The sequence below is a fragment of the Streptomyces vulcanius genome, assembly GCF_042653945.1.
Classification (GTDB): domain Bacteria; phylum Actinomycetota; class Actinomycetes; order Streptomycetales; family Streptomycetaceae; genus Streptomyces; species Streptomyces mangrovi.
The window spans coordinates 225516-281712 of sequence record NZ_JBHSFK010000003.1 but is presented as its reverse complement, the minus strand read 5'-3'; the positions used below and the strand labels follow the sequence as shown (position 1 = coordinate 281712).

57 protein-coding genes (2 of these 57 only partly in view) are annotated in these 56197 nt (G+C 71.3%); 20 read left to right on the top strand and 37 right to left on the bottom strand.

The window, feature by feature from the left end; all coding sequences use genetic code 11:
• The 6 genes in view from ACFPIH_RS06045 to ACFPIH_RS06020 are tightly spaced (at most 8 nt apart) and all read left to right on the top strand, a layout consistent with a single transcriptional unit that may run on beyond the window.
• Nucleotides 1–1035: the 3' portion of an ADP-ribosylglycohydrolase family protein gene (locus ACFPIH_RS06045; RefSeq protein WP_381175255.1), read on the top strand. The gene continues 219 nt to the left of window position 1, outside the view; the window shows 1035 of its 1254 coding nt (coding positions 220–1254); its start codon lies off the left edge, out of view; the stop codon is at nucleotides 1033–1035.
• Between the two features lie 8 nt (nucleotides 1036–1043).
• Nucleotides 1044–2225, top strand: a complete 1182-nt coding sequence (locus ACFPIH_RS06040) for an ADP-ribosylglycohydrolase family protein (protein WP_381175257.1) — start codon at nucleotides 1044–1046, stop codon at nucleotides 2223–2225.
• Nucleotides 2213–3655 carry an ADP-ribosylglycohydrolase family protein gene (locus ACFPIH_RS06035; RefSeq protein WP_381175259.1) on the top strand — a complete coding sequence of 481 codons (1443 nt, stop codon included), beginning with the start codon at nucleotides 2213–2215 and terminating at the stop codon, nucleotides 3653–3655. The genes ACFPIH_RS06040 and ACFPIH_RS06035 overlap by 13 nt, the downstream gene beginning before the upstream one ends.
• Nucleotides 3652–4545 carry a ribokinase gene (gene rbsK, locus ACFPIH_RS06030; protein ID WP_381175261.1) on the top strand — a complete coding sequence of 298 codons (894 nt, stop codon included), beginning with the start codon at nucleotides 3652–3654 and terminating at the stop codon, nucleotides 4543–4545. The genes ACFPIH_RS06035 and rbsK overlap by 4 nt, the downstream gene beginning before the upstream one ends.
• Complete coding sequence (locus tag ACFPIH_RS06025; protein ID WP_381175263.1) at nucleotides 4542–5750, top strand: CaiB/BaiF CoA transferase family protein; 1209 nt, start codon at nucleotides 4542–4544, stop codon at nucleotides 5748–5750. Before rbsK ends, ACFPIH_RS06025 begins: the two co-directional genes overlap by 4 nt.
• Nucleotides 5747–6583, top strand: coding sequence for an HpcH/HpaI aldolase/citrate lyase family protein (locus ACFPIH_RS06020; RefSeq protein ID WP_381175265.1), 837 nt, complete (start codon nucleotides 5747–5749; stop codon nucleotides 6581–6583). The genes ACFPIH_RS06025 and ACFPIH_RS06020 overlap by 4 nt, the downstream gene beginning before the upstream one ends.
• Before the next feature lie 60 nt (nucleotides 6584–6643).
• Here the strand turns inward: ACFPIH_RS06020 and lgt are convergent, their stop codons facing one another.
• The 11 genes from lgt to hisI form a co-directional block, all read right to left on the bottom strand.
• A complete protein-coding gene (lgt, locus tag ACFPIH_RS06015; RefSeq protein ID WP_381175563.1) occupies nucleotides 6644–7681 on the bottom strand; it encodes a prolipoprotein diacylglyceryl transferase in 1038 nt (345 codons plus the stop codon).
• A 94-nt stretch (nucleotides 7682–7775) separates the two neighbouring features.
• A complete protein-coding gene (locus tag ACFPIH_RS06010; protein ID WP_381175267.1) occupies nucleotides 7776–8552 on the bottom strand; it encodes a thioredoxin domain-containing protein in 777 nt (258 codons plus the stop codon).
• A 105-nt stretch (nucleotides 8553–8657) separates the two neighbouring features.
• The gene (trpA, locus tag ACFPIH_RS06005; protein WP_381175269.1) at nucleotides 8658–9476 is read right to left on the bottom strand and encodes a tryptophan synthase subunit alpha; all 819 of its coding nucleotides are present in this window, start codon (nucleotides 9474–9476) and stop codon (nucleotides 8658–8660) included.
• On the bottom strand, nucleotides 9473–10756 hold the full coding sequence (trpB, locus tag ACFPIH_RS06000; RefSeq protein WP_381175271.1) for a tryptophan synthase subunit beta: 1284 nt from the start codon (nucleotides 10754–10756) through the stop codon (nucleotides 9473–9475). Before trpB ends, trpA begins: the two co-directional genes overlap by 4 nt.
• Before the next feature lie 68 nt (nucleotides 10757–10824).
• Nucleotides 10825–11046, bottom strand: a complete 222-nt coding sequence (gene trpM, locus ACFPIH_RS05995) for a tryptophan biosynthesis modulator TrpM (protein ID WP_385876387.1) — start codon at nucleotides 11044–11046, stop codon at nucleotides 10825–10827.
• Nucleotides 11047–11086: 40 nt separating this feature from the next.
• Nucleotides 11087–11896: an indole-3-glycerol phosphate synthase TrpC gene (trpC, locus tag ACFPIH_RS05990; protein WP_381175275.1), complete on the bottom strand. Its 810-nt coding sequence runs from the start codon at nucleotides 11894–11896 to the stop codon at nucleotides 11087–11089.
• Between the two features lie 123 nt (nucleotides 11897–12019).
• Nucleotides 12020–12454 (bottom strand): DUF2752 domain-containing protein, encoded by a 435-nt coding sequence (locus ACFPIH_RS05985; RefSeq protein ID WP_381175278.1) that lies wholly within the window; start codon nucleotides 12452–12454, stop codon nucleotides 12020–12022.
• A gap of 81 nt (nucleotides 12455–12535) precedes the next feature.
• The gene (locus ACFPIH_RS05980; protein ID WP_381175280.1) at nucleotides 12536–12796 is read right to left on the bottom strand and encodes an HGxxPAAW family protein; all 261 of its coding nucleotides are present in this window, start codon (nucleotides 12794–12796) and stop codon (nucleotides 12536–12538) included.
• Between the two features lie 190 nt (nucleotides 12797–12986).
• Nucleotides 12987–13637 (bottom strand): TIGR02234 family membrane protein, encoded by a 651-nt coding sequence (locus ACFPIH_RS05975; RefSeq protein WP_381175282.1) that lies wholly within the window; start codon nucleotides 13635–13637, stop codon nucleotides 12987–12989.
• A 70-nt stretch (nucleotides 13638–13707) separates the two neighbouring features.
• The gene (locus ACFPIH_RS05970) at nucleotides 13708–15195 is read right to left on the bottom strand and encodes an anthranilate synthase component I (protein WP_381175284.1); all 1488 of its coding nucleotides are present in this window, start codon (nucleotides 15193–15195) and stop codon (nucleotides 13708–13710) included.
• Nucleotides 15196–15206: 11 nt separating this feature from the next.
• Nucleotides 15207–15608 (bottom strand): phosphoribosyl-AMP cyclohydrolase, encoded by a 402-nt coding sequence (gene hisI / locus ACFPIH_RS05965; RefSeq protein ID WP_381175286.1) that lies wholly within the window; start codon nucleotides 15606–15608, stop codon nucleotides 15207–15209.
• An 82-nt stretch (nucleotides 15609–15690) separates the two neighbouring features.
• Here hisI and ACFPIH_RS05960 point away from each other — a divergent pair, with 82 nt between their 5' ends.
• Nucleotides 15691–16326, top strand: coding sequence for a TIGR03085 family metal-binding protein (locus ACFPIH_RS05960; RefSeq protein ID WP_381175288.1), 636 nt, complete (start codon nucleotides 15691–15693; stop codon nucleotides 16324–16326).
• 11 nt (nucleotides 16327–16337) lie between these two features.
• Entirely contained in the window at nucleotides 16338–16736 is a 399-nt protein-coding gene (locus ACFPIH_RS05955; protein WP_381175290.1) for a VOC family protein, read from the top strand.
• On the opposite strand, the gene ACFPIH_RS05950 is transcribed toward ACFPIH_RS05955, so the two are convergent.
• The 10 genes from ACFPIH_RS05950 to hisD all read right to left on the bottom strand — a co-directional run bounded on the left by ACFPIH_RS05950 (nucleotide 16733) and on the right by hisD (nucleotide 24420).
• Entirely contained in the window at nucleotides 16733–17992 is a 1260-nt protein-coding gene (locus ACFPIH_RS05950; RefSeq protein WP_381175292.1) for an MFS transporter, read from the bottom strand. The genes ACFPIH_RS05955 and ACFPIH_RS05950 overlap by 4 nt on opposite strands.
• Nucleotides 17993–18012: 20 nt before the next feature.
• A complete protein-coding gene (locus ACFPIH_RS05945; protein ID WP_381175294.1) occupies nucleotides 18013–18603 on the bottom strand; it encodes an ArsR/SmtB family transcription factor in 591 nt (196 codons plus the stop codon).
• Nucleotides 18604–18720: 117 nt separating this feature from the next.
• Complete coding sequence (gene hisF / locus ACFPIH_RS05940) at nucleotides 18721–19476, bottom strand: imidazole glycerol phosphate synthase subunit HisF (RefSeq protein ID WP_381175296.1); 756 nt, start codon at nucleotides 19474–19476, stop codon at nucleotides 18721–18723.
• The gene (locus ACFPIH_RS05935) at nucleotides 19473–19871 is read right to left on the bottom strand and encodes a RidA family protein (protein ID WP_381175298.1); all 399 of its coding nucleotides are present in this window, start codon (nucleotides 19869–19871) and stop codon (nucleotides 19473–19475) included. Before ACFPIH_RS05935 ends, hisF begins: the two co-directional genes overlap by 4 nt.
• Entirely contained in the window at nucleotides 19868–20593 is a 726-nt protein-coding gene (gene priA, locus ACFPIH_RS05930) for a bifunctional 1-(5-phosphoribosyl)-5-((5-phosphoribosylamino)methylideneamino)imidazole-4-carboxamide isomerase/phosphoribosylanthranilate isomerase PriA (RefSeq protein ID WP_381175300.1), read from the bottom strand. The genes ACFPIH_RS05935 and priA overlap by 4 nt, the downstream gene beginning before the upstream one ends.
• Nucleotides 20594–20596: 3 nt before the next feature.
• Nucleotides 20597–21247, bottom strand: coding sequence for an imidazole glycerol phosphate synthase subunit HisH (gene hisH, locus ACFPIH_RS05925; RefSeq protein ID WP_381175302.1), 651 nt, complete (start codon nucleotides 21245–21247; stop codon nucleotides 20597–20599).
• Nucleotides 21238–21402 (bottom strand): hypothetical protein, encoded by a 165-nt coding sequence (locus ACFPIH_RS05920; protein WP_381175304.1) that lies wholly within the window; start codon nucleotides 21400–21402, stop codon nucleotides 21238–21240. The genes hisH and ACFPIH_RS05920 overlap by 10 nt, the downstream gene beginning before the upstream one ends.
• Entirely contained in the window at nucleotides 21399–21992 is a 594-nt protein-coding gene (gene hisB / locus ACFPIH_RS05915) for an imidazoleglycerol-phosphate dehydratase HisB (protein WP_381175306.1), read from the bottom strand. The genes ACFPIH_RS05920 and hisB overlap by 4 nt, the downstream gene beginning before the upstream one ends.
• Nucleotides 21989–23098, bottom strand: coding sequence for a histidinol-phosphate transaminase (locus ACFPIH_RS05910; protein ID WP_381175308.1), 1110 nt, complete (start codon nucleotides 23096–23098; stop codon nucleotides 21989–21991). The genes hisB and ACFPIH_RS05910 overlap by 4 nt, the downstream gene beginning before the upstream one ends.
• Complete coding sequence (gene hisD / locus ACFPIH_RS05905) at nucleotides 23095–24420, bottom strand: histidinol dehydrogenase (RefSeq protein ID WP_381175310.1); 1326 nt, start codon at nucleotides 24418–24420, stop codon at nucleotides 23095–23097. The genes ACFPIH_RS05910 and hisD overlap by 4 nt, the downstream gene beginning before the upstream one ends.
• Nucleotides 24421–24580: 160 nt before the next feature.
• Between hisD and ACFPIH_RS05900 the strand changes: the two genes are divergently transcribed.
• The 4 genes from ACFPIH_RS05900 to ybaK all read left to right on the top strand — a co-directional run bounded on the left by ACFPIH_RS05900 (nucleotide 24581) and on the right by ybaK (nucleotide 28664).
• Nucleotides 24581–26158, top strand: a complete 1578-nt coding sequence (locus ACFPIH_RS05900) for an oxidoreductase (RefSeq protein WP_381175565.1) — start codon at nucleotides 24581–24583, stop codon at nucleotides 26156–26158.
• 179 nt (nucleotides 26159–26337) lie between these two features.
• Nucleotides 26338–27390 (top strand): hypothetical protein, encoded by a 1053-nt coding sequence (locus tag ACFPIH_RS05895; protein WP_381175567.1) that lies wholly within the window; start codon nucleotides 26338–26340, stop codon nucleotides 27388–27390.
• Between the two features lie 11 nt (nucleotides 27391–27401).
• Nucleotides 27402–28142, top strand: coding sequence for an LON peptidase substrate-binding domain-containing protein (locus ACFPIH_RS05890; RefSeq protein ID WP_381175312.1), 741 nt, complete (start codon nucleotides 27402–27404; stop codon nucleotides 28140–28142).
• A gap of 18 nt (nucleotides 28143–28160) precedes the next feature.
• Nucleotides 28161–28664, top strand: a complete 504-nt coding sequence (gene ybaK, locus ACFPIH_RS05885) for a Cys-tRNA(Pro) deacylase (protein WP_381175314.1) — start codon at nucleotides 28161–28163, stop codon at nucleotides 28662–28664.
• Nucleotides 28665–28771: 107 nt separating this feature from the next.
• Here ybaK and ACFPIH_RS05880 read toward each other — a convergent pair whose 3' ends face one another.
• From ACFPIH_RS05880 to ACFPIH_RS05865, 4 genes are all read right to left on the bottom strand, one after another.
• Nucleotides 28772–29434: an AAA family ATPase gene (locus ACFPIH_RS05880; RefSeq protein ID WP_381175316.1), complete on the bottom strand. Its 663-nt coding sequence runs from the start codon at nucleotides 29432–29434 to the stop codon at nucleotides 28772–28774.
• Nucleotides 29435–29468: 34 nt separating this feature from the next.
• Nucleotides 29469–30290, bottom strand: coding sequence for an ABC transporter permease (locus tag ACFPIH_RS05875; RefSeq protein ID WP_381175318.1), 822 nt, complete (start codon nucleotides 30288–30290; stop codon nucleotides 29469–29471).
• A gap of 64 nt (nucleotides 30291–30354) precedes the next feature.
• On the bottom strand, nucleotides 30355–31329 hold the full coding sequence (locus ACFPIH_RS05870) for an ABC transporter ATP-binding protein (protein ID WP_381175570.1): 975 nt from the start codon (nucleotides 31327–31329) through the stop codon (nucleotides 30355–30357).
• A 138-nt stretch (nucleotides 31330–31467) separates the two neighbouring features.
• Complete coding sequence (locus ACFPIH_RS05865) at nucleotides 31468–32694, bottom strand: NYN domain-containing protein (protein WP_381175320.1); 1227 nt, start codon at nucleotides 32692–32694, stop codon at nucleotides 31468–31470.
• Between the two features lie 224 nt (nucleotides 32695–32918).
• On the opposite strand from ACFPIH_RS05865, the gene ACFPIH_RS05860 reads away from it, so the two are divergent.
• Nucleotides 32919–33092, top strand: a complete 174-nt coding sequence (locus ACFPIH_RS05860) for a hypothetical protein (protein WP_381175322.1) — start codon at nucleotides 32919–32921, stop codon at nucleotides 33090–33092.
• 96 nt (nucleotides 33093–33188) lie between these two features.
• On the opposite strand, the gene dnaE is transcribed toward ACFPIH_RS05860, so the two are convergent.
• On the bottom strand, nucleotides 33189–36728 hold the full coding sequence (gene dnaE, locus ACFPIH_RS05855; RefSeq protein WP_381175324.1) for a DNA polymerase III subunit alpha: 3540 nt from the start codon (nucleotides 36726–36728) through the stop codon (nucleotides 33189–33191).
• A gap of 224 nt (nucleotides 36729–36952) precedes the next feature.
• On the opposite strand from dnaE, the gene ACFPIH_RS05850 reads away from it, so the two are divergent.
• The 5 genes from ACFPIH_RS05850 to ACFPIH_RS05830 all read left to right on the top strand — a co-directional run bounded on the left by ACFPIH_RS05850 (nucleotide 36953) and on the right by ACFPIH_RS05830 (nucleotide 42216).
• On the top strand, nucleotides 36953–38302 hold the full coding sequence (locus ACFPIH_RS05850) for a DUF2252 domain-containing protein (RefSeq protein ID WP_381175326.1): 1350 nt from the start codon (nucleotides 36953–36955) through the stop codon (nucleotides 38300–38302).
• 82 nt (nucleotides 38303–38384) lie between these two features.
• Nucleotides 38385–39077, top strand: coding sequence for a hypothetical protein (locus tag ACFPIH_RS05845; protein ID WP_381175329.1), 693 nt, complete (start codon nucleotides 38385–38387; stop codon nucleotides 39075–39077).
• 104 nt (nucleotides 39078–39181) lie between these two features.
• Nucleotides 39182–39991 (top strand): thioredoxin domain-containing protein, encoded by an 810-nt coding sequence (locus ACFPIH_RS05840; protein ID WP_381175330.1) that lies wholly within the window; start codon nucleotides 39182–39184, stop codon nucleotides 39989–39991.
• Between the two features lie 93 nt (nucleotides 39992–40084).
• Nucleotides 40085–41767, top strand: a complete 1683-nt coding sequence (locus ACFPIH_RS05835; RefSeq protein ID WP_381175332.1) for an alkaline phosphatase D family protein — start codon at nucleotides 40085–40087, stop codon at nucleotides 41765–41767.
• 98 nt (nucleotides 41768–41865) lie between these two features.
• Entirely contained in the window at nucleotides 41866–42216 is a 351-nt protein-coding gene (locus ACFPIH_RS05830; RefSeq protein WP_381175334.1) for an SH3 domain-containing protein, read from the top strand.
• A 39-nt stretch (nucleotides 42217–42255) separates the two neighbouring features.
• On the opposite strand, the gene ACFPIH_RS05825 is transcribed toward ACFPIH_RS05830, so the two are convergent.
• Nucleotides 42256–42825, bottom strand: a complete 570-nt coding sequence (locus ACFPIH_RS05825) for a dienelactone hydrolase family protein (RefSeq protein WP_381175337.1) — start codon at nucleotides 42823–42825, stop codon at nucleotides 42256–42258.
• Nucleotides 42826–42923: 98 nt separating this feature from the next.
• Here ACFPIH_RS05825 and ACFPIH_RS05820 point away from each other — a divergent pair, with 98 nt between their 5' ends.
• Nucleotides 42924–44045, top strand: a complete 1122-nt coding sequence (locus ACFPIH_RS05820) for a mechanosensitive ion channel family protein (RefSeq protein ID WP_381175339.1) — start codon at nucleotides 42924–42926, stop codon at nucleotides 44043–44045.
• Between the two features lie 13 nt (nucleotides 44046–44058).
• Here ACFPIH_RS05820 and ACFPIH_RS05815 read toward each other — a convergent pair whose 3' ends face one another.
• The 6 genes from ACFPIH_RS05815 to ACFPIH_RS05790 form a co-directional block, all read right to left on the bottom strand.
• Nucleotides 44059–44799, bottom strand: coding sequence for an SDR family NAD(P)-dependent oxidoreductase (locus ACFPIH_RS05815; protein WP_381175341.1), 741 nt, complete (start codon nucleotides 44797–44799; stop codon nucleotides 44059–44061).
• 99 nt (nucleotides 44800–44898) lie between these two features.
• Nucleotides 44899–46485: a Na+/H+ antiporter gene (locus ACFPIH_RS05810; protein ID WP_381175344.1), complete on the bottom strand. Its 1587-nt coding sequence runs from the start codon at nucleotides 46483–46485 to the stop codon at nucleotides 44899–44901.
• Nucleotides 46486–46554: 69 nt separating this feature from the next.
• Nucleotides 46555–47049 carry a GNAT family N-acetyltransferase gene (locus tag ACFPIH_RS05805; RefSeq protein WP_381175346.1) on the bottom strand — a complete coding sequence of 165 codons (495 nt, stop codon included), beginning with the start codon at nucleotides 47047–47049 and terminating at the stop codon, nucleotides 46555–46557.
• Nucleotides 47046–47990: an RluA family pseudouridine synthase gene (locus ACFPIH_RS05800; protein WP_381175348.1), complete on the bottom strand. Its 945-nt coding sequence runs from the start codon at nucleotides 47988–47990 to the stop codon at nucleotides 47046–47048. Before ACFPIH_RS05800 ends, ACFPIH_RS05805 begins: the two co-directional genes overlap by 4 nt.
• A 65-nt stretch (nucleotides 47991–48055) precedes the next feature.
• Nucleotides 48056–48643 (bottom strand): signal peptidase II, encoded by a 588-nt coding sequence (gene lspA, locus ACFPIH_RS05795; protein WP_381175350.1) that lies wholly within the window; start codon nucleotides 48641–48643, stop codon nucleotides 48056–48058.
• A gap of 67 nt (nucleotides 48644–48710) precedes the next feature.
• A complete protein-coding gene (locus tag ACFPIH_RS05790) occupies nucleotides 48711–49472 on the bottom strand; it encodes a TraR/DksA family transcriptional regulator (protein WP_381175352.1) in 762 nt (253 codons plus the stop codon).
• A gap of 566 nt (nucleotides 49473–50038) precedes the next feature.
• Here ACFPIH_RS05790 and ileS point away from each other — a divergent pair.
• Nucleotides 50039–53179, top strand: coding sequence for an isoleucine--tRNA ligase (gene ileS, locus ACFPIH_RS05785; RefSeq protein WP_381175354.1), 3141 nt, complete (start codon nucleotides 50039–50041; stop codon nucleotides 53177–53179).
• 210 nt (nucleotides 53180–53389) lie between these two features.
• Here ileS and ACFPIH_RS05780 read toward each other — a convergent pair whose 3' ends face one another.
• The 4 genes from ACFPIH_RS05780 to ACFPIH_RS05765 form a co-directional block, all read right to left on the bottom strand.
• Nucleotides 53390–54760: a DivIVA domain-containing protein gene (locus ACFPIH_RS05780; RefSeq protein WP_381175356.1), complete on the bottom strand. Its 1371-nt coding sequence runs from the start codon at nucleotides 54758–54760 to the stop codon at nucleotides 53390–53392.
• Between the two features lie 52 nt (nucleotides 54761–54812).
• Complete coding sequence (locus ACFPIH_RS05775) at nucleotides 54813–55097, bottom strand: YggT family protein (protein WP_381175358.1); 285 nt, start codon at nucleotides 55095–55097, stop codon at nucleotides 54813–54815.
• Between the two features lie 83 nt (nucleotides 55098–55180).
• Nucleotides 55181–55831 (bottom strand): cell division protein SepF, encoded by a 651-nt coding sequence (locus ACFPIH_RS05770; protein ID WP_381175360.1) that lies wholly within the window; start codon nucleotides 55829–55831, stop codon nucleotides 55181–55183.
• 127 nt (nucleotides 55832–55958) lie between these two features.
• Nucleotides 55959–56197, bottom strand: the end of a protein-coding gene (locus ACFPIH_RS05765; protein ID WP_381175362.1) for a YggS family pyridoxal phosphate-dependent enzyme. It continues 496 nt past the right edge of the window; only the last 239 of its 735 coding nucleotides appear in the window; its start codon lies beyond the right edge, outside the window; its stop codon occupies nucleotides 55959–55961.

The following is a 56197-nucleotide window of genomic DNA, read 5'->3' as shown; positions in this document are numbered from 1 at the left end:
GCCCGGATGCCCGAGTGGACCCGCCGCCTGACCCGCGAACTCGACACCTTCGCCGAGCACAACGCCACCACCACCCTCCCCGTCCCCATCGCCCTCAACCAACCCCCCGAACCCCTCCGCCTCGGCCCCTCCGACGATGCCGAATGGGCGGCCTTCGCCGCGGAAGCGGTCCTGCGCGCCGGCGACGACACCGTCCTGGGCGACCTCAGCCGCCAACGCCGTATGCGCGCCGCCATCGACCTCGCCTGGAACGCCCTCGCCAGCGAGGTCGCCGCGGCGGCGGACCGCGCCCCCGAGGTCGAGTCCGCCGTACTCCCCCTCCGCGCCCGCATCTCCGTCCGGGCCGGCCTGGGCAACCTCGCCGCCGGCCTACGACCCCCCGCCACCGGCCACGACAACCCCCACTACTTCGACGACGCGGCCTGCGTACGCGCCTGCGTGCTCGCCGTGGCCCACCCCGGCGCCCCCCGACTCGCCGCGGAACTCGCCGAGTTCGACGCCCGCTACACCCAGGACGGCGACGGCGTCCACGGCGCCCGGGCGATGGCCGCCGCGCTCTCCCTCGCGCTCACCGGCGAGACCCCCGACATCTGCCTGGAGGCGGCGCTGGCCGAACTCCCCGCACACACCGAGATCGGCCGCAACGCCCGCCACGCGCTGAAGCTCGCCCACACCGCGGACAGCGCGTTCGCCCTGGTCCCCCTCCTGGAACACCAGATCGTCGACCACGTCTACAGCTACGGCATCGCCGCCGCGGAGACGGTCCCGGTGGCCCTCGCCCTGGTCAAGGCGTCCCACGGCCGCATCTCTGAAGCGGTCCCCGCCGCGGCCTGCCTCTCCAGGGTCGCGGACTCGGCCCCCGCGCTGGCGGGCGCGCTGACCGGCGCCCTCGGCGGCGACGACAGCATCCCCGCCCCCTGGCGGGACACCTGCCGCACCCTCTCCGGCTGCGTACTCCCCCGCCTCACCGGCACCGACCTGGTGGAACTCGCCGGACTCCTGGAAGCCACACAACCGGCACACCCAGGGGGATGATTCGGGCTATGCCCAACAAAACAACAGAAACCAGCAAGAGCACGGGGCTGGAAGAACGCCTCACCGGCGCCCTGGTCGGCGCCGCCGTCGGCGACGCCCTCGGCGGCCCGGTGGAGGGCTACTCCCCCGACCAGATCCTCGAACGCCACGGCGGCCGGGTGCACGGCATCGTCGGCCCCTGGAACGGCGACGACTGGCGCACCGCCCGCCCCATCGCCCCGTACCACAAGGGCGACGGCCACGTCACCGACGACACCCTGATGACCCACGCGCTGATCAGGGTCTACGCGAAGGTCCGCGACCACCTCACCGCGTACACGATCGCCGAACACCTCGTCCCGGACCTGATGACGACCCCCCGCTGGATCCCGGAGCTGGAAGCCGAGGCCCTCCCCCTCCACCGTCTCTTCCTGGCCGAGAAATGGCTGGTCACCCGCCTCCACTACGGCCATGTGGACCCCCGGGAGGCCGGCGTCGGCAACATCGTCAACTGCGGCGCGGCGATGTACATGGCCCCGGTCGGCCTGGTCAACGCGGCCGACCCGGCGACGGCGTACGCGGAGGCCCTGGACATCGCGGGCGCCCACCAGTCGTCGTACGGCCGTGAGGCGGCCGGGGTCTTCGCGGCGGCCGTCGCGGCGGCCTGCGCCCCGGACGCGACCCCCGACTCGATCGTGACGGCCTGCCTGGCCCTGGCGAAGGACGGCACCCGCACGGCGATCGAGAAGGTCTGTGAAGAGGCGTCCCGCCACCGGGACTTCGAGTCGGCCCTGCTCCCCCTGCGCCGGGCGGTGACCCCCTACGACACCGTCGGCCCCGACTACCGACAGCCCTCGCTCGGCGCCCGCCGCCCCTCCCGTCTGCACGCGATCGAGGAACTCCCCATCGCCCTGGGCATGCTGCTGGTGGCCGACGGCGACTACCGGCACGCCGTCCTCGGCGCGGTCAACTACGGCCGCGACTGCGACTCGATCGCGACGATGGCGGGCGCGATCAGCGGCGCCCTGGGCTTCCCCGTCCCCGACGACTGGTCGAAACAGGTGGCCGAGGCAAGCCGTCTGGACCTCTGGGCACCGGCCCGCACCCTCACCGAGGTCACCCGCGAGATCTTCACCCGGGACGTCCACCGGCGCCGGGCCCACGAGGCATCTCTCACCACCCTCCTCGGAGGCCAGGGATGCTCCGCCTGACCTGGGTCCAACCGGAAGACCTCCTGGGCCACGAACTCCACCAGGCCCTGGAGGACGGCCGCGACGCCCACACCATCGCAACCCGCTGGAAGACAGCAGGCGGGTCAGAAGCCCCACCCCGAGCGGGAGCCTCCCCCCACCGCCCGTCCCCCTACCTCCGCCAACTCGCAGAAGACCTCTTGGACGAACTCGCCGAATTGCCCAGCCCCTTGGCAGAGGACGAACCAACGGATCTGGTCGCCATCCTCCCCAGCTGCGGGCAGTCACGCCTCCCCCAGCGCCTCAAGGGCCTGGGGGGACCCCCAGGCGGCACGGGTGGGCGGTGGGGGTCCCCCCGCCCGGCCCCCACCCAGGCCGCCCTGGAAGCAGCCTGGCTGGGCAGAGCGGTCGGCTGCCTCCTGGGCAAACCGGTAGAAAAACTCCCCCTACAAGCCATCAGAGACCTGGCCAGGTCCACCGCCAACTGGCCCCTGAGCACCTACTTCACAGCCCAAGGCGTCCCCCCGCCCCTCCTCTCACAACACCCCTGGAACCGCCGCTCGGCGGCAACCTCCCTCGCCGAGAACATCAACGGCATGCCCGAGGACGACGACCTCAACTACCCCCTCCTCAACCTCCTCCTGCTCCAACGCCACGGCAGGAACTTCACCACCACCGACGTGGCGAAACTCTGGCTGGACGAACTCCCGGCGGGCCGCACCTTCACCGCCGAACGCATCGCCTACCGCAACCTCCTCTCCGGCATCGAACCCCCGCACACCGCCCGCCACCGCAACCCCTTCCGCGAATGGATCGGCGCCCTCATCCGCGCCGACGTCCACGGCTGGACCAACCCCGGCGACCCGACCGCCGCCGCCGCGCAGGCCCACCGCGACGCGACCCTCACCCACACCGCGAACGGCGTCTACGCGGCGATGTTCACAGCCGCGGTCATCGCCACCGCGGCCACCGGCGGCCACGACGTCCACACCTGCCTCCGCACCGGCCTCACGGTGGTCCCACCCCGCTCCCGCCTGGCGAAAGCGGTCACTCACGCGATCCAACTCGCCGAAGCCCACGCCCACACCGACTTCGACACGGTCGTCGACGAACTCCACACCACCCACAAGGGAACCCACTGGGTCCACGCGATCCCCAACACCGCCCTGATCGCCGCCGCGCTCACCCACGCGAACGGCGACTTCACCGGCTCCATCTGCCGCGCGGTGTCCGGCGGCTGGGACACCGACTCCAACGGCGCGACCGCGGGCAGCATCGCCGGCCTCCTCGCCGGTGACCCGTCCGCCCTCCCCGACCGCTGGACGGCACCTCTCCGCAACCGCCTCGCCACCTCCGTCGCCGGCTTCGACGGCACCGGCTTCGACACGCTCGCCCACCTCACCTGGTCCCTCACCCGCTCCCTCACCCACCGGGAGGCATCCCGCCCATGACCGACATCGTCGTGCTCGGCAGCACGAACATGGACCTGGTCGCGTACGTCGAGAAGGCCCCGCAGCGCGGAGAGACCGTGACGGGACGGGAGTTCCGTACGGTCCCCGGCGGCAAGGGCGCCAACCAGGCGATCGCCGCCGCCCACGCGGGCGGCACCGTCTCGATGATCGGCGCGATCGGCAACGACTCCTTCGGCGCCCGTCTGCGCTCCGCCCTCGAACACTCCGGGGTGAACACCGACCACCTGCGCACGGTCGAGTTCCCGTCCGGCACCGCGCACATCGTCGTGGACGACGAGGGCGGCAACGCGATCGTCGTCGTCCCCGGCGCGAACGGCACCGTCGACCACCTCGCCCCCGGCGACGAAGGCCTGATCGCCTCCGCCGACGCGCTCCTGCTCCAGCTGGAGGTCCCGCTGCCCGCCGTCGTCGCGGGCGCCCGCGCGGCCCGCGGCCACGGGGTCCGTACGATCCTCACCCCGGCCCCCGCCCGGCCCCTCCCGCCCGAACTCCTCGCCGCCACCGACCTGTTGGTCCCCAACGAACACGAGGCCGCCGCCCTCACCGGCCGCACCGACCCACGCGAGGCGGCCATCGCTCTGCTGGACGCCGTCCCGGAGGTCGTCATCACCCTCGGCGCGGCGGGCAGCCTCTACGCCACCCGAGGCGCCGAGCTCCTCACCGTCCCCGCCCCTCATGTCACCGCCGTCGACTCGACCGGCGCGGGCGACACGTTCGTCGGCGCCCTCGCGGTGGCCCTCGGCGAGAACCGCCCCGTACGGGAGGCCCTGACCTGGGCGGCAGCGGCGGCGGCCCTCTCGGTCCAGCGGCCGGGCGCCTCCGCGTCGATGCCGTACCGCTCCGAGATCGACAAGCAGTACGCGTCATGACCGGGACAGAGGCCACGGCGACCACACCCCTGGACGGCCTGCGCGTCCTCGACCTGGCCACCCTCTTCGCCGGACCCCTCGCCGCCACCCTCCTCGGCGACTTCGGCGCGGAGGTCGTCAAGGTCGAGCACCCCACGAAACCGGACCCCTCCCGGGGCCACGGTCCGGCCAAGGACGGCATCGGTCTGTGGTGGAAGCACCTGGGCCGCAACAAGCGCACGATCACCCTGGACCTGTCCCGCCCCGGCGGCCGTGCCACCCTGCTCCGCCTCGCCGCCGGCGCCGACGTGATCATCGAGAACTTCCGCCCCGGCACCCTGGAGAAATGGGACCTGGGCTGGGAGGAGCTCTCCGCCGTCAACCCCCGTCTGGTCCTCACCCGTGTCACCGCCTTCGGCCAGTTCGGGCCGTACGCGCACCGTCCCGGCTTCGGCACGCTCGCCGAGGCGATGAGCGGCTTCGCCGCGGTCACCGGCGAACCGGACGCGCCCCCGACCCTCCCGCCGTTCGGCCTCGCCGACTCGATCACGGCGCTGGCCACGGCGTACGCCGTCATGACGGCCCTCGCCGCGCGCGAGCGCACCGGGGAGGGCCAGGTCGTCGACATGGCGATCATCGAGCCGATGCTGGCGGTCCTCGGCCCGGGGCCCCTCTGGTACGACCAGCTGGGATACGTCCAGGAGCGCACCGGGAACCGCTCCGCGAACAACGCCCCGCGCAACACCTACCGCACGGCCGACGGCACCTGGGTCGCCGTCTCCACCTCGGCCCAGTCGATCGCGGAACGCGTCCTGCGCCTGGTCGGGCGGCCCGATCTGATCGACGAGCCGTGGTTCGCGACGGGCGCCGGACGGGCCACGCACGCCGACGTCCTCGACGCGGCGGTCGGCGCCTGGATCGCCGCCCGCACCCGCACCGAGGTGCTCGCCGCGTTCGAGAAGGCGGAGGCGGCCGTCGCCCCGGTCCAGGACGTACGGGACGTCATGGCCGACCCCCAGTACCTGGCCCTCGACACGGTCACCGCCGTCGACGACCCGGAGCTGGGCCGGATCCGTATGCAGAACGTCCTCTTCCGCCTCTCCGCGACCCCCGGCGCGATCCGCTGGCCCGGCCGCCCGCACGGCGCCGACACGGAGGAGGTCCTGACGGAGCTCGGTCTCACCCCAGCCGACCTGTCCGCCCTCCGCGCGGAGGGCGCCCTGTGACCGTGGCGACCCCCCTCACCTGGCTGTACGCCCCCGGCGACCGCCCCCACACCGTCACCAAGGCGCTCACCTCCGGCGCGGACGTGGTGATCATCGACCTGGAGGACGCCGTCGCCCCGGACCGCAAGGCGTACGCCCGCGAGGCCACCGCCGAGCGGCTCTCCGAGCGCCAGCCGGTCCCGGTGCACGTCCGGGTGAACGCCCTGGACGGGCCGCTGGCCTCGGCCGACCTCCGGGCGGTGGCGTCCCTGCCCGGCGTCCGGGGCGTGCGGCTGCCGAAGGTGACCTCCCCGCAGCAGATCGCCCGGATCGCCGAGACCACCGCCCCGGCCGACGGCGGCGCGCCCTCGCTGTACGCCCTCCTGGAGACGGCCCTCGGCGTCGAACACGCCTACGCCATCGCCGCCGCCCACCCCGCCCTGCGGGGCATCGCCCTCGGTGAGGCCGATCTCCGCGCCGACCTGGGCATCCGGGAGGACGCGGGCCTCGACTGGTGCCGCTCGCGGGTGGTCGTCGCCGCCCGGGCCGCCGGTCTCGCCCCGCCGACGCAGTCCGTCCACCCCGACACCCGGGACCTGAACGGCCTCGCGGCCTCCTGCGCCCACGGCCGTACCCTCGGCTTCCTGGGCCGCGCCGCCATCCACCCCCGCCAGCTCCCGATCATCGAGCGCGCCTACCTGCCCACGGAACAGGAACTCGACGAGGCGGAGACGATCGTCAAGGCGGCGGTGACCGAACAGGGCGCCCAGGCCCTCCCCGACGGCCGCTTCATCGACGCGGCGGTGGTGGCAGCGGCCCAACGGACCCTGTCGCTGGCGGCACGCAGAAGGTAGTTCTCACGACGAAGGGCGCCCGGCAGACCCGGGCGCCCTTCGTCGTCGTACAACGGACCGTCAGGCCTTCTTGCCCGCCGACTCCGCCTCGTCCTTGGCTTCGGCCTTGGCCTCGGCCTCGTCCTTCGCTTTGTCCTCGGTCTCTTCCTCGGTCTCAGCCTCAGCCTTGGCGTCGGCCGAGTCCTCGGCAGGAGTCGCGTCCTCTGCCTCGGCGGCCTCGGCGTCGGCCGCCTCGTCCTTGGGCTTGTCCTCGTCCTCGCCGCCCTCGGCGGCGTCATCCGCGGCGCCGGGTTCCACGACCTCTTCGCGTCCGGGCCGCTTCCGCGCCGACAGGACGATGTACGTCACCGCGAGCAGGAAGACAACGATCGCGGTCCAGTCGTTCAGCCGCAGGCCCAGGATGTGATGGGCGTCGTCGACCCGCATGTACTCGATCCAGGCGCGCCCCACGCAGTACGCGGCGACGTACAGCGCGAACGCCCGCCCGTGCCCCAGCTTGAAGCGGCGGTCGGCCCAGATGACGAGAAGCGCGACGCCGATGCACCACAGCGACTCGTACAGGAACGTCGGGTGGTAGTAGCCCGGCACCCGGCCGTCCGACGAGGACGTGATGTGCAGGGCCCAGGGCAGGTCGGTCGGCTTGCCGTACAGCTCCTGGTTGAACCAGTTGCCCCAGCGGCCGATCGCCTGGGCGAGGGCGATGCCGGGTGCGATGGCGTCGGCGTAAGCGGGCAGCGGGATGCCGCGTCGGCGGCAGCCGATCCACGCGCCCACCGCGCCGAGCGCGATCGCGCCCCAGATGCCGAGCCCGCCCTCCCAGATCTTGAAGGCGTCCACCCAGTCACGGCCCTCGCTGAAGTACAGCTCGTAGTCCGTGATCACGTGGTAGAGCCGGCCGCCGACGAGGCCGAAGGGCACCGCCCAGACGGAGATGTCGGCCACCGTGCCGACCCGCCCGCCGCGGGCGATCCAGCGTTTGTTGCCGAGCCAGACCGCGACGAAGACGCCGATGATGATGCAGAACGCGTAGCCACGCAGCGGAATGGGACCGAGGTGCAGCACCCCGCGCGACGGGCTGGGAATGTAGGCAAGGTTCAGGGGAAGGTTCATGGCAAGGTCGACGCTACCCTGCCGCACCGGGCCGACGGCGGGCAGCCCGGCTACGGCTCCATAACGGGCCGGTGAGAAGCACTCACCCCTGGTCTGCCTCCTCCACCATCTGCTTGAACTTCGCGGGTGTCATCGTCTGGTCCTGGTAGATGTTCTTCCCGTTGAACAGCACGGTCGGGGTGCCACCGAAGCCGCCGCTCTGGAAGGCCTGGTTGGACTTCACGACCCAGCTGTTGTGCGTGCCGTCCTCGACACACTTGCGAAACGCGGGCGTGTCCAGGCCGTCGACCTTGCCCGCCAGTGCGATGAGTTCGGCGTTCTTGCTGTAGGCGTCGTCCGTTTCCTCCGGCTGGTTCTCGTACAGCACGTCGTGGTACGCGGCGAACTTTCCGGCGTCCTGGGCGCAGGCCGCAGCGTTCGCCGCGTTGCGGGAGCCGCTGCCGCCCATGTTGCCGTCGATCAGGGTGGCCAGGTGGTACTCGACCTTGAGCTTCCCGGCGGCCTCCAGCTCGTGGATCGTCGACCGGTATGTCGACTCGAAGGCCTTGCAGGCCGGGCAGCGGAAGTCCTCCCACACCGTGAGCGTGGACTTGGCGCTCTCCTTGCCGACCGGGATCGCCAACGCGTCCTTGCCGTTCGCACCCGAGGGCGCCACGACCGGACCGGCGTTGTCGGTGCTGTCCTCCTTGCCGGAGTTGGCGGCGACGACACCGATCACCGCGGCCAGGCCCAGCACGCACACGACGCTCGCGCCGACGATCAGTGTGCGCCGGCGCCGCTCGGCGGCCTTCTGCTTCTCGCGCTCCGCGGCCAGCCGCTCCCGGGCGGTGCGCTTTCCGTCACGATTCTTCTCGCTCACACCCCCAGAACGAACCGGGGAGACGCATTGCGTCTCCCCGGTCCCAGGTCCACCCGTTCGAGTGACCTGTGTGAAATGTCCCGCTCTGTTACGCCTGCCAACCGGTCACACCTGTCGGCGTACGCCCTTGGCCAGCTCTCCCGCGAGTTCCCGGACCGCCTCGACCCCGGCCGCGGCGTCCGGCGCGTCCAGCATCCGCTTGACGAAGGCCGAGCCGACGATCACCCCGTCGGCGAAGCCGGCCACCTCGGCGGCCTGCGCCGCGTCGGAGACACCGAGGCCGACGCAGACAGGCAGTCCCGTGCCGGTGGCCCGGGTGCGTTCGACCAGGTCCTGGGCCTGCGCGCCCACCGACGCACGGGTGCCGGTGACCCCCATCAGCGAGGCGGCGTAGACGAATCCGCTGCCCGCCGCGGTGATCCGCGCGAGCCGCTCGTCCTTGCTGCTGGGCGCCACCACGAAGACCGTCGCGAGGCCGTGCTTCTCGGCGTGCTCCCTCCACAGCCCCGCCTCCTGCACGGGCAGGTCGGGCAGGATGCAGCCCGCGCCGCCCGCCTCGGCGAGCTCGGCGGTGAACCGTTCGACGCCGTAGCGGTCGATGGGGTTCCAGTACGTCATCACGAGCACCGGCTTCCCGGTGGCCGCGTACGTCTCGCGGACCGTGCGCATGACGTCCGCGATCCGCACCCCGCCGCGCAGGGCGATGTCGTCGGCGGTCTGGATGACCGGGCCGTCGAGGACGGGGTCGCTGTGCGGCAGACCCACCTCGACGACGTCCGCGCCGCCGTCGAGGACGGCCTTGATCGCCTCGATGCCGCCGTCCACGGTCGGGAAACCGGCCGGGAGGTAGGCGATCAGAGCGGCGCGGTCTTCCGCCTTCGCCGCGGCGAGGGTGTCGGACAGCAGCTGAATGTTCCCGCTCACTTGGCGTCCCCCTCGATCTCGGCGGTGTCGGCCGCGTTCGCCGCGACCTCGGCGTCGGTGTCGTACAGCCCGAAGTAGCGGGCGGCGGTGTCCATGTCCTTGTCGCCGCGACCGGAGAGGTTGACGACGATCAGCCCGTCCTTGCCCAGCTCCCGGCCGACCTCCAGCGCGCCGGCGAGGGCGTGCGCGGACTCGATGGCCGGGATGATGCCCTCGGTGCGCGACAGCAGGCGCAGCGCCTGCATGGCCGCGTCGTCGGTGACCGCGCGGTACTCGCCACGGCCGCTGTCCTTGAGGTACGAGTGCTCGGGGCCGATGCCCGGGTAGTCCAGGCCCGCCGAGATGGAGTACGGCTCGGTGATCTGGCCCTCGTCGTCCTGGAGGACGTAGGAGCGCGACCCGTGCAGGATGCCGGGCTCTCCGGCGGTCAGCGTCGCCGCGTGCTCGCCGGTCTCCACGCCGTGGCCTGCCGGTTCGCAGCCGATGAGGCGTACGCCGGTGTCCGGGATGAACGCGTGGAACAGGCCGATGGCGTTGGAGCCGCCGCCGACGCAGGCGACGGCCGCGTCGGGCAGACGCCCGGCGTGCTCCAGGAGCTGGCGGCGGGCCTCCACGCCGATGACCCGGTGGAAGTCGCGGACCATCGCCGGGAAGGGGTGCGGTCCCGCGACCGTGCCGAAGAGGTAGTGGGTGTGGTCGACGTTGGCGACCCAGTCGCGGAACGCCTCGTTGATGGCGTCCTTCAGGGTGCGGCTGCCGGACTTCACCGAGACGACCTCGGCGCCGAGCATGCGCATCCGGGCCACGTTCAGGGCCTGGCGCCGGGTGTCGATCTCGCCCATGTAGATCGTGCACTCGAGACCGAACAGGGCGCAGGCCGTCGCCGTGGCGACGCCGTGCTGGCCCGCGCCGGTCTCGGCGATGACCCGGGTCTTGCCCATGCGCTTGGTGAGCAGGGCCTGGCCGAGCACGTTGTTGATCTTGTGGGAGCCGGTGTGGTTGAGGTCCTCGCGCTTGAGGAACACGCGGGCGCCACCCGCTTCCGCGGCGAAACGGGGTACCTCGGTGAGTGCCGACGGCCGGCCGGTGTAGTTGACCAGCAGGTCGTCCAACTCGCGGGCGAACTCCGGGTCGTGCTTGGCCTTGTCGTACTCGACGGCCACCTCGTCGACGGCGGCGACCAGGGCCTCCGGGATGAACTTGCCGCCGAAGGCGCCGAAGTAGCCTTCGGGGGTGGGGACCTGACCCTCCGGGTCGGGGATGAAGAACTCGCTGGGCATGCGTCTACCTCACGGTGAGTTTTGTGGAAAAAACCGATCGCCGTGGGGGCGGAGCTTGTTGGGCGACCTCAGGCCGTGTGTGGCTGGTCGCGCCCGCGCGGCGGCAGCCGCACATCAGACAGGGCCCCGCGCCCCTGAGGGGCGCGCTGCCATCGACGTCCGTTGACCTGCCCGGGCTCGTCACCGATGACGTACCGCACTCGTCGGCCGTGCACGCGTCGCGCAGGAGCACGACAGCCCCGGGGCCGGCAGCCGCGCGCGAGGCGGGCGTACGGGTCCCTGGTCGGCATCGTGATCGAGACGGTCATCGTGGACAAGCTTAGCCGGAGATCATCCCCGGCCGTGTCGCAGTGCGGGGTGCTCCCCGGCAGCCACCAGGTCCGCGACCGCCGTCTTGGGGTCGCGGCCCGTCACCAGGGACTCGCCGACCAGGACCGCGTCGGCGCCGGCGTTGGCGTAGGCGATCAGGTCGTGCGGGCCGCGGACGCCGGACTCGGCGATCTTGACGATGTGGTCGGGGATCTCCGGGGCGACCCGCTCGAAGGTGGAGCGGTCGACCTCCAGGGTCTTCAGGTTGCGCGCGTTGACGCCGATGACCTTGGCGCCCGCGTCCACCGCCCGCTCGACCTCGTCCTCGTCGTGCACCTCGACGAGCGGGGTCAGGCCGATGGAGACGGCGCGTTCGATCAGCGACTCCAGGGCGGGCTGCTCCAGCGCGGCCACGATCAGCAGCGCGAGGTCGGCGCCGTACGCGCGGGCCTCCCACAGCTGGTACGACGTGACGATGAAGTCCTTGCGCAGGACCGGGATGTCCACCCGCGCGCGGACCGCCTCGAGGTCGGCCAGCGAGCCGCCGAAGCGGCGCTCTTCGGTGAGGACGGAGATGACGGCGGCGCCGCCCGCCTCGTAGTCCGCGGCCAGGCCCGCCGGGTCGGCGATCGCGGCCAGCGCGCCCTTGGACGGGCTGGAGCGCTTGACCTCGCAGATCACCTTGACGCCGTCACCCTTGAGCGCGGCGACCCCGTCCTTGGCGGCGGGCGCCTTGGCCGCGCGTTCCTTGAGCTCGTCGAGGCTGACGCGCGTCTGCCGCTCCGCGAGGTCGGCACGGACTCCGTCGATGATCTCGTCGAGCACACTCACGCGAGCGGCCCCCTTTCCGGCAACCGGTGGAAAACGAATGGTCACTGCGATGGTATCCGGAGGAGGGCGGAGGGCTCACATCCGGCCGATCGTGGTCCCACTACCTGGACATTCACCTGTTGATCAAGGGCGTAGCCAGCCACCGAGGGGCAGGTTCCGGACAACCGTGAAGACCAGCACCAACGCGCCCAGCGTCCACAGGCGGGCCGGGGCGAGGTCGATCCGCAGAGGCCGGCCGCGGGCCGCACGGACCACCCAGACGGTCCAAACGACGGCGAAGGCCAGGTAGCCGGCCACCGCCATCGCGTTGGCGTGCAGTGCGGTCACGAGGTCCCCGTGCACGAAGGCGTGCGCGCTGCGCAGGCCGCCGCAGCCGGGGCAGTACAGGCCCGTGACGCGCAGAAGGGGGCAGACGGGGTAGTGGCCGGGCTCGTTGGGGTCGACGGCCCCGACGTAGGCGAAGGCCCCGGCGACGGCGGCGAGGATCCCGGCGGGCACGGCCAGCCGTCCCACGGCCGTCGACGTCACACTCTGGCGGTCGGCGTTCACGCCTCGCATTGTGCCCCGCTCGGGCCGCACACGCGCGTGAGGGGCGGCCGGTGTGGACACCGGCCGCCCCTCACGCGTGGTCGTACGGGCTCAGCCCTCGGCGCTCGCGGGCTCGCGGGTCGCCGTCGTCGCGGCGACCTTGTGCACCGGGTGCGCGTTCTTCGGCATGCCCAGGCCCGCCGCGCTCATGGCGGCGCCGACGACCCCGCCGAGGGCCGCGATCACCATGCCGGCCCAGAAGCCGATCGGCTCGGCCATCACCATGAACGCGCCGGCGACGCAGAAACCGATGATGACGATGGTGACACCGGTCCAGGCGGCCGGGGTGTGTCCGTGGCTGCTGCCCGCCATGACTTGCTCCTCGTTTGCTGTCGCTGAGTGCGATCGCTGTCGCTGAGTGCGTTTGCTGTCTCTGTGTGCGTCCGGTCCGGGCGCCCGCCGTCCATTGTCCCGTACGCGCGCGTGCGGCGGACGCGGGGGTCGGTTCCGATCGCGTCTGATTCACCACATCGGGAACCACTCGCGGACGACGGCGCCAGGTTCACGCAGGGTCGGCGCCCGTCGGGTCCTCGCCGCGGTCCAGGGCCTTCCAGATCTCCTCGGGCCGTTCGGGGTCGGCGGGCCTGGCCGGGCGCCGGGGGCGGGGGGTGCCGTCACGCTCGTAGCGGCCGGACATCGCGGGCCACTGCCGGCCGTAGCGCAGGGCCAGCAGGCCGGCCAGGAGGATCAGGGCACCGCCGACGACGGCGACGTAGGGCCAGGCGGTGTGGGTGAAGGAGGCGACGGTGGCCGAGGTGTCGCCGGAGGCCTTCGCGGCCTGCTCGTCGAGCGCGGAGTCGTCGGAGGCGCCGGTCAGGGCCGCCACGACGATCCCGGCGCCGGAGAGCGCGAGGAGGGCGGAGACGGCGAAGCGGCCGGCCCGGCGGACGGCGAAGACGGCGACGAGCGCGGCGAGGCCCACTATGGCGAGCGCCGCGGGCACGCCCGTGACGTCGCTGCCCTTGGCGGTGAGCGGGAAGGCGCCGCCGGCGACCGTCGCCGTGCCCTCGGACCAGCGCTGCCGGGTGGCCAGCAGGGCCACGGCCGCGCCCAGCGCGCCGAACACCAGGGCGACAGCGAGGCTCAGCCGGCCGGCCCTGGCGGAGGCGGCGGATACGGAACGGAGGTGAGGTACAGCAGTCACGGAGTCCACTATCGCCTGAACCCCGGGCGAACCGTCACCCGGGGCACACGTGATACGCGCCCCACTGCCCGCGGGGCGGTTACCCGGCGAGCCGGTTGGCGGTGTGGACCGCGCGCAGTACCGCCGCCGCCTTGTTGCGGCACTCCTGGTCCTCGGCGGCCGGGTCGGAGTCGGCGACGATGCCCGCGCCGGCCTGGACGTAGGCGGTGCCGTCGCGCAGCAGGGCGGTGCGGATGGCGATGGCGGTGTCGGAGTCGCCCGCGAAGTCCAGATAGCCCACGCAGCCGCCGTAGAGGCCGCGCCGGGACGGTTCCAGTTCGTCGATGATCTGCATGGCGCGGGGCTTGGGGGCGCCGGAGAGGGTGCCGGCGGGGAAGCAGGCGGTGAGGACGTCGAAGGCGGTGCGGCCGGCCGCGACCCTGCCGGTGACCGTGGAGACGATGTGCATGACGTGCGAGTACCGCTCGACGGACATGAAGTCGACGACCTCGACCGAGCCGGGCTCGCAGACCCGCCCCAGGTCGTTGCGGCCCAGGTCGACGAGCATGAGGTGCTCGGCGCGCTCCTTGGGGTCGGCGAGCAGTTCCTCGGCGAGTGCCTGGTCCTCCTGCGGGGTGGCCCCGCGGTGCCGGGTGCCGGCGATGGGGTGGACCATGGCCCGCCCGTCCTCGACCTTGACGAGGGCCTCCGGGGACGACCCCACGACGTCGAAGCCGTCGAAGCGGAACAGGTACATGTACGGCGAGGGGTTGGTGGCCCGCAGGACCCGGTAGACGTCCAGCGCGCTCGCCGTGCAGGGCGTCTCGAAGCGCTGGGAGGGGACGACCTGGAAGGCCTCGCCCGCGCGGATGCGCTCCTTGATGTCCTCGACGGCCCTCTGGAAGTCCGGGCCGCCCCAGAGCGCGGTGTACTCGGGGAGCTCGGACGGGGGCAGGACGGCCGGGGGCTGGGCGACCGGCCGGGAGAGGTCGGTCTCCATGGCGTCGAGCCGGGCCACCGCGTCCGCGTAGGCCTCGTCGACGCCCGTGTCGAGGTCGTTGTGGTTGATCGCGTTGGCGATCAGCAGGACGGAGCCCTCCCAGTGGTCCATGACGGCGAGGTCGCTGGTGAGCAGCATGGTGAGCTCGGGCAGCCGCAGGTCGTCGCGCTCGCCGGGGCCGATCTTCTCCAGGCGGCGGACGATGTCGTAGCCGAGGTAGCCGACCATGCCGCCGGTGAAGGGCGGCAGGCCCTCCTGGTGGGGGGTGTGCAGGGTTTCGATGGTGGCCCGCAGGGCGGCGAGCGGGTCGCCGTCGACGGGGACGCCGACGGGCGGGGAGCCGAGCCAGTGGGCCTGTCCGTCGCGCGCGGTGAGGGTGGCGGCGGAGCGGACGCCCACGAAGGAGTACCGAGACCATTGAAACGCTGTGCGGCCGTTCTCGGCGGACTCCAGCAGGAAGGTGCCGGGGCGCTCGGCGGCGAGCTTGCGGTAGAGCGCGACCGGGGTGTCGCCGTCGGCGAGGAGCTTGCGCGTGACCGGGATGACACGGCGGTCGACGGCCAGCTTGCGGAACGTCTCGAGGTCCATGGCGGCAGACCTTACTGATTCGAGGCGGCGACGCCGGAATCGGCGTCCGCGCGGTCTTCGAGGAGTACGTCGGCGTCGAAGCAGGTGCGGGCGCCGGTGTGGCAGGCGGCGCCGACCTGGTCGACCTTGACCAGCAGGGTGTCCGCGTCGCAGTCCAGGGCCACGGACTTCACCCACTGGAAGTGGCCGGAGGTGTCGCCCTTGACCCAGTACTCCCCGCGGCTGCGCGACCAGTAGGTGCAGCGGCCGGTGGTGAGGGTGCGGTGCAGTGCCTCGTCGTCCATCCAGCCGAGCATGAGCACCTCACCGGTGTCGTACTGCTGGGCGATGGCGGGGACGAGCCCGTCGGCGCTGCGCTTCAGGCGTGCGGCGATCCGGGGGTCCAGGCTGCTGGGCGGGGGCGTGCTGGTCATGGTGCCATTGTGCCGCGCGCCACTGACAGTGACGGTCCGCCGTCCACTGTGCGGACCCGGCGCGCGGTCGTAGGCTGACCGCATGTCGACTTTCGCCAAGCGTGAACGGCTTCTGCTCGCAGACCTCTTGGAAACCGCCGGTCCGGAGGCCCCGACCTTGTGCGAGGGCTGGCTGGCACGGGACCTGGCCGCGCATGTGGTGGTGCGCGAGCGCCGCCCGGACGCCGCCGGGGGCATCCTGATCAAGCAACTGGCCCCCCGCCTGGAGAAGGTGATGGCGGAGTTCGCCGCGAAGCCGTACGAGGAGCTGATCCAGCTGATCCGTACCGGCCCGCCGCGGTTCTCGCCGTTCCAGCTGAAACAGATCGACGAGGCGTCCAACACGATCGAGTTCTACGTCCACACGGAGGACGTCCGCCGCGCCCAGCCCGAGTGGGCGACCCGTGAGCTCGACCCGGTCTTCCAGGACGCCCTGTGGTCCCGTCTGGAGCGCACCGCGCGGCTCATGGGCCGCGGCTCCCCGACCGGTCTGGTGCTGCGCCGCGCGGACGGCCGTACGGCGGTCGCCCAGCGCGGCACGCCGGTGGTGACGGTCACCGGGGAGCCGTCCGAGCTGCTGCTGTTCCTGTACGGCCGGCAGAGCGCCGCCAAGGTGGACCTGGACGGCGACGCGGACGCGATCGAGAAACTGCACGCCGGCAAGCAGCTGGGCATCTGAGAGGCGCCACCGTGATCAAAGTAGCCATGACGAGTGTGTACGTCGACGACGTCGCGAAGGCCCACGCGTTCTACACGGACGTGCTGGGCTTCGAGACACGCCTGAGCATGGACCTGGGCGGCGGCACGCTGTTCGTCACGGTCGGCGCGGCCGAGGGCGCCCAGCAGGACCTCCAGCTGCTCCTGGAGCCCGGCCAGGGCCCCATCGCGGAGCCGTACCGCGCGGCTCTCAAGGAGGCGGGCCTGCCGTGCATCGTCTTCTCCGTCGACGACATCGAGGCGGAGTACGAGCGGCTGCGCGCCCTCGGCGTCGAGTTCACGCAGGCCCCGCTGGAGCAGGGCCCGGTGATCACGGCCGTACTCGACGACACGTCCGGCAATCTGGTCCAGCTCGCCCAGCCGAAGGGTTAACGGGGCAGTTCGGCGCGGCGCAGGGGGCCCGCGGCCAGGGCGACGGCTCCGCTGAGGGCGCACAGTGCCGCGCCCGCCGTGAAGACCGGCCCGGTGCCCCACACCCCGGCCGCCCAGCCGACCAGCGGGAAGGTGAGCGGTGCGACGCCGAAGCCGATCAGGGTGGAGACGGAGGTGACGCGGCCGACGTAGGCGCTGCCCGCGCGGGTCTGGAGGAGTGCTCCGGTGAGGGCGCCGGCCAGCCCGGCCAGCAGACCGACGAGCAGCGCCACCGTGCACGCCCCGGCGACGGACGGCACGCGCGCGAGGGCGCCGATCGCCCCGGCACTGGCCAGGCTCGTCACCGCCATCACCCGTCCGGCACAGGGCACCCGGCCGCGCCAGGCGAGCAGCAGCGAGGCGGCCCCCGCACCGACGCCGAACCCGGCGACGACCAGCCCCATGCCGGCGGAGCCCCAGCCGCGCTCGGCGGCGAGCAGGGTCAGACCGATGTTCATCGGGCCGACGAACCCGAGGTCGGCGAAGAGGCTGAAGAGCACCAGGGGGCGCAGGACGGGGTCGCGCAGGACGTGGCGCAGTCCGTCGCGGAGCTCGCTCAGGGCGCCGCCGCGGGCCTTGGTGTCGTCCGGGGGCGACTGGCCCGCCCGCACGGTCGCCAGCAGGGGCAGGGACACACCGATCAGCAGGGTGGCGAGTCCGAAGGCGCCCGCGGTGCCGCCCAGGGCGACGCCCAGACCGCCCAGCGGAGCGCCCAGGACGTTGGCGAGCCGGACGGCCAGTCCGCGCATCCCCTGCACCCGGGCGAGTTGTCCCCGGCCGGTGATCCTGGTGGGCAGCGCGCCCGCGGCGGGCATGAAGACGGCGTCGACGATCCCGAAGAGGACGGCCACGGCGCCCAGCGTCCACAGGCCGGGCCCTGTCGCGAGCAGCAGCACGGCGGCGGTGAGGACCAGCAGGCAGCGCACCGCCGTGCTGCTCAGGACCACGCGGCGCGGTCCGTACCGGTCGGCGACCACTCCTCCGCCGAGCATCAGCAGGGCGCGGGGCACGGCGCCGACGGCGGTCACGAGCCCGGCCTGGGCGGGCGTGCCGGCCTGGACGGCGGCCCAGGACAGGGCCAGGTAGTAGACGTTGTCACCGATCGCGGACGAGGTGTAACCGCCGAGCCAGCGCAGGACGTTGGGGTCGCGGTGAGCGGGGCGTTCGACGGCCGCCGGGGCGGGCGCGGACACCGTCGGCTGCTGTAACGGCTGCATCGAACGGATGCCTCTCTCGGTCAGATCCGGAAGGGGAACGCGTACGTGTGCACCGCGACGTTCTCGCGGCCCTCGGTGTCACCGGCGGCGTCGGCTGCCCGGCCGTGCTCGTCGTACCTGCGCAGGAGGGCGAGCATCTCCTTGTCGAGCTCCGCGAGTTCGTCCGCCGTGAGGCGCATGGACGACTCGGACGACTCGGCGGCGGCGTTCCACGCCGTGCCCCAGTGGGCGCGCTCGTCGAGGAAACGCCGGTACATGTCGGCGCGCTGTTCGAAGAAGAGCCTGCTGGCGGCGGTGAGCGCGGCGGCCTTCTCGGGGGCGTCGCGGAAGTCCTCGTCGCGGATGCTGACGCCGTCGGAGGCGGGCTGCCACCACCGCTCCCTGCCGTCCGCGCTCTGCGGCTCGGCCTCCTCGATCAGTCCGTGCTCGGCCAGCTTGCGCAGGTGGTAGCTGACCAGCGAGACGGCCTCGTCGACCTGCTCGGCGAGCTGGGAGGCGGTGGCGACCCGCGCGATGGTCAGGGCGCGGGCCAGCCGCATCCGCAGCGGATGGGCGAGCGCCTTGAGGGTGCCCAGGTCGGTGATGCGGCGGTCCCGCTCCTTGCCTGTCATGCACTCACCGTAGATAGGAAAGAAAACTTGCGCAATATATTTTGCGCAATTTTCCTTTCGCATCTGGGTACGGGTAAGCCCCGGCCACCTGGTGACCGGGGCTTACCGGGGCTTGCTTCACCGCACCGGGTGCCCAGCCTCCCGCAGTGCCTGCTTCACCTCTCCGATCCGCAGGTCGCCGAAGTGGAACACCGACGCGGCCAGCACCGCGTCCGCGCCCGCCGCGACGGCCGGCGGGAAGTCCGCGAGCCTGCCCGCGCCGCCCGAGGCGATCACCGGGACCGTGACGTGCTTGCGAACGGCGGCGATCATCTCCAGGTCGTAGCCGTCCTTGGTGCCGTCCGCGTCCATCGAGTTCAGCAGGATCTCGCCGGCGCCCAGTTCGGCGGCCCGGTGCGCCCATTCGACGGCGTCGATGCCGGTGCCCTTGCGACCGCCGTGGGTGGTCACCTCGAAGGAGCCGCTCGCACTCCTGCGCGCGTCCACGGACAGCACCAGCACCTGACGGCCGAAGCGCTCGGCGATCTCACGGATCAGGTCCGGACGGGCGATGGCGGCGGTGTTGACGCCCACCTTGTCGGCGCCCGCCCGCAGCAGCTTGTCGACGTCCTCGGGGGTACGCACGCCGCCGCCGACGGTGAGCGGGATGAACACCTGCTCGGCGGTGCGGCGCACCACGTCGTACGTCGTCTCGCGGTCGCCCGACGAGGCGGTGATGTCCAGGAAGGTCAGCTCGTCGGCACCCTCGGCGTCGTACACCTTGGCCATCTCGACGGGGTCGCCCGCGTCGCGCAGGTTCTGGAAGTTGACGCCCTTGACGACCCGGCCGTTGTCCACGTCCAGGCAAGGGATGACTCGTACGGCAAGGGTCATGCCGGCGGCGCTCCTCGGTAGGCCTCCACCTCGACCTCGACGACCAGACCGGAGTCCACGAGGCCGGAGACGATGATCATGGATGCGGCGGGCCGGACGGAGTCGAACAGCTCCTTGTGGGCGCGTCCGACGTCGTCCACGTCCCGGGCATGGGTGAGGTACATGCGCGTACGCACGACGTCGTCCCGGCCGAGGCCCAGCTGCCCCAGCGCGGCGAAGGCGACGTTGAAGGAGTTGACCGTCTGCTCGTACGGGCCGCTGCCGACGATCTGGCCGTCCACGACGGACGTGCAGCCGGACACCAGCACCAGGCCGTTGGGCAGTTCCACCGCGCGGGAGTAGCCGAAGGCGTCCTCCCAGGGTGTGCCCGTCGAGACCCGCCGTAGGTCGCTCACCGGGCCACCGCCTCCAAAGCCTCTTCCAGGGTGAATTCCTTCGCGTACAGCGCCTTGCCGACGATGGCGCCCTCGACGCCGAGGGGCACCAGCTCGGCGATGGCCCGCAGGTCGTCCAGGGACGACACGCCACCGGACGCCACGACGGGGCGATCGGTCGCCGCGCACACATGGCGAAGCAGCTCCAGGTTCGGGCCCTGGAGCGTGCCGTCCTTGGCGATGTCGGTGACCACGTACCGCGCGCAGCCCTCGCCGTCGAGCCGCGCCAGCGTCTCGTAGAGGTCGCCGCCGTCCCGGGTCCAGCCGCGCCCGCGCAGGGTCGTGCCCTTGACGTCGAGGCCGACCGCGATCCTGTCGCCGTGCTCGGCGATGACCTTGGCGACCCACTCGGGGGTCTCCAGGGCGGCCGTGCCGAGGTTCACCCGGGTGCAGCCGGTGGCCAGGGCGGCGGCGAGCGTGGCGTCGTCGCGGATGCCGCCGGACAGCTCCACCTTGATGTCCATCGCCCCCGCGACCTCGGCGATCAGCTTGCGGTTGTCACCGGTGCCGAACGCGGCGTCCAGGTCGACCAGGTGCAGCCACTCGGCGCCGGACCGCTGCCAGGCGAGCGCGGCCTCCAGGGGCGAGCCGTACGACGTCTCGGTCCCGGACTCGCCGTGCACGAGGCGGACGGCCTGGCCGCCGCGGACGTCGACGGCGGGGAGCAGTTCGAGCTTGGCCATGGTCTACAGGGTTCCGATCCAGTTGGTGAGCAGCTGCGCTCCGGCGTCGCCGGACTTCTCGGGGTGGAACTGCGTGCCCCACAGGGCGCCGTTCTCCACGGCGGCCACGAAGGGCTTGCCGTGCGTCGACCAGGTCACCCTGGGGGCGCTCAGCGCCGGGTTGTGCACCTCGAGGGACCAGTCCTGGACGGCGTAGGAGTGCACGAAGTAGAAGCGGGCGTCCGGGGCGAGGCCGGCGAACAGCCGGGAGTCGGCCGGGGCGTCCACGGTGTTCCAGCCCATGTGGGGTACGACCGCGGCCTGGAGCGGCTCGACCGCGCCGGGCCACTCGTCGAGGCCCTCGGTCTCCACGCCGTGTTCGATGCCGCGCGCGAACAGGATCTGCATGCCGACGCAGATGCCCATGACCGGACGGCCGCCGGAGAGCCGGCGCCCGATGATCCAGTCCCCGCGCGCCTCCTTCAGCCCCCGCATACAGGCGGCGAACGCGCCGACGCCCGGCACCAGCAGCCCGTCGGCGTTCATGGCGGTGTCGAAGTCACGCGTGATCTCGACGTCGGCCCCGGCGCGCGCGAGGGCGCGCTCGGCGGAGCGGACGTTGCCGAAGCCGTAGTCGAAGACCACGACCTTCTTGCGGCCCTCGCTCAACTCCACACCTCCAGCCTCATGACGCCGGCGACGAGACACATCCCGGCGCCTATCGACAGCAGCACGATCAGGCTCCTGGGCATGTCCTGCTTGGCGAAGGAGTAGATGCCGCCGACCAGGAAGAGGCCGACGACGATCAGGATCGTGGACAGCCCGTTCACAGCGCGCCCTTCGTGGAGGGGAGGATTCCGACCGCGCGCGGGTCGCGCTCGGAGGCGTAGCGCAGGGCCCGGGCGAGCGCCTTGAACTGGCACTCCACGATGTGGTGCGCGTTGCGCCCGTAGGGCACGTGCACGTGCAGCGCGATCTGGGCCTGGGCGACGAAGGACTCCAGGATGTGCCGGGTCATCGTCGTGTCGTACTCGCCGATCATCGGCGCCATGTTCTCGGGCTCGGTGTGCACGAGGTACGGGCGGCCGCTCAGGTCCACCGTCACCTGGGCCAGCGACTCGTCCAGCGGGACCGTGCAGTTGCCGAACCGGTAGATCCCCACCTTGTCGCCGAGGGCCTGCTTGAAGGCGGCGCCGAGCGCTAGGGCGGTGTCCTCGATGGTGTGGTGGGAGTCGATGTGCAGATCGCCGTCGGTCTTCACGGTCAGGTCGAACAGACCGTGCCGGCCGAGCTGGTCGAGCATGTGGTCGTAGAAGCCGACGCCGGTCGACACCTCGACCTTGCCGGTGCCGTCGAGGTTGATCTCGACGAGGACCGAGGTCTCCTTCGTCGTCCGTTCCACACGTCCTACGCGGCTCATACGTCCTTCTCCTTCTTGACTTCACGTACCGCGTCCAGGAACGCGTCGTTCTCCTCAGGAGTTCCGGCGGTGACCCGCAGCCACCCCGGAACTCCGTTGTCCCGGACGAGTACCCCCCGGTCGAGGATCCGCTGCCAGACCTCGTGGGCGTCGGCGAACCGGCCGAACTGGACGAAGTTGGCGTCGGAGGGGGTGACCTCGTAGCCGATCGCGAGCAGCTCGTCCACCAGCCGGTCCCGCTCCGCCTTCAGCTGCTCCACGTACTTCAGCAGCGTGTCGGTGTGCTCCAGGGCGGCCAGCGCGGTCGCCTGGGTGACGGCCGACAGGTGGTAGGGCAGCCGCACCAGCTGTACGGCGTCCACGACCGCCGGGTGCGCGGCGAGGTAGCCGAGGCGCAGACCGGCCGCGCCGAACGCCTTCGACATCGTCCGGGAGACGACGAGATTCGGCCGTCCTTCGAGCAGCGGCAGCAGCGACTCGCCGTGGCTGAACTCGATGTACGCCTCGTCGACGACCACCATCGACGGTTTGGCCGCCTGGGCGGCCTCGTAGAGCGCGAGGACGGTCCCGGCCGGGACGGCGGTGCCGGTGGGGTTGTTGGGGGTGGTGACGAAGACGACGTCGGGCCGGTGCTCGGCCACAGCCCTCTCGGCCGCCGCGAGGTCGATGGTGAAGTCGTCGTTGCGCGGCCCGGAGATCCAGCCGGTGCCCGTGCCGCGCGCGATGAGCCCGTGCATCGAGTACGACGGCTCGAAGCCGATCGCCGTACGGCCGGGCCCGCCGAAGGTCTGCAGCAGCTGCTGGATGACCTCGTTGGAGCCGTTGGCAGCCCACACATTGGCGAGGCCGACCGCGTACCCGGAGGTGTCCGTCAGGTACTTCGCGAGCTGGGTGCGCAGTTCGACGGCGTCCCGGTCCGGGTACCGGTTGAGGTCGCGGGCCGCCTCGCGCACCCGCTCCGCGATCCGCTCGACCAGCGGCTCGGGCAGCGGGTAGGGGTTCTCGTTGGTGTTCAGCCGTACGGGGACGTCCAGTTGGGGCGCGCCGTAGGGGGACTTGCCGCGCAGTTCGTCCCGTACGGGGAGGTCGTCGATTCCGAAGTTCACTTGCTCGCCGGTACTTTCCACTCGAACCGCGCCTTGACCGCCGCGCCGTGTGCGGGCAGGTCCTCCGCCTCCGCCAGCGTGACCACATGGTGCGCGACCTCGGCCAGCGCGTCCTTCGTGTAGTCGACGATGTGGATGCCGCGCAGGAAGGACTGCACGGACAGTCCGGAGGAGTGACAGGCGCAGCCGCCCGTCGGGAGCACGTGGTTGGAGCCGGCCGCGTAGTCGCCGAGCGAGACGGGCGCCCAGGGCCCGACGAAGATCGCGCCCGCGTTCCTGACCCGGTCGGCGACCGCCGCGGCGTCCGCCGTCTGGATCTCCAGGTGCTCCGCGCCGTACGCGTCGACGACCCTGAGCCCCTCCTCGACGCCGTCGACGAGGACGATCGCGGACTGCCGCCCGCTCAGGGCCGGGACGATCCGGTCCTCGATGTGCCGGGTGGCCGCGACCTGCGGCTCCAGCTCCTTCTCGACCGCGTCCGCGAGCTCGACGGAGTCGGTGACCAGCACCGCCGCCGCCAGCGGGTCGTGCTCGGCCTGGCTGATCAGGTCGGCGGCGACGTGCACCGGGTCGGCGGTGTCGTCGGCGAGGACCGCGATCTCGGTCGGGCCGGCCTCGGTGTCGATGCCGATCCGGCCGGTGAAGTAGCGCTTGGCGGCGGCGACCCAGATGTTGCCGGGGCCGGTGACCATGTTGGCGGGCGGGCAGGACTCGGTGCCGTAGGCGAACATCGCGACGGCCTGGGCGCCTCCGACGGCGTAGACCTCGTCGACGCCGAGCAGCGCGCAGGCGGCGAGGATCGTCGGGTGCGGGAGGCCACCGAAATCGGACTGCGGCGGGGACGCGAGCGCGACGGACCCGACGCCGGCCTCCTGGGCCGGTACGACGTTCATGACCACGGACGACGGGTACACCGACCGGCCGCCGGGCGCGTAGAGCCCGACCCGCTCGACCGGCACCCACTTCTCGGTCACCGAGCCGCCCGGCACGACCTGGGTCGTGTGCGTCGTACGGCGCTGCTCGCGGTGGACGAGGCGGGCGCGGCGGATGGACTCCTCCAGGGCCGCGCGCACGGCCGGGTCGAGCGCCTCCAGCGCGTCGGTGATCGCCCGCGCGGGGACCCGTACGGATTCCAGCCGCACCCCGTCGAACTTCTCCGCGAAGTCGATCAGCGCCGCGTCGCCCCGATGATGCACGGCCTCGCAGATCGGACGCACCTTGTCCAGGGCGGCCGAGACGTCGAAGTCGGCTCGGGGCAGCAGGTCGCGCAGGGCGGGTCCCTCGGGAAGGGCGTCGCCGCGCAGATCGATTCGGGAGATCACGCGGTCAATTCTCTCAGACCGGGAATCCGGGCCGTCCGCGCGTATCAATGGCTGATACGGAACGTGGCCGGAACCCTGAAGATCGCCTGTGCGTCTTGCTTCCAGGTGGCCGTGGAGGGGCATGAGCCGCTGGGTGCGAGTCGACCAAGGGGGTGAACGAGTGCGCGAGGGGGCCGGGAGCGACCCGGGTGAACTGCCGGACGACCTGACCGCCGCCGAGGCCGGCATGTGGCAGGCCTTCCGCAACGGCAGCGCGTACGACCTGAGCAGCGGGGACACGGTCGTGGACGACCCGCACGGCGGGCAGCCCTGGGGCGAGTCGCGGACCGTGCGGGCCCGGATCGTCGCCTGGCTGCTGCTGGACGGACCGCCCGCGCTCCCGGGCCGGGTGGCCTCCCTGAAGCTGGCCGGCGTGCAGATCAGCGGCAGCCTGGACCTGGCGGGCGGGACGGTGGTGCCGTACGTGGAGCTGCGGCGCTGCCGGTTCGAGCGGGACGTGCTGCTGCCGGAGGCGCACTTCACGACCGTCCGGCTGGTGGACTGCTCGGTGCCGCGCCTGGAGGCGGCCCGGGTGCACACCGAGGGCGATCTCCACCTCCCCCGCTGCCGCTTCCACCACGGCGTCCGGCTCACCGACGCGCACATCGGTACGGATCTGCTGCTCAACCAGGCGATCGTCCACCCCGACCGCACCGGCCGCTCCATCGCCGCCGACGGTATGACGGTCGGCCAGGACCTCCAGGCCGAGCTGCTGGAGTCGCACGGCGAGCTGAGCCTGCGCAGCGCCAAGGTCGGCGTGTCGCTGAGCCTGCGCGGGGCACGGCTGGCCAACCCGTACGACCGGCTCGCGCTGAACGCGCCCCAGCTGACCGTGGGGCGCTCGCTGTACCTGACCCCGGCCGGGGTGGGCGGTCAGGCGCTGAGCGGGGCGACACCCGCGCGGGGGACGCGTGTCCAGCGCTTCGAGTGCCGGGGCGGGCTGCGCCTGGACGACGGGCGGTTCGGGGACGCGGTCGACCTGGAGCGGGCCCGGTTCACGTTCACCGACGACCAGGAGCTGTCGCTGGTCCGGGTGCAGACGCCCGAGCTGCGCTTCCTCGGGGAGCGGCCGGCACGCGGCAAGGTGATCCTGTCCGGCGCCCGGGTGGTCAACCTGGTGGACCGGGCGACGGCCTGGCCGGGCCCCGGCAATCTCCACATGGGCGGCTTCGTGTACGAGAACCTGGTGCCGCAGGGCCCGTTCCCGCTGGCCGAGCGGCTGCGGTGGGTGGCCGCGGCGACCGCCGAGTACGGGCCGGAGCCGTACGAACGGCTGGCGGCCGTGCTGCGGGGCGGCGGGGAGGACGAGGACGCGCGCGAGGTGCTGCTCGCCAAGCAGCGCCGCCGTCGTGAGACCCTGCCGCCCGCCGCGAAGCTCTGGGGCTACGCGCAGGACCTGACGGTCGCCTACGGGTACCGGCCGGGCCGGGCGGCGGTGTGGATGGCGGTGCTGTGGGCGGCGGGCTCGCTGGCCTTCGCGCACGCCCCGCACCCGCCCCTCAGCTCCGGCGGACACCCGCCCTGGAACCCGGCCCTGTTCGCCCTCGACCTGCTGCTTCCCGTGATCGACCTGGGCCAGGCCGGCCAGTGGCGGATGAGCGGCGGCTGGCAGTGGGGGGCGACCGCGATGATCATCCTCGGCTGGATCCTGGCGACGACGGTGGCGGCGGGCGCGACACGGCTGCTGCGCCGCGGCTGAGCCGACCAACCGGCCGGCCGACCGACTGGCCGATCGACTGGCCGACCGACTGGCCGCAGCCTCCGAACCTCGCAGACTTTCTGAACAGACCTCACCTTTTACCGTTCCTTGACCTGATGTCGTACAACTTTCTACAGGTTGCTTCCGCCCTCTGGCGCATCCCGACCTGCGGCTTTTCAATGGTCGGCACCATGGCTCTGCTGCCCCCGTTCATCCGTGCCTCCCGGTTCTCCCGGACAGCACGGACCGCCGCCCCCCACCCCGGCGCCGGGCTCCCCGCCGACGACGAGGTGCTCCTCGACGTGCCCGACGACCGCCTCGGACCCGCGCTGGTCGCGGCCGGGCGCGGCGCCTACGACCAGGCCGCCGGGCTGCTGTCCCGCACCCGTGAGCGCGCCGAGTGGGAGTACCGCGACCGGTATGTCATCCGGCTGGCCTCCTTCGCGCACGCACGCTCCGAGTGGTTCGAGGAGTGGCGTGCCGCCGCCCCGCGCGACCCGGACCTGCTGCTGGTCGCCGCTCAGCTCGCGGTGGACCGGGCCTGGCAGTCGCCGGCCCGCGCCGAGCTGCTGCGCGAGGTGAGCCCGCTGATCACGGCGGCCGCGCAGCGCGACCACGGCGACCCGGTGCCGTGGCGGATCGCCCTGGACCACGCGCGCGGCGCCCGGGCCGGCCACAAGTACTTCGGCGAGCTGTGGGAGGCGGCCGTCCGCCGCGCCCCGCACCACTACGGCTGCCATGTGGCCGCCCAGCGCTATCTCGCCGAGTCGTGGCACGGCTCCCACCGCGAGTGCTTCGACTTCGCCGACCGGGCGGCCCAGGACGCCCCGGCGAACTCCCTGATCCAGGCGCTGCCGGTCCGGGCGGCCTTCGCCTACCTGACCGACGGCTGCGGCCCCGAGGTCCCGCGTGAGCGCCTGGACGCGGCGGCCGACCGCGCGGTGGCCCTCTCCGCGCGCTTCCCCTCCCTGGACCCCTGGACGGCCGAGATCCGCAACCTGCTGACGTACGTCCTGGTCCGCCTCGACCGCCGCGACGACGCCCTGGCCCAGCTGCGTCTGATCGGCCCCTACGCCACGTCCTTCCCGTGGGGCAGGCTCTCCGAGGACCCCCTCAGCCACTTCCTCGCGGTCCGCGAGGAGGTACGCACGGCCCCTTCCGTCCCCTCCCCGCGCCCCCCGTTGCACCCCCGTAATGGTCACGGCGACCGGGCGCACCCCGACGACCACTAGGCTTCTGCGCCGTGACCACCGTCCGTCTGCCGCTCTTCCCCCTGAACTCGGTGCTGTTCCCGGGGCTGGTGCTTCCCCTGAACATTTTCGAGGAGCGCTATCGCGCGATGATGCGCGATCTCCTCAAGACCCCCGAGAACGAACCGCGCCGGTTCGCCGTCACCGCCATCCGCGACGGCCACGAGGTCGCGCCCAGCGCGCCGGGCCTGCCCGACCCGACGGCGCTGCCCCAGCGCGGCCCGGCGGCGGGCTTCGGCGAGGAGCCGCTGAAGGCCTTCCACGGCACCGGCTGCATCGCGGACGCGGCGACGATCCGTGAACGCGCCGACGGCACCTTCGAGGTCCTGGCCACGGGCACGACCCGGGTCCGCATCCACTCCGTGGACGCGACCGGCGCGTTCCTCATGGCCGACCTGGAGGAACTCCCGGAAGCCCCGGGCGACGAGGCGGGCGCCCTCGCCGAGGGCGTTCTACGGGCCTTCCGCCAGTACCAGAAGCGCCTGGCCGGTGCCCGGGAACGCTCCCTGGCCACCGGTGCCGACCTCCCCGACGACCCCTCGGTCGTCTCCTACCTGGTGGCGGCGGCGATGATGCTGGACACGCCCACCAAGCAGCGTCTCCTCCAGGCCCCCGACACGGCCTCCCGGCTCCGGGACGAGCTGAAGGTCCTGCGCGCGGAGTCGGCGATCATCCGTACGCTGCCCTCGCTGCCCGCGTCGGAGCTGACGCGGAACCCGACCAGTCTCAACTGACGCCCGGAGTACGCCCGTATGGCGAAGAAGTCCAAGAACCAGCACCAGCCCGGTGGCACCCCCGCGACGGTCGCCCTCACAGCGGCGGGCGTCGAGTTCACGGTCCACTCCTACGACCACGACCCGAGCCATCCCTCCTACGGCGAGGAGGCCGCCGAGGCGATGGGCGTGTCCCCCGACCGGGTCTTCAAGACCCTGGTCGCGGACGTCGACGGCACCCTCACGGTGGCGGTGGTCCCGGTGGCGGGCTCCCTGGACCTCAAGGCGCTGGCATCGGCGGTGGGCGGCAAACGCGCCGCCATGGCCGACCCCGCCCTCGCCGAACGCACCACCGGCTACGTCCGCGGCGGCATCTCCCCCCTCGGCCAGCGCAAGAAACTCCCCACGGTCCTGGACACCTCGGCCACCACCCACCCCACCATCTGCGTCTCGGCGGGCCGCAGGGGCCTGGAGGTGGAACTCTCCCCGACGGATCTGGCGGGGCTGACGGGAGCGGTGCTGGCGGCGATCGGGCGGGGGTGACTTCTCAGGCGTGCGTGGGCATCACCAGCCCGTCCGGCGTTTGAGGACGAGGCCCGTTCAGGGCCGGAGCGGGGGTCCGGGGGCGGCAGCCCCCGGCACGGTGCCCCTCAGCCGACCGAGCCAGGCGGGTGGGTGGGCAGAACCGGCTCCGGATCCCGAGGACCGAACAACGCCGTCAACCCCAGATGCACCAACAACGCCGACAACGACCACGCCAGCAACGCTCCCTTGGCCCCCAGCTTCAGCGGCGCCGAGAACGTCACCCCCTTGCCCGCGGCCCGAGCCTGCGCGATGACGTCCGACCCCGGTCCGAGCCACACCCCCACCCGCCAGGCCAGCACCGACCCGAGCAACCCGCCGACGCCCAGGGCCACCGCCAACGGCACGCCTCCACGCCGCCGCCACAGGAAGACCACCACCGCACTCACCACCCCGAAGGCCAGCGCGAGCAGCGTGAACGTTCCGTCCACCCCGATCGCCTGCTCCCCCTCGGAGTCCTTGAGGTAGACGACCCAGCCGCCGTTCACCACATCGCCCAGCAGCGGCACACTCGGCGCCAGCCACTCCCACAGCAGCCCGAGCGGCACCCCGGCCAGCGCGACGACGAGGGCGATCACGGCGGCTTCCCGCAGCTCGGTCCGCAGTCCGGGCCCGTCCTGCCCGTCCTTCCCGTACTGCCCCTCAGGCTGCATCTCGTACGGCGGCGGCCACCCGCCGTCGTGCGGGGACGGTTCGTGCGGCGGCGGAGGCGGAGTCAGCGGTGCGGTCACCCTGACATCGTGCCAGGCCCGGCTGCGCGGCGCGTCACCGGACGGCGGCCCGACGGTACGCCCAGGTCGCGACGGCCAGCGAAACGACGCCCACTCCCGCGCACACGGCGAGGTCACCGAGGACGAACGCCCAGTCGGGATCCGCCCCGAAGGTCCGCGCGAAGGCCTCGACGCCGTACGTCGACGGCAGCAGATCCCGCGTGAACCGCACCGATTCCGGCATCCGGTCCGGCGGCAGCACCCCCAGCAGCAGCGCCGCCGACATCCCGAGCTGCCCCAGCACGGTGGCCAGCTCCGGCCGTGGCGCGAGCAGCCCGAAGGCCGCCCCGAGCCCGGAGAGCGCGGCGCCCGCCAGCGGAATCACGAGGGCGAGCACCCACAGATGGGTCAGCGGCAGCCCGAAGAGCACACACCCGAACACGGCCGTCACCAGCGTGCCCGGCACCGTGAAGGACGCGTACGCCCCCGCGGCCCCCAGTACGACAGCCGCCGGCGGCACCGGCAGCGTCGCGTAGTGGTCGAGCCCCCCGCTGGCCCGCAGCTGCCCGAAGTACTGCGCGAGCAGATTCAGCGCGACGAAGGCGACGACCAGCACCGCCGACCCCGCGACCACCGCCTCCGCCTCGCGCCCGCCGTCCACGACTCCCCGCATCATGATCAGGATGCCGACCGACTGGAAGGTCGCGACGAAGAGCAGCGGGATCCGCGCCACCCGCGCCCGGGACAGCTGGGCCCGGTACACGGCCACGAGCGAAGGCCACAGCCGCGCGCGCGGCGCCAGCTCGGCGGGCTCGCGAACGGGCTCGGCGACGGCCCGGGCGCCGCCCGGCAGAACCTCGGCGGGTACGACACTCACGTGGCGTTGCTCCTCTTCCCTACGGTTCTCACACCGTCCCATACGGACCCGACGGCCGAGGCACTCACGTCCGCACCAGCCCCTGCCGCGCGGCCCCGCCCAGAGCCAGGTAGACGTCCTCCAGGCTGGGCGTGGCCAGGGTGAAGTCGTCGAGGGCGGCGAAGGCGGCGCCGCCGGTGACGGTGGCGACGATCGCGCGGGCCTCGTCGGGGCCGAGGCGCAGCGTCCAGCGGCGCCCGGACTCCACAGCGCGCTCCCGCAGCGCGGCGACCTCGGGGACGTCCAGCGGCGCCCGCTCGCGCCACACCAGCTCGACCCGGACCTCGCCGGCGACCTGCTCCTTGAGCCCGGCGGGTGTGTCGCAGGCGATGACGCGGCCCTTGTCGAGGACGGCGACCCGGTCGAGCACGGTCTCGGCCTCGATGACGTTGTGGGTGACCAGCAGAACGGTGGTCCCCCGCTCGGCCCGCCGCCGGTCCACGGCCGACCACACCGCGCGCCGCGCGACCGGGTCCATCCCGGTGGTCGGCTCGTCCAGGACCAGCAGCGGCCGTTCCCCGACCAGCGCGGTGGCGAAGCAGGCCAGCCTCCGCTGCCCGCCGGACAGCTTGCGCAGCGGCCGGCCGGCGAGCGGGGTGAGCCCCAGCTCGTCGAGGACGGCGTCCCGTTCCTTGCGCGCCAGCCGAACCTCGAGCCCGCGCAGTCGCGCGGTCGTCTCGGCGGCCAGCGACACCGTCAGCTCGTCGAGGGCGGTGGACTCCTGGCCGAGGTAGGCGAGGATCCGCGCGGCCCGTTCGGGATGGCGCACGATGTCGTGTCCGAGGATCTCCACACTGCCGGAGTCGGGCCGCATCAGCCCGGTCAACTGCCGGACGAGCGTGGACTTCCCGGCCCCGTTCGGCCCGAGCAGCCCGAAGATCTCTCCGCGCCGGATGTCCAGCCGTACGTCGTCGGTGGCGCGGACCTCGGGAGTCGCGGGGGTGCCACGGCGGCCCCGTACCGCCGGATAGGTCTTGGTCAGTCCGCGCACGGCACACACGACCTCGTCCCTGTGCCGGGTGGCCGGTGCCGCGCGCGTCTTCACAAAGGACGAGACTACGGGGTCGGGCGCCCCCGCTCGGCGCCGGGGCGTCCCGAGGGCCCGTCTCAGCCCGTCCCGGCCCCCTTCCGGTGCCCCTCAGTCCCCTGCGGGCGCGTGCTCCGCGGCCGTCCGTACGTCGATCTCCCGCCAGAAGCCCGCCCGGATGGCGTACCGGTCGTGTTCGTCGATCTGGTCGTCCTTGTGCGCGAGCAGTCCGAAGCGGGCCGCGTACCGCAGCAGCTCACCGTCGATGCGGTGCGGGATGCGCGGATACATGCCGGACAGCTTCTGCAGATGGCCCTGCTCCCCGAGCCGCCCCATCCACCGCCGTGCGAACACCTGTCCGACCTCGTACGGGTCGCCGCCGACGGTGGTGATGTCCTCCTCGCGGTCGGCCCACCGCTGCTCCGCCGTGGTCACCTGGGCGAGCGTCGGCATGGAGGCGACCTCGGCGGGCTCGGCGACCGCGCCGGGCCGGTCCACCCAGCCCTTGTCCGAGGACCAGCGCAGGGTGGCCGTGGCCGGATGCCGTTCGGGGTGGGCGCCGGAGGCCGCGCGCAGGGCGGCGAGGTCCTTGGGGGTGGGGACGCCGCCCTTGGGCGCGGCGACACGCTCCTGCGCGCCGTTCTCGGCTCCTCCCGCGGCGGAGGCGTGCTCGGCCTCCTCCTGCGGGCGTTCGGCGGCGGGGGCGAGCCCGGAGTCGGGCAGCGGCGCGGAGAGGATCGCGGCGATCTCGGGCCGGGGCACCGGCTGCGGCGCGCACACCCCGCCGAGATCCTTCGCGCGTACGGCCTTGGTGATCCACGTACGGTCCAGTACGCGCCGTTCGTCGGCCTCGGCAACGAGGTCCTCGGACTGGTTGTAGTCGCCGTCGGCGGCCTGGACGGCCCACAGGTGGACGGCGACGCCGTGTTCCTTGGCGGCCATCATGCCCGGCAGCAGATCGCCGTCGCCCGTCACCAGCACCACGTCCGAGCAGGCGCGGTTGCGGGCCAGCTCGGTCAGCTCGGCGTGCATGGCGGCGTCGACACCCTTCTGCGCCCAGCGGCCGTCGCTGCGGGTGAGCGCGCCGAGCCGGACGGTGACCCGGGACATCACGCGCAGCCTGCGGTGTTCGGGCTGGGGAACGCGGTCGGGGGCGCCGTCGAACCAGTAGATGCGCAGCAGGGGCCGTTCGGTGTCGGACTCGGCCTGTTCGCGCAACCCCTGGATCAGGGCGGCGTGGTCGACGGTGATCCGGGACCGCGAGGGCTCTCCGGCGAGGAGGCTCGCGGCGGCACCCAGCAGATACCCGGCGTCCACCAGGACGATGCAGCGGTCCACACGACTCACCCTCTTTCCGGGAGGTTTGCTTCGGGCTTCCTTCGAGTCTGCCCGACCACGCGGGGGTTAACGGCCCGAACTCGATCTTCGGCGTGGCGTTTGGCCCCGATGCGCTCCGACAACCCCTGTCACGGACGGTAATTATCCGAAATGCGCCTTAAGTCAGCGTATGTGAATCTGGTCGCGGACCTGGCCCCTACATCCCCCGCAGGAGGCAGATCACCATGGCCAAGAACAAGAAACAGGACCGAAGTCAGAAGCGCTCCTCGCAGGCCGAGCGTGGGCAGCAGCACGCCCAGCAGTCCTCGATGGAGCAGCAGGCCGAACAGCGCATCTCCCAGGTGACGCCGGCGGATGTCGCCCGCAAGGGCCGGCAGAAGCGGTTCGGCCACAACTGATCCCGCAACGGACAGCCGTATGCCGGGCTGTTGCAGCCCGGACGCACCGAGGGGCGCATCCCCAACCGGATGCGCCCCTCGCATGTGGTCGCTCTCTCAGCCCGCCAGACAGGACGGGCCGAGCAGCACCTTGAGGTCGCCGAAGAGCGCCGGGTCGGGCTTGACCCGGTGGCGGTCCAGGCGCAGGACGGTCGTCCTGGTCGGGCCCTGGAGCTTGATCCGGACCTCGCTGTCGCCCCGGTGGTGGGTGAGGATCTCGTTGAGACGGCTGACCATCGGCGGGGTGACCCGGGTGGCCGGGATGGTGAGGATCACCGGTGCGTTGGTGCCCGCGTTGGACAGGTCGGGTACCGCCAGCTCCATGGCGACGAGCCGGGGCACGTCCTCCCGCTTGTCGAGGCGGCCCTTGACGAACACCACGGCGTCCTCGACGAGTTGGGTCGAGATGAGCTGGTAGGTCGCCGGGAAGAACATGCACTCGATGGAACCCGCGAGATCCTCCACGGTCGCGATCGCCCAGGCGTTGCCCTGCTTGGTCATCTTGCGCTGGAGGCCGGAGATGATGCCGCCGATGGTGACGACCGCGCCGTCCGCGTGCTCGCCGCCGGTGAGCTGGGCGATGCCCGCGTCGGCCTTGTCGGACAGCACGTGCTCCAGGCCGAACAACGGGTGGTCGGAGACGTACAGACCGAGCATCTCGCGCTCCTGGGCGAGCAGATAGGTCTTCTCCCACTCGTCGTCGGTGAAGACGACGTCGAGGCCGAAGCCGGGCTCGCTGGTCTCCTCCTCGCCCATGCCGCCGAAGAGGTCGAACTGTCCCTCGGCCTCCTTGCGCTTGACCGCCACCACGTTGTCGATCATCGGCTCGAACTGGGCGGTGAGGCCCTTGCGGGTGTGCCCCATCGTGTCGAACGCGCCCGCCTTGATCAGCGATTCCGTGGTGCGCTTGTTGCAGGCGACCGCCTCGACCTTGTCGAGGTAGTCGGGGAAGGAGGCGTACTTCCCCTTGGCCTTGCGGCTCTTGATGATCGACTCGACCACGTTGGTGCCGACGTTGCGGACGGCCTCGAGCCCGAAGAGGATGACGTCGTCGCCCTGGGCGGCGAAGTTGTGCACCGACTCGTTGACGTTCGGCGGGAGCACCTTGATGCGCATGCGCCGGCACTCGTTCAGATAGATCGCGGACTTGTCCTTGTCGTCCTTGACCGAGGTGAGCAGCGCGGCCATGTACTCGGCCGGGTAGTTCGCCTTGAGGTAGGCGGTCCAGTACGAGACCAGTCCGTACGCGGCGGAGTGCGCCTTGTTGAAGGCGTAGCCGGCGAACGGGACCAGGACGTCCCACAGGCCCTGGATGGCTTCGTCGCTGTAGCCCTTGTCCCGGGCGCCCTTCTGGAAGAGGACGAAGTTCTTCGCCAGCTCGTCGGGCTTCTTCTTGCCCATCACGCGGCGCAGGATGTCGGCCTCGCCCAGCGAGTAGCCGGCGATGATCTGGGCGGCCTTCTGCACCTGCTCCTGGTAGACGATCAGGCCGTAGGTGACCGCGAGGACCTCTTGGAGGGGCTCCTCCAGCTCCTTGTGGATCGGGGTGATCTCCTGGAGCTTGTTCTTGCGCAGCGCGTAGTTGGTGTGCGAGTCCATGCCCATCGGGCCGGGACGGTAGAGCGCGGAGACGGCGGAGATGTCCTCGAAGTTGTCGGGCTTCATCAGGCGCAGCAGCGAGCGCATGGGGCCGCCGTCGAACTGGAAGACGCCGAGGGTGTCGCCGCGCTGGAGCAGTTCGAAGGTCGTCGGATCGTCGAGCGGGAGGGCCAGCAGGTCGAGGTCGACGCCTTTGTTGGACTTCACCATCTTGACGGCGTCGTCCATGATCGTCAGGTTGCGCAGGCCCAGGAAGTCCATCTTGAGCAGGCCGAGCGACTCGCACTGCGGGTAGTCCCACTGGGTGATGGTCACGCCGTCGGTGTGCCGCACCCAGATCGGGGCGTGGTCGACGATGGGCTCACTGGACATGATCACGCCGGCCGCGTGCACGCCCATCTGCCGTACCAGGCCCTCGACGCCCTTGGCGGTGTCGATGACCTTCTTGACGTCCGGCTCGTTCTCGTACATCGCGCGGATCTCGCCGGCCTCGCTGTAGCGCGGGTGCGAGGGGTCGGTGATGCCGTTGAGGTCGATGCCCTTGCCGAGGACGTCGGCGGGCATCGCCTTGGTGAGGCGGTCGCCCATCGCGTACGGGTAGCCCAGCACGCGCGCGGAGTCCTTGATGGCGTTCTTCGCCTTGATCTTTCCGTACGTGCCGATCATGGCGACCTTGTCGGCGCCGTACTTCTCCGTCACGTAGCGGATCACCTCGACGCGCCGGCGCTCGTCGAAGTCGATGTCGACATCGGGCATGGAGACGCGCTCGGGGTTGAGGAACCGCTCGAAGATCAGGCCGTGCGGGATCGGGTCGAGGTCGGTGATGCCCATGGCGTAGGCGACGATCGAACCGGCCGCGGAGCCTCGGCCCGGGCCGACCGCGATGCCCTGCTTCTTGGCCCACATGATGAAGTCGGCGACGACCAGGAAGTACCCCGGGAACCCCATCTGGATGATGACGTCCATCTCGTACTCGACCTGCTTCTGCCGGTCGTCCGGAATGCCGCCGGGGAAGCGGCGCTCCATGCCCAGACGCACCTCCTCCTTGAACCAGGTGACCTCCGTGAACCCCTCGGGGATGTCGAACTTCGGCATGAGGTTCTTCGCCTCGAACATGCCGGAGGTGTCGATCTGCTCGGCCACCAGGAGGGTGTTGGCGCACCCCTCCTGCCAGGCGTCCGAGGAGTCGACGGCGTACATCTCGTCCGTGGACTTCAGGTAGTAGCCGGTGCCGTCGAAGCGGAAGCGGTCGGGGTCGGAGAGGTTCTTGCCGGTCTGGATGCACAGCAGGGCGTCGTGGGCGGTCGCCTCGTGCGCGTACGTGTAGTGCGAGTCGTTCGTCACCAGCGGCGGGATGCCGAGCTTCTTGCCGATCTCCAGGAGGCCTTCGCGGACCCGGCTCTCGATCTCGATGCCGTGGTCCATCAGCTCCAGGAAGTAGCGGTCCTTGCCGAAGATGTCCTGGTAGTCGGCGGCCGCCTTGAGGGCCTCCTCCTTCTGACCGAGGCGCAGCCGGGTCTGGAGCTCGCCGGAGGGGCAGCCGGTGGAGGCGATGAGCCCCTCGGACCACTGGGCGATGGTCTCCTTGTCCATCCGCGGCCACTTCTGCAGCCAGCCCTCGGCGTAGGCGTCCGAGGACAGCCGGAAGAGGTTGTGCAGACCGGTCGCGTTGGCGGCCCAGATCGTCTTGTGGGTGTAACCGCCCGAACCGGAGACGTCGTCGCGCTTCTGGTGCGGCTGGCCCCACTGGATCTTGCGCTTGTTGCGCCGGGACTCGGGGGCGACGTACGCCTCGATCCCGATGATCGGCGTGACCCCCGCCTTCTTCGCGGTGTGGAAGAAGTCGTACGCCCCGTGCAGGTTGCCGTGGTCGGACATCGCGATGTGGGTCATGCCCATCTCGTTGCACGCGTTGAACATGTCCTTCAGCCGCGCGGCACCGTCCAGCAGGGAGTACTGGGTGTGGACGTGCAGGTGCGTGAACGGCGGCTTTGACACGGCTCGGCCTCCAAGGGGCAGATGCTGCGGCGCGGAGCGCCTCGTTGAGGGGCGGTGGTCGGGCGACGGGTGGGCGCTCGACGACAGGCTGCGGACAGTCTGGGGGGACAGCGTCGAAGTCTATGCCTCGCGACTGACAATCACCGGGCACTCCCGCGTACCTTCGTGCGTTGGAGACGGCAGAGACGCTGTCGTCCACGCACTGCACCAGGAGGCACCCAGCGATGTCGGTTCCGCAGCTCGACGACGAGCACCGCGGCGAGGAGATCCTCGCCGTCTTCGACACCGCCTTCGGCGAGCTCCTGGCCGCCGACCCGGCCGCGTTCCGCGTGAAGTTCCGCAAGATGGCGGCGTCCGCGTTCGCGTTCTACCGGGGCACGGCGTGCCTCTTCTACCACGATGTCGACGCGGAGAACGCCGGGCGGGGTGGTGGGAACATACGCAGTGGACCGTTCCTGGACGACCGCACCTCGCGCGTGTGGATCCACGGCGACCTGCACGCGGAGAACTTCGGCACGTACATGGACTCCAACGGCCGGCTGATCTTCAACGTCAACGACTTCGACGAGGCGTACGTCGGCCCGTTCACCTGGGACCTCAAGCGGTTCTCGGCCTCCATCGCCCTGGTCGGGTACGCGAAGGCGCTCGGCGACGAACAGATCTCCGAGCTGGTGCGGGTGTACGCGGGCGCGTACCGCGAGCGGGTGCACGCGCTGGCCACCGGCGCCAAGAGCGACGAGGTGCCGCCGTTCACCCTGGACACCGCCCAGGGCCCGCTCCTGGACGCGCTGCGCGACGCCCGCTCCCTCACCCGCTTCGGCCTGCTGGACTCCATGACGGAGATCCGTGACTTCGAGCGCCGGTTCGCCCCCGGCGGCGGCTCCATCGAGCTGGACGCGGCGACCCGCTACAAGGTGCTCGCGGCCTTCGACGGCTATCTGGAGACGCTGCCGGAGACCTCCCTGGCCCGCCCCGACTCCTACCGCGTGAAGGACGTCGTCGGGCGCCGTGGGATCGGTATCGGCTCGGCGGGGCTGCCGTCGTACAACATCCTCCTGGAGGGCCACAGCGACGCCCTGGAGAACGACGTCGTGATCTACGTCAAGCAGGCCCAGACCCCGGCCGTCTCCCGGCACATCACCGACCCTGCGATCCGCGACTACTTCCAGCACGAGGGCCACCGCACGGTGATCTCCCAGCGCGCGCTCCAGCAGCACGCCGACCCGTGGCTGGGCTGGACCGAGCTGGGCGGCACCGGACAGCTGGTCGCCGAGGTCTCGCCGTACGCGGTCGACCTGGACTGGGGCGACATCGACGACCCGGAGGAGATCGCGGGCGTCGTCGCCGACCTGGGCCGCGCGACGGCCACCATGCACGCGGCGGCGGACGACACCTCCGGCGAGTCGCTGGTGCCGTTCTCCACCGAGCGCGCCATCGACGCGGCCATCGCGGCCGACGAGGAGGGCTTCGCGCCCCTGCTGGTGGACTTCGCGCACAGCTACGGCGCACGCGCGCGTGCCGACCACCAGATCTTCGTCGACCTGTTCCGCAACGGCCGGATTCCGGGTCTTTAGATTCCGGGTCTCTAACGGTCCGCTTTCCACAGGGTCCCTTTAGGGGTCCCCTACAGGAGCGCGTGACACACTCTCTGCTGCTATGGACATATCCGGGACCCGACTCAGAGCCGTACGCGCGGCGCTGTTCACGGCGGTCGTCGTGACGCTCAGCACCGCGTCGCACGTCCTGCTGTCCCGGGTCCCGCTGCCGCTCAACACGGTGGCCGTCGTCGCGGTCGCCGTGTTCGGCCTCGCCTACGCCCTCGCGGGCCGTGAGCGCGGCTTCGGGCGGATCGCCGCCCTGCTGATCCCGCTGGAGCTGGCGGCCGACACGGTCTTCACCACCGGCCAGCACGTCTGCTACGGCCGCGCGGGCGGCCCGGTCGCCGGTCCTCTGGCCTCGGTCGGCTGGGACGTCCTGTGCGGCGACGGCACCCGCGTCGGCACCCCCCTGACCCAGGTCACCGGGACCGACCCCGACCGGCTCGGCGGGGTTCTCGCCCACGCCGACCCGGTCACGGCCTGGCTGCTGCTCGCCGCGCATGTCTGCGTCGGCCTGATCGCGGCGGCCTGGCTGCGCCGCGGCGAGCGGGCACTGGCCCAGCTGCTGCGGGCGGCCGGCGCGACCACCTTCCGGCCACTGCTCCTCGCGGTCGCCGCCGTGACCGTACAACGCGCCCCGGCGGCCCGCCGCCTGCCGCGGCCCACGCACCGTACGGCCACCGCCCGGGACCGGATCCTCGTGCACTCACTGGGCCGTCGCGGACCACCGCGCTCGGTCGCCGCGGTCTGACCACAGACCGGCGCACCTGAGCACGCCTCGGGTCCCCACCCAGTCCCACACGAACACGAACTTCCGCGTACCCATGTACGCGCGTCCCCTTTTTGGAGAACACCATGAGCAAGCGAAACAGCGCTGCGGCGAAGACGGCGGCCCGGGAGCGGCTGCGCGTCGAGCGCGAGAAGCAGGCCAAGCGGGCCAAGGTCAAGCGGCAGGTCATCGTCGCGTGCTCGGTCGTCGGCGTGCTCGCCGCGGCGGGCGGCATAGGTTACGCCGTCGTCCAGGGCAACAAGCCCGGTCACTGGGAGGCCGTGAAGGACGAGAAGGTCGTCGCTCCCGCCAACACCACAGGCACCGACGGCACCACCGTCGTCATCGGCAAGAGCAGCGCGAAGAAGACCCTCAAGATCTACGAGGACCCGCGCTGTCCCGTGTGCGCGCAGTTCGAGCAGACCGTCGGTTCGACCCTGAAGAAGGACATCGACGACGGCAAGTTCAAGTTCCAGTACGTCGGCGCCACGTTCATCGACAACAAGGACAACGGCGAGGGCTCCAAGAACGCGCTGAGCGCCCTGGGCGCCGCGCTGAACGTCAGTGACGAGGCGTTCATGGAGTACAAGACCGCGCTGTACTCGGCGAAGTGGCACCCGGACGAGACGACCGACAAATTCAAGGACGACGCCTACCTCATCAAGGTCGCGGACACCGTCTCCGCGCTGAAGGGCAACACGAAGTTCCAGGACGCCGTCAAGAACGGCACCTACGACGCCTGGGCGATGGCCATGTCGAAGACCTTCGACGACAACAAGGAGGGCGTGAACGGCACTCCGGGCTTCGTCATGGACGGCAAGCAGCTCAACGGTGGCACCCCGCTGCTGACGGTGGTCGACTTCGACAAGGTGGTGGGCGAGGCTCTCAAGGGCTGACGGCTCCTCGGGAACCGACTGCCGAGCGAAGGGCGGGCGAACATTTCACGTTCGCCCGCCCTTTCGCCTTACTGGTCAGTAATCTCTTCGCCCGTGACCAGTCGATACAGATCGTCCGAGAGCGCCGGCTCCTCCTCCGAGCGCCCCAACTCGCTGTCGCCGCGCCGCCGTACGGCGCTCAAGGCCGCAGCTGCCACCGCCGTGCTGGCCGGCCCGCTGGCCGCCGCGATACCGGCCCGTGCCGCCGCCGAGGCCCCCGCCTTCCTGCACGGTCTCGCCTCCGGCGACCCGCTGCCCGACGGCGTCCTGCTGTGGACCCGGGTGACGCCGACCGCCGAGGCGGTGCCCGGCTCCGGGCTCGGCCCCGACACCGAGGTCGGCTGGGTCGTCGCCACCGACAAGGCCCTGACGAACGTCGTCAGCCGTGGCTCCACCACCGCGACCGCCGCCTCCGACCACACCGTCAAGGCGGACATCCGCGGCCTGGCCCCGGCCACCGACTACTTCTTCCGTTTCTCGGCGGGCGGCACCGACTCCCCGGTGGCGCGCACCCGCACCGCGCCGGCGGCGGACGCGCCGGTCGCCGGCCTGCGCTTCGGCGTGGTCTCCTGCGCCAACTGGGAGGCCGGCTACTTCTCCTCGTACCGCCACCTCGCGGCCCGCGGCGACCTGGACGCCTGGCTGCACCTCGGCGACTACATCTACGAGTACGGCACCGGCGAGTACGGCACGCGCGGAACCGTCGTACGGCAGACCGCGCCCGCCCACGAGATCGTCACCCTCGCCGACTACCGCGCCCGGCACGGCAAGTACAAGACCGACCCGGATCTGCGGGCCCTGCACGCCAAGGCGCCGGTCGTGGCGATCTGGGACGACCACGAGTTCGCCAACGACAGCTGGTCGGGCGGAGCGGAGAACCACACGGAGGGCGCCGAGGGCGCCTGGACGGCACGTCAGGCCGCCGCCAAGCAGGCCTACTTCGAGTGGATGCCGGTCCGCCCGGCCATCGCCGGCACCACCTACCGCCGGCTGCGCTTCGGCAAGCTCGCCGATCTCTCCCTGCTCGACCTGCGCTCCTTCCGCTCGCAGCAGGTCGCGGTAGGCAACGGCTCGGTCGACGACCCGGACCGTACGATCACCGGCCGCGCCCAGCTCGACTGGCTGAAGGCCGGGCTGAAGGCGTCCGACACCACCTGGCGGCTGGTCGGCAACTCGGTGATGATCTCGCCGTTCGTCATCGGCTCGCTCTCCGCGGACCTGTTCAAGCCGCTCGCCAAGCTGCTCGGCCTGCCCCAGGACGGCCTGGGTCTCAACACCGACCAGTGGGACGGCTACACCGACGACCGCCGCGAGCTGCTGGCCCATCTGCGCTCCAACGCCATCGGAAACACCGTGTTCCTCACCGGTGACATCCACATGGCGTGGGCCAACGACGTGCCCGTGGACGCCGGGACCTACCCGCTGTCGGCCTCGGCCGCCACCGAGTTCGTGGTCACCTCGGTGACCTCCGACAACCTCGACGACATCGTGAAGGTCCCCGAGGGCACCCTGACCGCGATCGCCTCCCCGATCATCAGGGCCGCAAACCGGCACGTCCAGTTCGTCGACACCGACCGCCACGGCTACGGCGTCCTGGACATCACCGCCGAGCGCGCGCAGATGGACTACTACGTCCTGTCCGACAAGACCAGCGCCACCGCGACCTCCTCCTGGTCCCGCTCGTACCGCACCCGCACCGGCACCCAGAAGGTCGAGCGGACGTACGACCCGGTGTAGGAAAAATGCCGGGCACGACCGAAAAGATCTTGCTAACGTCACGGACTTGTCGGATCGTCACACCGGCGATCCGTCAGTTTCGTCACGATTGGAGTCACATGGCCACCCCCCAAAGTGTCCTGACGAAGACCGCGGTGCTCGGCGCCGCACTGGCGCTCGCCGGACTCACCGCCACATCCGCCGAGGCGCAGGAAGCCACCGCGGCGGCCCCGGCGTTCGTCAACCTGACCACAGCCGAGAGCTCTCCCATATATTCCCAGCCCTCCTCCTCCTCGACGAGGTACCGCACGGAGCCGCGGGGCACGACCCTGCGGATCCAGTGCTCGACCACCAAGACCCCCTCGGGGAACCTGTGGTACCGGATCTACGACTCCCAGCCGACGGCCTGGGTGTGGTCCGGCCACTTCCCGTCGCAGGTGAACCGGCCCAAGGAGTGCTTCCCGGGCTAGGAGTGACTGACGCTCCGCATCGCCGGTAGCGGCGTACCGCTACAGCGTCTCGAGGAAGCCGAGCGCCACCCGCCAGGTGGCCTCGGCTGCCTCCGCGTCGTAGTCGTCCAGGTCCGGGTCGGTGTACAGGTGCCCCGCGCCCGCGTACCGGTAGATCTCCACGTCCGCGCCCGCCCGGCCCATCTGGAGATACCAGGAGTTCAGCCACTCGTCGGTCTCGAACGGGTCCGGCTCGGCCACGTGCAGCTGCACCGGCAGCTCGTCCACCGAGACGCCCGGCGCGAGATCCGACGTGCCGTGCAGAAGCAGCAGTCCGCGTGCCGTCCCGTCGCCGAGGGCGAGGGTCTGCGCGACCGACGCGCCCAGCGAGAACCCGGCGTACACCAGCCCTCTCTCCGAGTAGGGCGCGGCGGCCAGTACGGCTCTCCTCAGCAGCTCCTCCTTGCCGAGTTCCTCCTTGTAGGCCATGCCCTCCTCGTCCGTGTCGAAGGTGCGCCCCTCGAAGAGGTCCGGGGTCCGCACCTCGTGCCCGGCGGCACGCAGCCGGTCCGCCGCAGCGCGCACCGCGGGCCTGAGGCCATAGGTCGAGTGAAAGAGCATGATGTTCATGCGCCCATGGTGCCAGCCTGCACTGACAACGCCGCGCGCACGCTTCTGCACAGAAGTCACATGTTCAAGCCCCCTCCCGCCCGGTTACGTTCGAGGACATGGAGAACCTGCTCCGCCCCGTGATCGTGGTCGGCGGCTCGGTCGTACTGACGCTGCTCATCGGCTGGGCCACCGACCTGCTGCTGCGCAAGGCCGACGCCCGGCACAGCGAGACGCCCCTGTGGGGTCTGCTGCGCCGCGCCCGGATCCCCTACCAGCTGATGCTGTGCGCGGCGCTGCTGAGAGGGTCCTACGACCAGGCGCAACTCCTCGACGACCACAAGGTCGGCATCGGCCGGACCCTCACCCTGGTGCTGATCGGCTCGGCGGCCTGGATGGTGATCGCGATCACGGCAGCGGTGGTGGAGACGTCGTACTCCCGCTACGCGCGCGCCCACCGCGATCCGGCCCGGGTGCGCCGGGTGCGGACCCAGGTGTCGCTGATCATGCGGGTGGTGTCGGCCGTCGTCGGGGTGATGGCGGTGTCGGCGATGCTGCTGACCTTCCCCGCGATGCGGGCGGCCGGCGCCTCGCTGCTGGCCTCGGCCGGAATCCTCGGCATCGTCGCCGGTGTGGCCGCCCAGTCGACGCTGGCCAACCTGTTCGCCGGGCTGCAGATCGCCTTCGGCGACATGGTGCGCATCGGCGACACGGTCGTGGTGGACGGCGAGTGGGGAACCGTCGAGGAGATCACCCTGACCTTTCTGACGGTCAGGACCTGGGACGAGCGACGGATCACCATGCCGGTGTCGTACTTCACCTCGAAGCCGTTCGAGAACTGGTCGCGCGGCACCCCGCAGATGACCGGGATCGTCTATCTGCACGTGGACCACACCGCCCCGCTGGACGCGATGCGCGAGAAGCTGCGCGACATCCTGCGCGAGTGCCCGGCCTGGGACGGGCGGGCCAGCGGTCTGGACGTCACCGACACCACCCCCAACACCATGGAGGTGCGGGCCCTGGTCACGGCGAAGGACGCCGACGACATCTGGAAGGTCCGGGTCACGGTCCGCGAGGAGATGATCCGCTGGCTGAGCCGGGAGCACCCCTACGCGCTCCCGCGCGTCAACACGGCGGACGCGACCCCGGCGCCGGGTCTGCTCCCGCACCAGTCCTCGTCCTCCGCCTCGCCCGACGGCGTGCCCCGCCGCGCCCACGAGCCGCCGAACTCCGGCCGCTGACCACCGCTGTCCCTCAGTTGCCGCGCTCGGCGCCGCCGTTGACCTGGACGACCTGCGAGGTGATGTGTCCGGCGCCGGGCGAGGCGAGCCAGTGCAGCGTGGCGGCGATGTCACCGGGCGTCCCGGCGCGCCCGGTGAGGGTCTCGCCGATCAGCCGCTCGCGCCGGGCGGGGTCGATGGCCTCCCCGAAGAACCCGGTGTCCTCGACATACCCGGGCGCGACGACGTTCGCGGTGATCCCGCGCGGCCCCAACTCCCGCGCGAGATCACGGGCGTACGGGTGCAGCGCGGCCTTCGCGCCGGCGTACGCCCCGCTGCCCGACCCCCGGTAGGCGGCGATGGAGCTGACGAACAGCACCCGCCCGCCCGGTGAGGCGAGCCGGTCCTTCAGCGCCTCGGTGAGAAGGGCGGCGGAGAGGACGTTGTTCCGGAAGTTCACGGTCCAGTTGTGCGCGACCCGGTCGAGCGGATCGTCGCTCCCGGCCGGCGGCTCGAGATGCCCGGCTCCACCGGCGCTGTGGATCAGCACATCGACGGTCCCGAACTCCTCCGCGACGAACCGGGCGACGTCACGCACCGTCTCGACATCACCCAGATCCCCGGCAAAGCTGAGCGCCCCCTCGACCCCGGCCTTCTCCAGCACCTCGCCCCGCCGCCCGAGCAGCAGCACCCGCTCCCCGTCGGCGGCGAACGCATGCGCCGCAGCAAGCCCGATCCCCGTACCACCACCGCTGATCACCACATTGCGAGCCATGGCCCGATCCTACGAACGATCAGCCGCCGGCGGCGAGAAACCACAGCAGGTCGGCCAACCCTTCATCCCGCTGCAATCCGGCGGTGCGCGGGTGGGAGATCACCGAAGGCTGCGCACATCCAACTGCCGCAGCACCCGGTCCACCACCTCAGGATTCGCCCCCTCCTCGCTCCGCGCCGCCACCACCTCGTGCCGAGCCGCGCTCAGCATCTCGCCCTGAATCCGCCGCACCCGCTTCAGCCTCCGCACCCGCCGCTCATGCCCCTCCCGCCGCTCGTCCTCATGAATCTCGGGACTGATCCGCAGCCCGATCTCGAAGGCCCGCCGCAGCATCTGCTCGCTCAGCTCCTCCGACAGTTCCTCCGTCTCCTGGATCTCCCGCAGTCTCCGCTTCGCCGCCTTGGCGGCCCGCACCGCCAGCTCCCGCTCGAACTCCTTCTCCCGCTCGCTGTCCGCCCGCACCCCCAGCCGCTTCACCAGCCACGGCAGCGTCAGCCCCTGCACCAGCAGCGTCACCATGATCACCCCGAACGCGATGAAGACGATCTCGTCCCGGTCGGGAAACGGATCCCCCGCGTCCGTCTCCAGCGGGATCGCCAGCGCCAGCGCCACCGACGCCACTCCCCGCATCCCCGCCCACCACATGATCACGGTCTCCCGCCAGCCCATCGGGATGTCCTCGTCGTAGTTCCGCCGCGCGTGCAGCCGTTTCGTCAGCCAGGTCGCGGGGAGCAGCCACACCAGCCGTACGACGATCACCACGGCCACCACGATTCCGGCCCAGCCGAGCATCTCGCCCCACCGCCCGGACGCCGTACGGATCGCGTTGTGCAGTTCGAGGCCGATGAGCCCGAACGCGACCCCCGTCACCAGGGTGTCGACGATGTCCCAGAAGGCGTGCCCGGCGAGCCGGGTCAGTACGTCGTCGGGGTCGGTGGCGTACTCGGCGAGGAACAGCGCGCAGGTCAGCACGGCGAGCACTCCGGAGCCGTGCAGCTCCTCGGCGAGCACGTACGCCGCGTACGGCACCAGCAGGGTGAGACTGATCTGCAGGGTCGAGTCCCCGAGCAGATCGAGCAGCTTGTTGGTGCCCCACCCGAGCCCGACCCCGACGGCGACGGCGACCACGGCGGACAGCACCAGTTGGAGCGCGGCCCTGCCGGCCGTGAACTCACCGCTGACGGCGGCGGCGATCGCCACGTGGTAGAGCACGATGGCCGTGACGTCGTTGAAGAGCCCCTCGCCCTCCAGGATGGAGACGAGCCGGCGGGGCAGCCCGAGCTGCCCGGCGACGGCGGTCGCGGCCACCGGGTCGGGCGGCGCGACGAGCGCGCCCAGCGCGACGGCCGCCGCGACCGGCAGCCCGGGCACCACCACGTGGGCGACGGCGGCCACACAGACCGTGGTGACGAACACCAGCGCCACGGCGAGCAGGAAGATCGGCCGTTTGTTGGCGGTGAACTGCCGCCACGAGGTGCGCCGTACGGCCGCGTACAGCAGGGGCGGCAGCAACAGGGGCAGGATCAGGTCGGGCGGGATGTCCACGTTGGGCACGAAGTCGAGAACCGCGAGGACGATCCCGAGCAGGGTCATCAGCACCGGCGACGGCAGCCCGAAGCGGTCCCCGATCGGGACACTCACCACGGCCCCGAGCAACAGCACGAACAGCAGGGCCAACTGGTCCACGGGGGGCGCTCCGGGCGTCTAGACGATCAGGAACATCCAGCCATCCAGAGTCGCATGCCCCGTCAGCCGCTAAAGAGAACGCCGCATGGACCGGTGCGGAATCCCCGCCTCCAGCTCCTCGGGTCCGTACGCCGTGTACCCCAGCCGCTCGTAGAAACCCAGGGCCTGTGTCTGCGCGTGCAGGTCCACCGCCGCGAGGCCTCGCGCGCGTGCCGCGTCCTCGATGGCCCGCACCAGGGCGACCCCGACGCCGAGACCGCGCGCCTCACGTGTCACGGCGAGCCGCCCTAGCGACCCGACCGACAGGTCCCCGCCGGTCTTCTCACCGGCCGCCTCGGGGCCGTACAGCAGCCGTCCGGTGCCCAGGGATACGCCGTCCTCCCGCACCGCCAGCACATGCAGCGCGCCGGCGTCGTACGCGTCGTACTCGAGGTCCTCGGGGACGCCCTGCTCGCGGACGAAGACCTCCTTGCGCACCGCGAAGCACGCCTCCAGGTCTGCGGGGTCCTCGGCGACGCGCACCGCGTACGCGCGCGTGCCGCTCGCCGACGGCGCCCCGCTCATCCGTAGGTCTCCTCGCGGACCTGGTCCAGTGCCTTCTGCAGGTCCGCCGGGTAGTCGCTGGAGAACTCCACCCAGTCCCCGTCCCCGGGGTGCTCGAAGCCCAGCCGCACCGCGTGCAGCCACTGCCGGGTCAGGTGCAGCCGCTTGGCGAGCGTCGGATCGGCGCCGTAGGTGAGGTCGCCGACGCAGGGGTGGCGGTGGGCGGCCATGTGGACGCGGATCTGGTGCGTGCGGCCGGTCTCCAGCTTGACGTCCAGCAGGGAGGCCGCGCGGAACGCCTCGATCAGGTCGTAGTGGGTGACGGACGGCTTGCCGTCGGCCGTGACCGCCCACTTGTAGTCGTGGTTCGGATGGCGGCCGATGGGCGCGTCGATGGTGCCGCTGGTCGGGTCCGGATGGCCCTGCACGAGCGCGTGGTAGCGCTTGTCGACCGTGCGCTCCTTGAACTGCCGCTTGAGCGAGGTGTACGCCCGCTCCGACTTGGCGACCGCCATCAGGCCGGACGTACCGACGTCGAGGCGGTGCACGATGCCCTGGCGTTCGGCGGCGCCGGAGGTGGAGATCCGGTAGCCGGCCGCGGCGAGCCCGCCGATGACGGTCGTCCCGGTCCAGCCGGGCGAAGGGTGCGCGGCGACGCCGACCGGCTTGACGATCACGACCACGTCGTCGTCGTCGTACACGATCTCCATGCCCTCGACGGGCTCGGCGACGATCTGCACCGGCGCGGGGGCCTGCGGCATCTCGACCTCCAGCCAGGCCCCGCCGTGCACCCGCTCCGACTTGCCGACCACCGAGCCGTCGACCGAGACCTTCCCCGCCGCGGCGAGCTCAGCGGCCTTGGTGCGGGAGAAGCCGAACATGCGGGAGATGGCGGCGTCGACGCGCTCGCCCTCCAGGCCGTCCGGCACGGGCAGGGTACGGATCTCGGGAATCGTGCTCACCCGTCGAGTATGCCGGACGCCTCCGACACAGCCGTACGCCCGTCCGAGCCCCCAGCCTCTGTGGATCAGTCCTTGTGGACGGTCCCGTCCGGGTCGAGGCCCTTGAAGGACAGCAGGACGATCAGGATGCCGCCGCACACGATCGCCGAGTCGGCCAGGTTGAAGACGGCGAAGTGCTTCGGCGCGATGAAGTCCACGACCGCGCCCTCGAAGACGCCCGGCGCGCGGAAGATCCGGTCGGTGAGGTTGCCCAGCGCGCCGCCCAGCAGCAGGCCCAGCGCGATCGCCCAGGGCAGGCTGTACAGCTTGCGGGCGAGCCGGGCGATCACCACGATCACCGCCGCCGCGATCGCCGTGAAGATGACCGTGAAGGCCTCGCCGATGCCGAAGGCCGCGCCCGCGTTGCGGATGGCCTCGAAGCGCAGCCAGTCCCCGATGATCTCGATCGGCTCGTGGTGCTCCAGCTTGGCGACCACGATCATCTTGCTGACCAGGTCCAGGACGTACGCGAACACGGCGACGGCAAAGAGCACGGCGATACGGCGCTTGCCCCGGGAGGGCCGCGCCTCAGTGCTCTCCTGCCCCTGCTCCGGCACGGCCCCTGCCGCCTCTGGGGTATCCGGCGTACCGATGACGCGCTCCGCCTCTGCCACGTGAGTCCCTCAACCTAGGTACCTGACTGAGGACGAGGGTACGGCACGCCTCCGCACACGCACGCGATCAGTACCGCCGCTCCTGCTTCTGCTTGCACTCGACGCACAGGGTGGCCCGGGGGAAGGCCTGCATGCGGGCCTTGCCGATGGGATTGCCGCAGTTCTCGCACAGGCCGTAGGTGCCCGCGTCCAGCCGTTCCAGGGCGTGCTCGGTCTGGATCAGCATCTCGCGCGCGTTGGCGGCCAGCGCCAGCTCGTGCTCCCGCGTGATGTTCTTCGTCCCGGTGTCCGCCTGGTCGTCGCCCGCGCCGTCCCCCGAGTCGCGCATCAGGCCCACCAGCGCCTCGTCGGAGGCGGCGAGCTCGGCGCTCAGCCGCGCCTGCTCGGACTGCAGGCCCGCCCGGGCCTCCGCCACCTCCTCCGGGGTCCAGGGGTCCTCACCGGGGCGCACGGCGAGTTCGCCGGGCTCCACTGCGGCGAGGCGCGCCTTGGGAACGGCGGTCTTCGCCGCCATGGCCGTACCAGGAGTCTTCTTCGCAACCACGTTCGTGGCTCCCGTCTGCTCCGCGGCCGTGGCCGCGCCCACCTTCTTGGCCGTGCTCTTCTTTCCCGCCCGCGCCGTCACCACGCCCCCGGCCCGCTTACCGACCACTTTCTTGCCAACCGCCGTCTTCTTGGCGGCGGCCTTCTTGGTGACCTTCTCGACAGCCGTTTCCTCGGCGACGGCCTTATTGGCGGCAACCGCCTTCTTCGCGGGTGCCTTCTTCGCAGGTGCTTTCTTGGCCACGGCCTTCTTCGCAGTGACCTTCGCGGTCTTCTTCGCCACCATGGCCGCGGCCCCTTCACATATTGTGATCTTGCGCGCAAATCGTTCTGGGACGATAAATCGACTCACGGCCCGCGGCAACGGGGGACACCGCCCGAATCACCCGCCCCCCTGCGCCGCAGCCCGTTCCCCGCCCGGCGATCCGTCGCGCCGACCGCCCCGGAATCCGAACACACGTACCCCGATCGAGAGAGACCATTCGGGTCACTCCGGGGACGCCGTAAACCGGTCGGCCGCTGTCGGTGCGGCGCCGTACACTGGGCGCAGCGAGAAGCGTGGATGGGGACGAGTAGCGGCGTACGCAGCCCAGAGCGACCCGGGGACGGTGGAAGCCCGGGGGCGAGCGCGACGTGAACATCACCCCGGAGCCGCCGGAAGAAAGTCCCGGCCGAAAGGCACAGGCGAGTAGAACCGGCATCGCGACCCCAATGAGGGGGCTCCCCGGGGCGGACGGCGCACCGGAGGGCCAAGGAGGGTGGTACCGCGGGAGCGCGCCGCACACGGCGTCCACAGGCAAGAAGGCTCTCGTCCCTCCGACGGAAGGCAGTACGTCCGCCGGAGGAAGCTCGTTGAATACGCAGCCGCAGTATCGCCAGGTGCCCGCCCAGGTCGACCTGCCCGCCCTCGAGCACACCGTGCTCGACTTCTGGCGCGAGCAGAAGATCTTCGCCAAGAGCCTGGAGCGGTCCGAGGGCCGCCCCGAATGGGTGTTCTACGAGGGCCCGCCCACCGCCAACGGCATGCCCGGCGCCCACCACATCGAGGCCCGCGTCTTCAAGGACGTCTTCCCCCGCTTCCGCACCATGCGCGGCTACCACGTGGGCCGCAAGGCCGGCTGGGACTGCCACGGCCTCCCGGTGGAGCTCGCGGTCGAGAAGGAACTCGGCTTCAGCGGCAAGAAGGACATCGAGGCGTACGGCATCGCCGACTTCAACGCCAAGTGCCGCGAGTCCGTGCTGCGCCACACCGACGCCTTCTCCGCGCTGACGACCCGCATGGGCTACTGGGTCGACCTCGACGAGGCATACGTCACCATGGAGCCCGAGTACATCGAGTCCGTCTGGTGGTCGCTGAAGGAGATCTTCAAGAAGGGCCTGCTGGTCCAGGACCACCGCGTCGCCCCCTGGTGCCCCCGCTGCGGTACCGGCCTGTCCGACCACGAGCTGGCGCAGGGCTACGAGACGGTCGTCGACCCGTCCGTGTACGTCCGTTTCCCGCTCACCTCCGGTCCGCTCGCCGGCCAGGCCGCCCTCCTGGTCTGGACGACGACCCCCTGGACCCTGGTCTCCAACACGGCTGTGGCCGCGCACCCGGAGGTCACCTACGTCGTCGCGACCAACGGCGAGGAGAAGCTCGTCGTCGCCGAGCCGCTCGTCGCCAAGGCACTCGGCGAGGGCTGGGAGACCACCGGCGAGACCTTCACCGGCGCCGAAATGGAGCGCTGGACCTATCAACGTCCGTTCGAGCTCGTAGAGTTCCCGGAGCCCGCCCACTACGTGGTGAACGCCGAGTACGTCACCACCGAGGACGGCACGGGTCTGGTCCACCAGTCCCCCGCCTTCGGCGAGGACGACCTCAAGGTCTGCCGCGCCTACGGCCTGCCCGTGGTGAACCCCGTCCTGCCCGACGGCACCTTCGCCGAGGACGTGCCGATGGTCGGCGGCGTCTTCTTCAAGAAGGCGGACGAACGGCTCACCGAGGACCTTCAGCAGCGCGGCCTCCTGTTCAAGCACATCCCGTACGAGCACAGCTACCCGCACTGCTGGCGCTGCCACACCGCCCTCCTCTACTACGCGCAGCCGTCCTGGTACATCCGCACCACCGCCGTCAAGGACCGCCTCCTCCAGGAGAACGAGAAGACCAACTGGTTCCCGGACACGGTCAAGCACGGCCGGTACGGCGACTGGCTGAACAACAACATCGACTGGGCGCTCTCCCGCAACCGCTACTGGGGCACCCCGCTGCCGATCTGGCGCTGCGAGGACGACCACCTCACCTGCGTCGGTTCCCGCACCGAGCTCACCGAGCTGACCGGCACCGACCAGTCCGGCCTCGACCCGCACCGCCCGTTCATCGACGACGTCACCTTCCCGTGCCCGCAGTGCGAGAAGACGGCCACGCGCGTGCCGGAGGTCATCGACGCCTGGTACGACTCGGGCTCGATGCCGTTCGCGCAGTGGGGCTACCCGTACAAGAACAAGGAGCTGTTCGAGAGCCGGTACCCGGCGCAGTTCATCTCCGAGGCCATCGACCAGACGCGCGGCTGGTTCTACACGCTGATGGCGGTCGGCACGCTGGTCTTCGACAAGACCTCGTACGAGAACGTCGTCTGCCTCGGCCACATCCTCGCCGAGGACGGCCGCAAGATGTCCAAGCACCTGGGCAACACCCTGGAGCCGATCCCGCTGATGGACCGGCACGGCGCGGACGCGGTGCGCTGGTTCATGGCGGCCGGCGGTTCCCCGTGGGCGGCCCGCAGGGTGGGCCACGGCACCATCCAGGAGGTCGTCCGCAAGACGCTCCTGACGTACTGGAACACGGTCGCCTTCCAGGCCCTGTACGCCCGTACGTCCGGCTGGGCGCCGTCCGAGGCCGATCCGGCCCCGGCGGACCGCCCGGTCCTGGACCGCTGGCTGCTGTCCGAACTCCACGCGCTCACCGACCAGGTGACGCAGGCTCTGGAGGCGTACGACACCCAGCGCGCCGGCAAGCTCCTCTCGGCGTTCGTGGACGACCTCTCCAACTGGTACGTCCGCCGCTCCCGTCGCCGCTTCTGGCAGGGCGACAAGGCCGCGCTGCGCACCCTGCACGAGGTCGTGGAGACGGTCACCCGGCTGATGGCCCCGCTGACCCCGTTCATCACCGAGCGGGTCTGGCAGGACCTGGTCGTGCCCGTCACGCCGGGCGCCCCGGAGTCCGTCCACCTCTCCTCCTGGCCCGAGGCGGACCTCTCCGCGATCGACCCGGAGCTGTCGAAGCAGATGGTCCTGGTCCGCCGGCTGGTGGAGCTGGGCCGCGCCACGCGCGCGGAGTCGGGCGTCAAGACCCGCCAGCCGCTGTCCCGCGCGCTCATCGCGGCCACCGGCTTCGACACGCTCTCCACCGAGCTGCACACGCAGATCACGGAGGAGCTGAACGTGGCGGCCCTCGCGTCCCTCGCCGAGGTCGGCGGCTCGCTGGTCGACACCACCGCCAAGGCCAACTTCCGCGCCCTGGGCAAGCGGTTCGGCAAGCGAGTCCAGGACGTCGCCAAGGCCGTCGCGGGGGTCGACGCCGCCGCGCTCGCGCTCGCCCTGCGCGAGGGCACGGCCTCGGTCGAGGTAGACGGCGAGACGGTCACCCTCGCCCCCGACGAGGTCATCATCACCGAGACCCCGCGCGAGGGCTGGTCGGTCGCCTCCGACTCCGGTGCCACGGTCGCCCTCGACCTGGAGATCACCGAGGAGCTGCGCCGCGCGGGTCTGGCCCGGGACGCGATCCGTCTGATCCAGGAGGCCCGCAAGAACAGCGGCCTCGATGTCGCCGACCGCATCGCGCTCCGCTGGACCGCGACCGACCCGGCGACGGTGGACGCGCTGAGCGGGCACGCCGCTCTGATCGCCGACGAGGTTCTCGCAACGGAGTTCTCCGAAGGTTCGGCGGACGACACGTATGGTCCGGCGTTCACCGATGAGGGGCTGACCCTGACGTTCCGCCTGCGGAAGGTGTAGCTCTTCTCCGGTGGCGGCTGCGGGTCGCGGGGGCTGGTCGCGCACACGCGGCGGAGCCGCATATGTCACGGCCCCGCGCCCCTTCGGGGCGCTGCCGTCGCCGGTGAATTCATGATCGACGTCAACACGCGTAAAAGGGGCGGGCCCCGGATCGAAATCCGGGGCCCGCCCCTTTGAACGCAGCCGACGCCTACGGCGTATTAGTGGCCGTCAGTTGTCGTCCTCGTCGATGAGGAAGCCACGCATCGGCGAGGGAGCCTGGCCCATCGGGGAGGGGCCCTGGGGACGTACCGGAGCCATCGGCTGAGTCATGGCCGGGGACATCTGCTGCTGCCCGCCGTAGGACGGCGCGGCGGGGCTGGGAGCACCCATGCCCGAGCCACCCATGCCGGAGCCCATACCGCCCGAGCCCATGCCGGGAGCGCCGGAGCCGTAGGACGGGGCGCTCGCGCCGGCCGGAGCCATGGAGGGCGCCGGGGACGGCGGCAGGGAGGCGGCGGCCGGAGTACGCGGCGGCGCGAGGGAGTCGTCGGCCTGGGTCTCCAGCTGACGCAGCTGGGACTCGAGGTACGACTTCAGACGCGTACGGTACTCGCGCTCGAAGCCACGCAGATCCTCGACCTTGCGCTCCAGCGTGGCGCGAGCGGACTCCAGGGAGCCCATCGCGACGCGGTGCTTCTCCTGCGCGTCCCGCTCCAGGGCGTCGGCCTTGGCACGGGCATCACGCTCGAGGCCCTCGGCACGCGAACGCGCCTCGCCCACGATCTTGTTGGCCTCGGAACGGGCCTCGGCGATCGCCTGGTCGGCGGTCTGCTGGGCCAGCGAGAGGACACGGGCGGCGCTGTCGCCACCGGGACCCTGACCGGGGCCGCCCATCGGACCGCCCATGGGGCCACCCATCGGGCCGCCCATCTGCTGCTGCATGGGGGGCTGGCCACCCATCGGGCCGCCCATGGGGCCACCCATCGGACCCTGGCCCATCGGGCCGGGACCCTGCGGACCGCCCTGGCCGCCGGGGCCGGCGGGCAGCTGCGGGGCACCGCTCGGCAGCTGGGGCGGGCCGCCCATGGGGCCGCCCATGGGGCCGCCCATCTGCTGCTGCGGCGGGCCAGATATGCCGGCGGGTACCGGTGCGCCGGGACCGCGCATGCCCTGCTGCGGCATTCCCTGCTGCGGCATCCCTTGCTGGGGCATGCCCTGACCGGGCATCCCCTGACCGGGCATGCCCTGCTGAGGCATGCCGCCCTGCTGCATGCCCTGCTGCTGCATACCGCCCTGCTGCATGCCCTGCTGCTGCATGCCACCCTGCGGCATGCCGCCCTGCTGCATGCCACCCTGCTGAGGCATACCGCCCTGCTGGTCCTGCGGCTCCGGGGGCTTGCGCATGTTCTGCTGGTTCTGGGCCGCGGCACGGGTCGCGGCGGCCAGTTTGGCGCGCAGGTCCTCGTTCTCGCGGAGCAGCCGCGTCAGTTCCGCTTCGACCTCGTCGAGGAAGGCATCGACCTCGTCCTCGTCATAGCCTTCTCGGAGGCGGACGGTCGTGAACTGCTTGTTCCGCACGTCCTCGGGGGTCAACGGCATCTCTTCACCTCAACGTTGTCGTCGGCTTCGGCAAGACGGTAGTTCACATCGATCACAGCCCGCTCACGATCGTGATCAGGATGTAGACGATGATCATCAGTACGAAGAAGGACAGGTCAAGCGCCACGCCCCCGAGACGCAACGGCGGGATGACCCGCCGCAGAAGCTTGAGGGGCGGATCGGTGACAGTGTAGGTGGCCTCCAGAACGACCACCATCGCCTTGCCGGGTTGCCATGAGCGGGCGAACTGGAAGACGTAGTCCATGACCAACCGAAAGATCAGCACCACGAGGAAGCACATCAGCACGAACTTGACGACATCCAAGAACACGCTCATGATCCGTGCTTCCCTCTCCCCAGTTTCCGTGCCGCTCTGTACCGCTTCGTACTTCTTTGTACTGCCGTATCCGGTCTTGCGTCTCAGCTCTGGTTGAAGAACCCGCCCTCTGCGATGCGGGCCTTGTCCTCCGCCGTGACATCGACGTTAGCAGGAGACAACAGGAACACCTTCTGGGTCACCCGCTCGATGCTGCCGTGAAGACCAAACACCAAACCGGCCGCAAAGTCGACAAGTCGCTTCGCATCTGTGTCATCCATCTCAGTCAGATTCATGATCACCGGGGTGCCCTCACGGAAGTGTTCCCCGATGGTACGGGCCTCGTTGTACGTCCGGGGGTGGAGCGTGGTGATCCGGTAAGGCTCTCGTTCCGACACGACCTTGGGCATGATCACCGGTGCGTTCTTCTCCAGGGACTGACGTTCTTGTGTGATGGACGCCACGGGCGCGATGCGCGCCGGACGCCCGGATTCCGCGGCAGAGGAGGCGGATCGGGCCAGCGGCTCGCGCGGCGCGGGCGGCTGCACGATACGCACCTCTTCGTCCCTTTGGGACTGATGTGACTGATGTGCGTTGTGCGACTGGTGGGACGGCTCATGTCGCCGGTGGTCCCGCTCGGGTTCCGGGTCGAGCTCGGGTTCGAAGTCGTCATCGGGGTCGAAACCCCGGCCGTCGTACCCATCGTCCTCCACGAGGCCGAGGTAGACCGCCATCTTGCGCATCGCGCCGGCCATGCTCTGAGTCCTCCGCTCTGTGGTGGATCGGTTTCGACTGCCAAGTCCCGCGATCCACGAGGCCCTTGTGCCCGTCTTGTGACGGCAATGACCATATTTTCTGCTGTGGTCCGACTTCCTGGCGACGTTACCCGAGCCTGGGGCGGACTCCGAGTACCGCAGTGCCGACGCGCACATGTGTCGCCCCGGCGGCCACGGCCTCCTCGAGGTCCGCACTCATCCCTGCGGACACCATGTTCGCAGCAGGATGAGCTCGGCGCAGGTCAGTCGACAAATCCATCAACCGCCCGAAAGCTGCCCGTTGGCGGCCCGCGTACTCCCCGGTCAGCGGTGCGACGGTCATCAGTCCGGCCAGCCGCAGCCCCG

Bases quoted from the DNA above. Each gene is read 5' to 3' on its own strand.
- ACFPIH_RS05775 (WP_381175358.1), bottom strand. From the start codon at position 55,097: ATGAGCGTGTTCTTGGATGTCGTCAAGTTCGTGCTGATGTGCTTCCTC.
- ACFPIH_RS05805 (WP_381175346.1), bottom strand. From the start codon at position 47,049: ATGAGCGGGGCGCCGTCGGCGAGCGGCACGCGCGCGTACGCGGTGCGC.
- ACFPIH_RS05980 (WP_381175280.1), bottom strand. From the start codon at position 12,796: ATGGCGGGCAGCAGCCACGGACACACCCCGGCCGCCTGGACCGGTGTC.
- priA (WP_381175300.1), bottom strand. From the start codon at position 20,593: ATGGCCAAGCTCGAACTGCTCCCCGCCGTCGACGTCCGCGGCGGCCAG.
- ACFPIH_RS05985 (WP_381175278.1), bottom strand. From the start codon at position 12,454: ATGCGAGGCGTGAACGCCGACCGCCAGAGTGTGACGTCGACGGCCGTG.
- ACFPIH_RS05945 (WP_381175294.1), bottom strand. From the start codon at position 18,603: ATGACAGGCAAGGAGCGGGACCGCCGCATCACCGACCTGGGCACCCTC.
- ACFPIH_RS05860 (WP_381175322.1), top strand. From the start codon at position 32,919: ATGGCCAAGAACAAGAAACAGGACCGAAGTCAGAAGCGCTCCTCGCAG.
- ACFPIH_RS05960 (WP_381175288.1), top strand. From the start codon at position 15,691: ATGTCGACTTTCGCCAAGCGTGAACGGCTTCTGCTCGCAGACCTCTTG.
- ACFPIH_RS05830 (WP_381175334.1), top strand. From the start codon at position 41,866: ATGGCCACCCCCCAAAGTGTCCTGACGAAGACCGCGGTGCTCGGCGCC.
- ACFPIH_RS05895 (WP_381175567.1), top strand. From the start codon at position 26,338: ATGGTCGGCACCATGGCTCTGCTGCCCCCGTTCATCCGTGCCTCCCGG.
- ACFPIH_RS05770 (WP_381175360.1), bottom strand. From the start codon at position 55,831: ATGGCCGGCGCGATGCGCAAGATGGCGGTCTACCTCGGCCTCGTGGAG.
- ACFPIH_RS05850 (WP_381175326.1), top strand. From the start codon at position 36,953: ATGTCGGTTCCGCAGCTCGACGACGAGCACCGCGGCGAGGAGATCCTC.
- ACFPIH_RS06025 (WP_381175263.1), top strand. From the start codon at position 4,542: ATGACCGGGACAGAGGCCACGGCGACCACACCCCTGGACGGCCTGCGC.
- ACFPIH_RS05845 (WP_381175329.1), top strand. From the start codon at position 38,385: ATGGACATATCCGGGACCCGACTCAGAGCCGTACGCGCGGCGCTGTTC.
- ACFPIH_RS06040 (WP_381175257.1), top strand. From the start codon at position 1,044: ATGCCCAACAAAACAACAGAAACCAGCAAGAGCACGGGGCTGGAAGAA.
- ACFPIH_RS05815 (WP_381175341.1), bottom strand. From the start codon at position 44,799: ATGGCTCGCAATGTGGTGATCAGCGGTGGTGGTACGGGGATCGGGCTT.
- ACFPIH_RS05820 (WP_381175339.1), top strand. From the start codon at position 42,924: ATGGAGAACCTGCTCCGCCCCGTGATCGTGGTCGGCGGCTCGGTCGTA.
- ACFPIH_RS05950 (WP_381175292.1), bottom strand. From the start codon at position 17,992: ATGCAGCCGTTACAGCAGCCGACGGTGTCCGCGCCCGCCCCGGCGGCC.
- hisB (WP_381175306.1), bottom strand. From the start codon at position 21,992: ATGAGCCGCGTAGGACGTGTGGAACGGACGACGAAGGAGACCTCGGTC.
- ACFPIH_RS05780 (WP_381175356.1), bottom strand. From the start codon at position 54,760: ATGCCGTTGACCCCCGAGGACGTGCGGAACAAGCAGTTCACGACCGTC.
- ybaK (WP_381175314.1), top strand. From the start codon at position 28,161: ATGGCGAAGAAGTCCAAGAACCAGCACCAGCCCGGTGGCACCCCCGCG.
- ACFPIH_RS06035 (WP_381175259.1), top strand. From the start codon at position 2,213: ATGCTCCGCCTGACCTGGGTCCAACCGGAAGACCTCCTGGGCCACGAA.
- ACFPIH_RS05970 (WP_381175284.1), bottom strand. From the start codon at position 15,195: ATGGACCTCGAGACGTTCCGCAAGCTGGCCGTCGACCGCCGTGTCATC.
- hisF (WP_381175296.1), bottom strand. From the start codon at position 19,476: ATGACCCTTGCCGTACGAGTCATCCCTTGCCTGGACGTGGACAACGGC.
- ACFPIH_RS05790 (WP_381175352.1), bottom strand. From the start codon at position 49,472: ATGGTGGCGAAGAAGACCGCGAAGGTCACTGCGAAGAAGGCCGTGGCC.
- ACFPIH_RS05840 (WP_381175330.1), top strand. From the start codon at position 39,182: ATGAGCAAGCGAAACAGCGCTGCGGCGAAGACGGCGGCCCGGGAGCGG.
- trpM (WP_385876387.1), bottom strand. From the start codon at position 11,046: ATGCCGACCAGGGACCCGTACGCCCGCCTCGCGCGCGGCTGCCGGCCC.
- hisI (WP_381175286.1), bottom strand. From the start codon at position 15,608: ATGACCAGCACGCCCCCGCCCAGCAGCCTGGACCCCCGGATCGCCGCA.
- trpB (WP_381175271.1), bottom strand. From the start codon at position 10,756: ATGCCCAGCGAGTTCTTCATCCCCGACCCGGAGGGTCAGGTCCCCACC.
- rbsK (WP_381175261.1), top strand. From the start codon at position 3,652: ATGACCGACATCGTCGTGCTCGGCAGCACGAACATGGACCTGGTCGCG.
- ACFPIH_RS05825 (WP_381175337.1), bottom strand. From the start codon at position 42,825: ATGAACATCATGCTCTTTCACTCGACCTATGGCCTCAGGCCCGCGGTG.